Origin of the sequence: Streptomyces sp. 3N207, from assembly GCF_052246355.1 — a bacterium.
GTDB lineage: Bacteria > Actinomycetota > Actinomycetes > Streptomycetales > Streptomycetaceae > Streptomyces.
In genome coordinates this window covers 1-57319 of record NZ_JBQQBV010000023.1, presented here as the reverse complement: position 1 = coordinate 57319, position 57319 = coordinate 1, and the positions used below count along the sequence as shown (strand labels likewise).

At 69.2% G+C, this 57319-nt stretch carries 47 protein-coding genes, 3 tRNA genes and 2 pseudogenes; 30 read left to right on the top strand and 22 right to left on the bottom strand.

Annotated features, from left to right (window positions below; all coding sequences use genetic code 11):
* The first annotated feature begins 252 nt into the window (after window positions 1-252).
* The 3 genes from ACTWP9_RS28885 to ACTWP9_RS28875 all read left to right on the top strand — a co-directional run bounded on the left by ACTWP9_RS28885 (window position 253) and on the right by ACTWP9_RS28875 (window position 3250).
* Window positions 253-1860 carry a M28 family metallopeptidase gene (locus tag ACTWP9_RS28885; protein ID WP_443249282.1) on the top strand — a complete coding sequence of 536 codons (1608 nt, stop codon included), beginning with the start codon at window positions 253-255 and terminating at the stop codon, window positions 1858-1860.
* Window positions 1861-2088: 228 nt separating this feature from the next.
* Complete coding sequence (locus tag ACTWP9_RS28880) at window positions 2089-2385, top strand: type II toxin-antitoxin system VapB family antitoxin (protein WP_003999914.1); 297 nt, start codon at window positions 2089-2091, stop codon at window positions 2383-2385.
* A 139-nt stretch (window positions 2386-2524) separates the two neighbouring features.
* Window positions 2525-3250, top strand: a complete 726-nt coding sequence (locus ACTWP9_RS28875) for a LytR C-terminal domain-containing protein (protein WP_443249238.1) — start codon at window positions 2525-2527, stop codon at window positions 3248-3250.
* A gap of 71 nt (window positions 3251-3321) precedes the next feature.
* On the opposite strand, the gene upp is transcribed toward ACTWP9_RS28875, so the two are convergent.
* Window positions 3322-3957 (bottom strand): uracil phosphoribosyltransferase, encoded by a 636-nt coding sequence (gene upp / locus ACTWP9_RS28870; RefSeq protein ID WP_443249237.1) that lies wholly within the window; start codon window positions 3955-3957, stop codon window positions 3322-3324.
* A 229-nt stretch (window positions 3958-4186) separates the two neighbouring features.
* Here upp and ACTWP9_RS28865 point away from each other — a divergent pair, with 229 nt between their 5' ends.
* The 5 genes from ACTWP9_RS28865 (at window position 4187) to ACTWP9_RS28845 (ending at window position 9128) form a co-directional block, all read left to right on the top strand.
* Window positions 4187-4426, top strand: a complete 240-nt coding sequence (locus ACTWP9_RS28865; RefSeq protein ID WP_443249281.1) for a hypothetical protein — start codon at window positions 4187-4189, stop codon at window positions 4424-4426.
* Window positions 4427-4720: 294 nt separating this feature from the next.
* Window positions 4721-5272, top strand: coding sequence for a tRNA adenosine deaminase-associated protein (locus ACTWP9_RS28860; RefSeq protein WP_443249236.1), 552 nt, complete (start codon window positions 4721-4723; stop codon window positions 5270-5272).
* A 31-nt stretch (window positions 5273-5303) separates the two neighbouring features.
* On the top strand, window positions 5304-5912 hold the full coding sequence (gene tadA, locus ACTWP9_RS28855; protein ID WP_443249235.1) for a tRNA adenosine(34) deaminase TadA: 609 nt from the start codon (window positions 5304-5306) through the stop codon (window positions 5910-5912).
* 10 nt (window positions 5913-5922) lie between these two features.
* Window positions 5923-6009 (top strand) — tRNA-Ser (locus ACTWP9_RS28850).
* A gap of 620 nt (window positions 6010-6629) precedes the next feature.
* Window positions 6630-9128 carry an NACHT domain-containing protein gene (locus tag ACTWP9_RS28845; RefSeq protein WP_443249234.1) on the top strand — a complete coding sequence of 833 codons (2499 nt, stop codon included), beginning with the start codon at window positions 6630-6632 and terminating at the stop codon, window positions 9126-9128.
* A gap of 869 nt (window positions 9129-9997) precedes the next feature.
* On the opposite strand, the gene ACTWP9_RS28840 is transcribed toward ACTWP9_RS28845, so the two are convergent.
* Window positions 9998-10144, bottom strand: a complete 147-nt coding sequence (locus tag ACTWP9_RS28840; RefSeq protein WP_443249233.1) for a hypothetical protein — start codon at window positions 10142-10144, stop codon at window positions 9998-10000.
* Between the two features lie 800 nt (window positions 10145-10944).
* Here ACTWP9_RS28840 and ACTWP9_RS28835 point away from each other — a divergent pair.
* Complete coding sequence (locus ACTWP9_RS28835; protein ID WP_443249232.1) at window positions 10945-11832, top strand: HNH endonuclease; 888 nt, start codon at window positions 10945-10947, stop codon at window positions 11830-11832.
* 19 nt (window positions 11833-11851) lie between these two features.
* Here the strand turns inward: ACTWP9_RS28835 and ACTWP9_RS28830 are convergent, their stop codons facing one another.
* On the bottom strand, window positions 11852-12613 hold the full coding sequence (locus tag ACTWP9_RS28830) for a GntR family transcriptional regulator (RefSeq protein WP_443249231.1): 762 nt from the start codon (window positions 12611-12613) through the stop codon (window positions 11852-11854).
* A 775-nt stretch (window positions 12614-13388) separates the two neighbouring features.
* Between ACTWP9_RS28830 and ACTWP9_RS28825 the strand changes: the two genes are divergently transcribed.
* The 7 genes from ACTWP9_RS28825 (at window position 13389) to ACTWP9_RS28795 (ending at window position 19779) form a co-directional block, all read left to right on the top strand.
* Entirely contained in the window at window positions 13389-13598 is a 210-nt protein-coding gene (locus ACTWP9_RS28825; protein ID WP_443249230.1) for a hypothetical protein, read from the top strand.
* Between the two features lie 11 nt (window positions 13599-13609).
* The gene (locus ACTWP9_RS28820) at window positions 13610-14002 is read left to right on the top strand and encodes a hypothetical protein (RefSeq protein WP_443249229.1); all 393 of its coding nucleotides are present in this window, start codon (window positions 13610-13612) and stop codon (window positions 14000-14002) included.
* 1150 nt (window positions 14003-15152) lie between these two features.
* Window positions 15153-16100, top strand: coding sequence for an NADP-dependent oxidoreductase (locus ACTWP9_RS28815; protein ID WP_443249228.1), 948 nt, complete (start codon window positions 15153-15155; stop codon window positions 16098-16100).
* Between the two features lie 256 nt (window positions 16101-16356).
* On the top strand, window positions 16357-16521 hold the full coding sequence (locus ACTWP9_RS28810) for a hypothetical protein (protein ID WP_209267574.1): 165 nt from the start codon (window positions 16357-16359) through the stop codon (window positions 16519-16521).
* Window positions 16522-16808: 287 nt separating this feature from the next.
* Window positions 16809-17654 carry an RNA polymerase sigma factor SigF gene (locus ACTWP9_RS28805; RefSeq protein ID WP_443249227.1) on the top strand — a complete coding sequence of 282 codons (846 nt, stop codon included), beginning with the start codon at window positions 16809-16811 and terminating at the stop codon, window positions 17652-17654.
* Between the two features lie 199 nt (window positions 17655-17853).
* The gene (locus ACTWP9_RS28800; RefSeq protein WP_443249226.1) at window positions 17854-18831 is read left to right on the top strand and encodes an RNA polymerase sigma factor SigF; all 978 of its coding nucleotides are present in this window, start codon (window positions 17854-17856) and stop codon (window positions 18829-18831) included.
* A 99-nt stretch (window positions 18832-18930) separates the two neighbouring features.
* On the top strand, window positions 18931-19779 hold the full coding sequence (locus ACTWP9_RS28795) for a hypothetical protein (RefSeq protein ID WP_443249225.1): 849 nt from the start codon (window positions 18931-18933) through the stop codon (window positions 19777-19779).
* A 71-nt stretch (window positions 19780-19850) separates the two neighbouring features.
* On the opposite strand, the gene ACTWP9_RS28790 is transcribed toward ACTWP9_RS28795, so the two are convergent.
* Window positions 19851-20075, bottom strand: coding sequence for a hypothetical protein (locus tag ACTWP9_RS28790; RefSeq protein WP_443249224.1), 225 nt, complete (start codon window positions 20073-20075; stop codon window positions 19851-19853).
* A 216-nt stretch (window positions 20076-20291) separates the two neighbouring features.
* On the opposite strand from ACTWP9_RS28790, the gene ACTWP9_RS28785 reads away from it, so the two are divergent.
* The 3 genes from ACTWP9_RS28785 to ACTWP9_RS28775 all read left to right on the top strand — a co-directional run bounded on the left by ACTWP9_RS28785 (window position 20292) and on the right by ACTWP9_RS28775 (window position 24417).
* The gene (locus ACTWP9_RS28785) at window positions 20292-20765 is read left to right on the top strand and encodes a MarR family winged helix-turn-helix transcriptional regulator (protein WP_443249223.1); all 474 of its coding nucleotides are present in this window, start codon (window positions 20292-20294) and stop codon (window positions 20763-20765) included.
* An 11-nt stretch (window positions 20766-20776) separates the two neighbouring features.
* Window positions 20777-23371 carry an MFS transporter gene (locus tag ACTWP9_RS28780; RefSeq protein WP_443249222.1) on the top strand — a complete coding sequence of 865 codons (2595 nt, stop codon included), beginning with the start codon at window positions 20777-20779 and terminating at the stop codon, window positions 23369-23371.
* A gap of 185 nt (window positions 23372-23556) precedes the next feature.
* Window positions 23557-24417, top strand: a complete 861-nt coding sequence (locus tag ACTWP9_RS28775; protein WP_443249221.1) for a YceI family protein — start codon at window positions 23557-23559, stop codon at window positions 24415-24417.
* 31 nt (window positions 24418-24448) lie between these two features.
* Here the strand turns inward: ACTWP9_RS28775 and ACTWP9_RS28770 are convergent, their stop codons facing one another.
* Window positions 24449-25270, bottom strand: a complete 822-nt coding sequence (locus ACTWP9_RS28770) for a TetR/AcrR family transcriptional regulator (protein ID WP_443249220.1) — start codon at window positions 25268-25270, stop codon at window positions 24449-24451.
* 203 nt (window positions 25271-25473) lie between these two features.
* Window positions 25474-25779: pseudogene (locus tag ACTWP9_RS28765) on the bottom strand (winged helix-turn-helix domain-containing protein); the annotation flags it as partial.
* 188 nt (window positions 25780-25967) lie between these two features.
* Here ACTWP9_RS28765 and ACTWP9_RS28760 point away from each other — a divergent pair.
* On the top strand, window positions 25968-26483 hold the full coding sequence (locus ACTWP9_RS28760) for a hypothetical protein (protein WP_443249219.1): 516 nt from the start codon (window positions 25968-25970) through the stop codon (window positions 26481-26483).
* A 43-nt stretch (window positions 26484-26526) separates the two neighbouring features.
* Here ACTWP9_RS28760 and ACTWP9_RS28755 read toward each other — a convergent pair whose 3' ends face one another.
* Entirely contained in the window at window positions 26527-26997 is a 471-nt protein-coding gene (locus tag ACTWP9_RS28755) for an NUDIX domain-containing protein (protein WP_443249218.1), read from the bottom strand.
* A gap of 204 nt (window positions 26998-27201) precedes the next feature.
* Between ACTWP9_RS28755 and ACTWP9_RS28750 the strand changes: the two genes are divergently transcribed.
* Window positions 27202-27705: a hypothetical protein gene (locus tag ACTWP9_RS28750; RefSeq protein ID WP_443249217.1), complete on the top strand. Its 504-nt coding sequence runs from the start codon at window positions 27202-27204 to the stop codon at window positions 27703-27705.
* Between the two features lie 218 nt (window positions 27706-27923).
* Here the strand turns inward: ACTWP9_RS28750 and ACTWP9_RS28745 are convergent, their stop codons facing one another.
* The 3 genes from ACTWP9_RS28745 to ACTWP9_RS28735 form a co-directional block, all read right to left on the bottom strand.
* A complete protein-coding gene (locus ACTWP9_RS28745; protein WP_443249216.1) occupies window positions 27924-28289 on the bottom strand; it encodes a hypothetical protein in 366 nt (121 codons plus the stop codon).
* Between the two features lie 556 nt (window positions 28290-28845).
* A tRNA-Arg gene (locus ACTWP9_RS28740) sits at window positions 28846-28918 on the bottom strand.
* Window positions 28919-29124: 206 nt separating this feature from the next.
* A tRNA-Ser gene (locus ACTWP9_RS28735) sits at window positions 29125-29215 on the bottom strand.
* 337 nt (window positions 29216-29552) lie between these two features.
* Between ACTWP9_RS28735 and ACTWP9_RS28730 the strand changes: the two genes are divergently transcribed.
* Both ACTWP9_RS28730 and ACTWP9_RS28725 read left to right on the top strand, forming a co-directional pair.
* Window positions 29553-30044: an SSI family serine proteinase inhibitor gene (locus tag ACTWP9_RS28730; RefSeq protein WP_443249215.1), complete on the top strand. Its 492-nt coding sequence runs from the start codon at window positions 29553-29555 to the stop codon at window positions 30042-30044.
* Window positions 30045-30386: 342 nt separating this feature from the next.
* Window positions 30387-35390, top strand: a complete 5004-nt coding sequence (locus ACTWP9_RS28725; protein ID WP_443249214.1) for a PAS domain-containing protein — start codon at window positions 30387-30389, stop codon at window positions 35388-35390.
* Window positions 35391-35436: 46 nt separating this feature from the next.
* Here ACTWP9_RS28725 and ACTWP9_RS28720 read toward each other — a convergent pair whose 3' ends face one another.
* From ACTWP9_RS28720 to ACTWP9_RS28670, 11 genes are all read right to left on the bottom strand, one after another.
* Window positions 35437-37095: a long-chain fatty acid--CoA ligase gene (locus ACTWP9_RS28720; RefSeq protein ID WP_443249213.1), complete on the bottom strand. Its 1659-nt coding sequence runs from the start codon at window positions 37093-37095 to the stop codon at window positions 35437-35439.
* 277 nt (window positions 37096-37372) lie between these two features.
* Window positions 37373-38011 carry a SigE family RNA polymerase sigma factor gene (locus tag ACTWP9_RS28715; protein ID WP_443249212.1) on the bottom strand — a complete coding sequence of 213 codons (639 nt, stop codon included), beginning with the start codon at window positions 38009-38011 and terminating at the stop codon, window positions 37373-37375.
* 147 nt (window positions 38012-38158) lie between these two features.
* Entirely contained in the window at window positions 38159-39295 is a 1137-nt protein-coding gene (locus ACTWP9_RS28710; protein ID WP_443249211.1) for a glycoside hydrolase domain-containing protein, read from the bottom strand.
* An 81-nt stretch (window positions 39296-39376) separates the two neighbouring features.
* Window positions 39377-40537, bottom strand: coding sequence for a lipid-transfer protein (locus ACTWP9_RS28705; protein WP_443249210.1), 1161 nt, complete (start codon window positions 40535-40537; stop codon window positions 39377-39379).
* The gene (locus ACTWP9_RS28700) at window positions 40534-41007 is read right to left on the bottom strand and encodes a MaoC family dehydratase (RefSeq protein ID WP_443249209.1); all 474 of its coding nucleotides are present in this window, start codon (window positions 41005-41007) and stop codon (window positions 40534-40536) included. The genes ACTWP9_RS28705 and ACTWP9_RS28700 overlap by 4 nt, the downstream gene beginning before the upstream one ends.
* Entirely contained in the window at window positions 40989-42119 is a 1131-nt protein-coding gene (locus ACTWP9_RS28695; RefSeq protein ID WP_443249208.1) for an acyl-CoA dehydrogenase family protein, read from the bottom strand. Before ACTWP9_RS28695 ends, ACTWP9_RS28700 begins: the two co-directional genes overlap by 19 nt.
* Complete coding sequence (locus ACTWP9_RS28690; RefSeq protein ID WP_443249207.1) at window positions 42119-43063, bottom strand: Zn-ribbon domain-containing OB-fold protein; 945 nt, start codon at window positions 43061-43063, stop codon at window positions 42119-42121. Before ACTWP9_RS28690 ends, ACTWP9_RS28695 begins: the two co-directional genes overlap by 1 nt.
* Entirely contained in the window at window positions 43060-44190 is a 1131-nt protein-coding gene (locus ACTWP9_RS28685; protein ID WP_443249206.1) for an acyl-CoA dehydrogenase family protein, read from the bottom strand. Before ACTWP9_RS28685 ends, ACTWP9_RS28690 begins: the two co-directional genes overlap by 4 nt.
* Before the next feature lie 167 nt (window positions 44191-44357).
* Entirely contained in the window at window positions 44358-44639 is a 282-nt protein-coding gene (locus ACTWP9_RS28680) for a hypothetical protein (protein WP_443249205.1), read from the bottom strand.
* A gap of 417 nt (window positions 44640-45056) precedes the next feature.
* The gene (locus ACTWP9_RS28675; RefSeq protein ID WP_443249204.1) at window positions 45057-45731 is read right to left on the bottom strand and encodes a TIGR03086 family metal-binding protein; all 675 of its coding nucleotides are present in this window, start codon (window positions 45729-45731) and stop codon (window positions 45057-45059) included.
* Window positions 45732-45869: 138 nt separating this feature from the next.
* A complete protein-coding gene (locus ACTWP9_RS28670) occupies window positions 45870-48224 on the bottom strand; it encodes an ATP-binding cassette domain-containing protein (RefSeq protein WP_443249203.1) in 2355 nt (784 codons plus the stop codon).
* A gap of 501 nt (window positions 48225-48725) precedes the next feature.
* On the opposite strand from ACTWP9_RS28670, the gene ACTWP9_RS28665 reads away from it, so the two are divergent.
* From ACTWP9_RS28665 to ACTWP9_RS28635, 7 genes and pseudogenes are all read left to right on the top strand, one after another.
* Entirely contained in the window at window positions 48726-49955 is a 1230-nt protein-coding gene (locus ACTWP9_RS28665; protein ID WP_443249202.1) for a helix-turn-helix domain-containing protein, read from the top strand.
* Between the two features lie 55 nt (window positions 49956-50010).
* The gene (locus ACTWP9_RS28660) at window positions 50011-50451 is read left to right on the top strand and encodes a hypothetical protein (protein WP_443249201.1); all 441 of its coding nucleotides are present in this window, start codon (window positions 50011-50013) and stop codon (window positions 50449-50451) included.
* Entirely contained in the window at window positions 50448-50969 is a 522-nt protein-coding gene (locus tag ACTWP9_RS28655) for a hypothetical protein (RefSeq protein ID WP_443249200.1), read from the top strand. Before ACTWP9_RS28660 ends, ACTWP9_RS28655 begins: the two co-directional genes overlap by 4 nt.
* 91 nt (window positions 50970-51060) lie before the next feature.
* The gene (locus tag ACTWP9_RS28650) at window positions 51061-52182 is read left to right on the top strand and encodes an adenosylhomocysteinase (protein WP_443249199.1); all 1122 of its coding nucleotides are present in this window, start codon (window positions 51061-51063) and stop codon (window positions 52180-52182) included.
* A gap of 13 nt (window positions 52183-52195) precedes the next feature.
* Window positions 52196-52744, top strand: a complete 549-nt coding sequence (locus ACTWP9_RS28645) for an NUDIX hydrolase (protein WP_443249198.1) — start codon at window positions 52196-52198, stop codon at window positions 52742-52744.
* Between the two features lie 932 nt (window positions 52745-53676).
* On the top strand, window positions 53677-55014 hold the full coding sequence (locus ACTWP9_RS28640) for a tyrosine-type recombinase/integrase (protein WP_443249197.1): 1338 nt from the start codon (window positions 53677-53679) through the stop codon (window positions 55012-55014).
* A gap of 10 nt (window positions 55015-55024) precedes the next feature.
* A pseudogene (locus ACTWP9_RS28635) lies at window positions 55025-56335 on the top strand (ice-binding family protein); the annotation flags it as partial.
* A 387-nt stretch (window positions 56336-56722) separates the two neighbouring features.
* Here the strand turns inward: ACTWP9_RS28635 and ACTWP9_RS28630 are convergent.
* Window positions 56723-57319: hypothetical protein (locus ACTWP9_RS28630; protein WP_443249289.1), on the bottom strand; the 597-nt coding region annotated here is incomplete at its 5' end.

The window sequence follows — 57319 nt, the reverse complement described above, 5'->3', positions numbered from 1 at the left end:
ACAGACCCGCAGTACCGGCCGCGCAAGTGCCGACAGCGCACGCACAGACGTTCCCTCCGGGCCCGCCGCCCGCTAGCTTCCCTCTGACCGAGTCGGCGCGTCCGTATGCCGGACGCCGCCGGGCTCGAAGCACCAGAGAGCACAAGAGCGCACCAGAGCACCACACGTCGAACGGCCGTTCCCGAAAGGACCACGACTGTGTCCGTACCGCTCCGCTCCGCCCGCTCCCTGCACGCACTGCGCAGGAGATCCATGGCGGCTCTGGCCGCCACCACCCTGGCCGCCCCGCTGCTCCTCGCCTCCACCACAGCAGCAGGCGCCGCCACCGCCGACGCCGACGCACACCCCGCCGCGCATTCCGCGAAAGAAGCCGACAAGCTCGCCAAGAAGCTGGTCCGGCGCACCAGTGGACACGGCGCCATGAAGCATCTGAAGGCCCTCAGCTCCATCGCCGAGTACAGCGACGGCAACCGGGGCGCGGGCTCCGAGGGCCACGACCGCTCCGCGCGCTACGCGGGCACCCTCCTCAAGGCGGCCGGCTACAAGGTCACCTACCAGAAGTTCGAGTTCACCTTCCGCGAGACCCTCGCGGAGAAGCTCTCCGTCGTGAGCCCGGACCAGCGTGACGTCCCGATCACGCTGATGACGTACACGAAGAGCACCCCGGAGGGCGGCATCAAGGCGCCCGTCACGGCCGTACCGGTCGACGCCGACGGCACCAACGGCTGCGAGGCGGGCGACTACGCCCAGGGCACGTACGACGGCAGGATCGCGCTGATCAAGCGCGGCGGCTGTTCGTTCGCGCAGAAGCAGGCGAGCGCCGCCGACGCGGGCGCGGTCGGCGCGGTGATCTACAACAACGAGGACGGCGCGCTCAACGGCACCCTCGGCAGCCCCGACGCCGCCCGCATCCCCACCGGCGGCATCACCAAGGCCGACGGCGAGGCGCTCGCCGAGCAGGCCACCAAGGGCGAGGTCACGCTCAACCTGGAGGTACGGGAGCACCAGGAGCAGCGCACCACCGACAACGTCATCGCCGAGACCCGCGGCGGTGACCCGGACAACACGGTGATGCTCGGCGCCCACCTCGACTCCGTCCCCGAGGGCCCCGGCATCAACGACAACGCCTCCGGCTCGGCGGGCATCCTGGAGACCGCCCTCCAGCTGGCCAAGGCCGACCCCAAGGGCAAGCACACCAACAAGGTCCGCTTCGCCCTGTGGAGCGCCGAGGAACTGGGCCTGCTCGGCGCCGAGCACTACGTACAGCAGCTGCCGACCGCCGAGCGCGCGAAGATCGCGCTATACCTCAACTTCGACATGATCGCGAGCCCCAACTACGGAATGTTCGCCTACGACGGTGACGACTCCGACGGCACGGGCGCGGGCCCCGGCCCGGAGGGTTCGGCGACGCTGGAGAAGGACCTGGTGGACTTCCTCGACTCGCGCGGTACGCCGACCCGCGGCACCGACTTCACCGGCCGCTCCGACTACGGCCCCTTCATCGAGGCCGGCATCCCCGCGGGTGGCACGTTCACCGGAGCCGAGGGGATCAAGACCGCCGAGGAGCAGAAGCTGTGGGGCGGCACGGCGGGAGCGGCGTACGACGGCTGCTACCACCAGTCCTGCGACACGCTGAAGAACATCGACGCCCGCGCCTTCGACCTCAACGTCAAGGCCGTCGCCAACGCGGTCGGCCACTACGCCTGGGACACCAGCAGGCTGCCCCGCGGCACCGACCGACCGGCCGGTATCCGCCAGACCACGGCCGATACAACCGGGGAATCGGCCGGAAAGACCACCGGGGAGACGGCCTCAGCGCCGGTCACAGGTCCGTACAAGGGCGCGCGTCTCATCCGCTGACCCCTGCCCCGTGCAACCACACGCCCCGTTGTCCACAGCCTGTGGACAACGGGGCGTCGGCCAGCTCCCACACGACTTGCACACCGCCTACACCCAAGCGGCGGCCACCTTCCGCACGCCTTCCACCCACGGTCTGCCCACTTTCCTCATGCTTCACCGGCGAATCACCCGGATTGCACCAGCGGCACAGGGCTGCGCCCGGTACCGGTAGCCCGGTAGGCTTTCCGTGTGATCTTCAAGCGAATCGGAAACGGGCGGCCGTACCCCGACCATGGCCGGGAGAGCACCCGTCAGTGGGCGGATGTGGCCCCGCGCCCGGTGCGCCTTGACCAGCTCGTCACCACCAAAGGCCAGCTCGACCTGGAGACCCTGCTCGCGGAGGATTCGACGTTCTACGGCGACCTGTTCGCCCACGTCGTGAAGTGGCAGGGCGACCTGTACCTGGAGGACGGGCTGCACCGGGCAGTGCGCGCGGCACTCCAGCAGCGCCAAGTGCTGCACGCCCGCGTCCTCGAACTCGACTGACCCCGCCGCGGACCCGAGTGAGGAGTTCGCGGGCGCAGGAGCACACACATTCCCCCGTTCGGGTACGTGTTTGTGGGCGTATCGAGAAGCCGCTGATCATCTAGTAGGCAGTACTGTCTGCCGCCACTACTCTGCGCACATGAGCATGTTCACTCCCCCGGACATGGGTGGGCAGTACCGCATCACGGGAGACCGTTATCCGCGGATGCGCAGGCCACGCCGGCGGGGGCGGATCATCGCCGCCTCGCTCGCCTCGGCGCTGGCCGTCTCGGTACTGGGGTGGGGCACGCTCCAACTCGTCGGCATCTTCTCCGGCGGCGGCCCCGCCGAAGCCTCCGGCCGCCCGGCCGAGCACACGAAGTGTGCCTCGCCCACCGGCGCCGAGAAGGCCACCGCGGGCGGCAGGAATGCCGCCATCGGCAGCAAGCACGCTGCCGCCGGCGGCAGCGAGAAGGCCGCGGCCGGCAGCGAACTCCCGAAGCCCGGCGACATCACCGTCAACGTCCTCAACGCCACCTCGCGCAGCGGCCTGGCCAAGGACACCGCCGATGAGCTGAAGAAGCGCGGCTTCAAGGTCGGCAAGATCGGCAACGCGCCCGCGGAGTTCGACGAGAAGGTCAAGAAGGCGGGCATCCTCGTCGGCGCCCCCGGCTCCACGACCTCCGACCGCCTGCAAGTCCTGGGCACCCAGCTCGAGAACACCGAGACCCGGTACGACGAGCGGGACGGCAAGGACGTGGATCTCGTCCTCGGCAAGGGATTCGAGCATCTGACGAAGAAGAAGACGGCCACCGCCGCCCTGGCCGAGCTGGCCGGCTCACCTCGTCCGGGCAAGTCGGCACCGGCCTCCCCCGCCACCTGCTGAACTGGCCCGCGTACTCGCCAAGGCACCACCGCACGCAGGCCCTTCGCGCGCAGGCCCTTCGCGCGCAGGCCCTACCCGGCGGTCCCGTACATCCGGTCCCCGGCGTCGCCCAGGCCCGGCACGATGAAACCCTGCTCGTTGAGGCGCTCGTCAACCGAGGCCGTCACCACGGTCACCGGCGTACCGGCCAGGTCCCGCTCCATGACGGCGACACCCTCGGGCGCCGCGAGCAGGCAGAGCGCGGTCACGTCGTCGGCGCCGCGCCCGATCAGCTCGTTGATCGCGGCGACCAGCGTGCCGCCGGTGGCCAGCATCGGGTCGAGGACGTAGACCTGACGCCCGGACAGGTCGTCAGGCATGCGGTTCGCGTACGTCGAAGCCTGCAAGGTCTGCTCGTCGCGGATCATCCCGAGGAAGCCGACCTCGGCCGTCGGCAGCAGCCGGACCATACCCTCCAGCATGCCGAGCCCGGCCCGGATGATCGGCACCACCAGCGGGCGGGGCCGGGAGAGCTGCACACCGGTGGTCCCGGTCACCGGCGTGGTGACCCCGACCTCCTCGACCCGCACGTCGCGGGTGGCCTCGTACGCCAGCAGCGTCACCAGCTCGTCCGCGAGACGGCGGAAGGTCGGTGAGTCGGTGCGCTCGTCGCGCAGGGTGGTGAGTTTGTGCGCGACCAAGGGGTGGTCGACGACGTGGATCCGCATGCTTCGACAGTATCCGAGGCCGCGCACGGCGGATCCCGCCGGTACCCGACCGGTATGCGCCCGTACGCACCAGGGGGCATGCACCGAGCTTGCGGACGGAGCACTCGGATGCGCCGGGGCGCTCTGGCGTACGCCGGGCGGACCAGGGAAAGTGGGCAAGTACACCGGAGGTGTGCATATGTCAGAGCCACGTGAGCCCGGGCAGCAGCCGCGCCGGCAGCCGGGACAGATTTTTCGGCCCCGCAAGGAATCGGACTTCCGTCCGGAAAGCGACCTTCGCACGGAGCGGCGCACGGACCGCTCCCCGGAGGCCGACCTCAGTACGGACGCCGAGCGGCTGCGCCGCCGTGCCCGCTTCCTCCGCGAGCTGAACGAGGCGAAGGAGCTGCGCGAGCGCGTCCATCCACGCCGCTCACGCGCGGTCCGCAGGCGCCGGCAGGCCCTGCGGATGCGTACGTTCCGCTGGTGAGGCCGACACCCGGGGCCACGCCCCGGGGCAACACTCCCCGGAACAAGGGGTCCCCGACCACCGTTGCCCCTTCGGGCAGCACCCCCTGAGGACAGCTCTGAGTCGCGAGTTGTCACAGTGAGTCGTCGCAGGCGAGCGCACGGGTAAACGTTCGGGCAACAGTCGGGCAAACAGCGCGACGACGCACTGTCGAAGACCCTTCGCACGGCGCGGGTTTCTGCCACGATTCCGATGGGGCGGGGGCACGGTCCTCGTCAGCACTCGGGCACATCTTGAATCAGTGGGAGAGTCACGGTGTATTTCGCCGCGCTGCTCGCGCGCACCGAAGACGGGTGGGAAGCGAGCGACACAGAGCTGGACGATGTGGAGACCCTGGCCGACCTGGCCGACCTGGCCCGTGAGGCCACGACAGACGACGAGACGGTGCTGGTCTGCATCGAGCAGGACGGTGAGTGGTTCGGTGTCGTCCGTGTGGACGGCGAGGACGACCCGCGGGTGTTCGTCTCGGACGCCGCGGCGGCGATGCGCAGCTCGTACGGCGAGATACTGCTCTCGGACGAGCTGCTCGGCCGCCAGCCGGAAGACCCGTCGGCCCTCGACCAACTCGTGGACCTGGACGGCACGGAGGAAGGGGAGCCGGAGGGCAGCGAGGACGACGACGGGGCGGCGGAACGCGCCGCGGTGGCGGAGGCGGAGTCAGCACCCGCGGGTCCGCTGGGCGACGCGGAACTCCTCTCCGACCTCGGGATGGAGGAGAAGGTACTGCTCTCCCTCTCTCCCGAGGACGCGCTGAGCGAGGTCGCCGACGCGCTGGGCTGCACGGACGTACTGGAGGCGGTCCGCTGAGCCGCCGGACGACAGGCGCGACACTGTCCCCATGACCCCCGCAGCCGACGATCGACCGACCGCCGCGTCCCCCACTCCCGACCCGGGCAACACCCCGGGCCCGGGGGCCCCGGAAGGCGACCCCGTACGCGATCCCTGGCGCGAGCCCATGCGGCTGGCGCTCGCGGAAGCCGTACAGGCGCCCGGAACGGGGGACGTGCCGGTCGGCGCCGTCGTCCTGGGCCCGGACGGCGCGGTGCTCGGCCGGGGGCACAACGCCCGTGAGGCGTACGGCGATCCGACGGCGCACGCCGAGATTCTCGCCCTGCGCGTCGCCGCCCACACCCTGGGCGGCGACGACTGGCGACTGACCGGCTGCACCCTGGTCGTCACCCTGGAGCCGTGCACGATGTGCGCGGGTGCTGCGGTGCTCGCCCGCGTCGACCGTGTGGTCTACGGCGCCCTCGACACGAAGGCCGGCGCCGCCGGCTCCCTCTGGGACGCCCTCCGCGACCGCCGCCTCAACCATCGGCCCGAGGTCATCAACGGGGTACTGGCACACGAGTGCGCCACCCTCCTCACCGACTTCTTCCGCACCACCGACCCCCCACCCCCCACCCCCCCGGATACCGATTTCGATCCCGGGCCCTCATTGGGCTAGAGTTCCTCTCGGTAGCGTGTCCGAGCGGCCGAAGGAGCTCGCCTCGAAAGCGAGTGAGGGGGCAACTCCTCCGTGGGTTCAAATCCCACCGCTACCGCTCTGAGCAGGATGTATGGAGGGCCGGACCCCGTGCGGGTCCGGCCCTTCGTCGTGGTCCGTCTCAGTTGGATGCCACGACGCGGCGGGTGGAACGCCGCCAACCTTGATTGCGAGCTACACAAGGCCCGCAACGTGTCGACCGGTGCTTCGGCCGACTCAAGCAATTCCATGATCGCCACCCGCTCCGCGACGCACGCGGCTGGATCCTGGTCTACGCACAATCACTCAAATGGGCCCGAGGCTCGGGGCACCCGACCGCTCTGTTGCAGCCGCACAGCTTGCAGAGCAAGCGTTATGTCGGCCTCACCCTGCGTTGCGCCGAGTTCGCGTGGCATCTTGCGGCTACGCCCCGCCTCACCGCGTGGAGCCGGCCTTTCGTAGTGCCGTCCTGGTGCTCTCTCCCCTGCTGATCGTCGCCCCGATTCTGTACCGAGGCTGACCGCCGGAGCCTAGGTTTTGGGTATGACCACTCTTGGCCCGTTGGCGCAGGACCGTCCCTTCGAGCAGCGCTATGCGCAGTACGTGAACGACCGGCACAGCAACCTCACCATCTACGGCGTCGACCTGGGCATCTCCAGGGAGTGGCCGCTGCGGGACGCCTACCTCTCCTTGGAGGCCATGCCGACCGAGGAGCTCACGCCGACTGGGCCACCCGGCGCCTGGACGCCCACCCCGGCTCGGCGCGTGGACGCCTTATTGACTGCGGACCGCCGGGTGCTGTTGCGCGGCGCCGCTGGCTCCGGCAAGACGACGCTCGCGCAGTGGCTGGCCGTCTCCGCCGCACAGCAGGGACAGCCCAAGGGAGCCCTGAAGGAACTGTCCGGCCTGGTGCCGTTCGTCCTCCCGCTGCGAAGTCTGACCCGTGCCGCCACTCCGCTGCCCCTCCCGCACGACTTTCTGCCGTCGGTTGGCTGCCCGCTGGCCTCGGCCCAATCGGCTGGCTGGGCGGACCGGGTTCTCGCCGCCGGCCGCGGACTGCTCCTCGTGGACGGCGTCGACGAGGTGCCCGAGCCCGAGCGCGAACGTACTCGGCAGTGGCTACGGGGCTTGGTCACCGCCTACCCGGACAACCGGTTCGTGGTGACTGCACGCCCCTCCGCTGTACGCGACGGCTGGCTGCACGCTGAGGATTTCACCGAGCTGTCCCTCGCGCCGATGGCACCCCGGGATGTGGCACGCTTCATCGCGCGCTGGCACGCGGCGGCACAGGCCGAGCCTGGGCTGGGGGAGGCGCTGCTGGACGCTGTACGGACGAATCAAGACTTGGCCCGGCTGGCTACCAACCCCCTGATGAGCGGGCTCATCTGCGCCCTGCACCGGGAACGCAGGGGTCATCTGCCGCGAGGCCGCAAAGCCCTTTATGACGCAGCACTCAGCATGCTGCTTGAGCGGCGGGACCGAGAACGGGATGTGACCGCGCGCGGCGGCATCGACCTGGACGAAGAGTCCATGCGTGAACTGTTGCAGAAGCTCGCCTACTGGCTCATTCGCAATGGACACGCGGAGATGGAACACGCCGACGCCCACGACATTCTGCGACGGGCATTGACACTGATGCCGCGAGTGGACGAGCAAGCGTCCGCAGGGAGCCTGCTGCGCTTCCTGTTGGAGCGCTCCGGCCTCCTGCGGGAGCCGACCCCGGGAACGGTCGACTTCATGCACCGTACGTTCCAGGATTACCTGGGGGCAGCCGAGGCGGTCGAGGAACGCGACATCGACCTGCTGGTCAGCCATGCACATATGGACCAGTGGGAGGACGTGCTACGCATGGCCGTCGCCCACGCCCGAGCCGACGAACGTGCGACGCTGCTGCGCGGTCTCGTGGCGCGTGGCGACGCCGAACCCGCCCACCGCGCCCGCCTCCACCTACTGGCCACAGCATGCCTGGAGCATGCCACCCAATTGGACCCGGAGGTGCGCAATGAGGTCGAGCAGCGTGCGACTGCCCTGATCCCGCCCCGCTCCTTCATGGAGGCCGAACTACTCGTGGAGGTCGGGCCAGTGGTGCTGCCCCTGCTCCCCGGCCCGGAGGGGCTCGCGGAGGAGGAAGGGCTCGCGGACGAGGAGGCGCACGCGGTGGCGCTGACAGCGACACGAATCGGCGGGGACGCGGCGCTGCCCCTGCTGACCCGGTACTGCGAGAACCTCCGGCCGCGCGTGGCGGGTGCTATGGCGAGCAGTTGGCACCGTTTCGACACAGCCGAGTACGGGGAACGGATCATCCGTCCCGTGATCGAGAGCGGCGCTGACGTCCCCATCATCGTGAGGACGCAAGAACAGCTGGACTTCGTCCGGAAGGCTGGGGGTTACCACTTGCTGACGTTGGACGGGGATTTCACAGAGCAGGAGCTGCTCGCGGCTCTGCCGCGCGACGAGCTGAAGCATCTGTCACTTTGGAACAACACCCGGATCGACGACCTGAGCTTCGTCAGCCGCTTCGGACGGCTGGAACAGCTGTACCTAGCGAATTGCCCCAGCGTTCGGGACGTTTCGCAGCTCGCGGAGACGTCGGTGACGCAGCTGACGGTGCCCTCGTCGAGTAAGCCGGATGAGGTACTCGGGCTGAGCACGCTGACCAATTTGCGAAGGCTCAACTTTCTTGGTGAGGGGGGCAGCTGCGACGTGTCCACGTTGCCTCGCGGGCTAACCCACCTAGGCATGCCGGGCGCCGCGCGTCGGATGGAGGATCTCGGCCGTTTCATCGAACTGAAGGACCTGCTCCTGCACTTCTTGGTTGAACCACTGACGCCCACCCAGTGGCAGTCGATCTCCAGCCTCGAAAGGCTCAACTATCTGTGCATCAACCACACTCAGTTGCAGTCGCTGAGTGCTACCGGCCTTGTGCTTCCGCAGGTGAAATCACTCCAGGTCTTCCCCGTCGGTATCGGCTCGTACGGTGACGGGTTGCCGAGCGCGGAGGTGGCTGGGGCCTTTCCTAACCTCGATCGTCTCACGGCATCCCGCCCGGGCCCCGGTACCGACCTCACACCGCTGGCTGGGCTCCATGCCTTGCGTACGGTATTCCTGTACCAACCATCGCAGTCCGCCCGGTCCATGGGTGCCGAGGCGTTGGGGCCACACGTCGACGTTCAGATCACGCCGCGGCCCCGCACATGAGACAGCGCCCCGCTTCCTCAACCCGGCGAACTACCCGTGGGCCACCACTCGGCGCATGACGCTCGCCGAGGTTCGGCAGATTGGCGACGTTGTGTTCATGCGCTACTTGCCAAAGCAAGAGTGGTGAGCGCTTAGCCATCAGCCGATGAGGTGTTGGATGCGGTGGCCGTTGAACTGTCTCACCAATATCAGTTGAGCCAGACTACGCTCCAAGTTTGCGATCAGGTCTTTCCGTAAAGGAGTGATCGGAAATTGGAGCATCAGATGCAGTCGGTCTCCCTGTCGCAGCACTTCTTGATCCCTCCAATTAGAGAAGCCGATCCCCCCTTCTTTTCACCGAGCTGATACGGAGGACAGATAAGCATGGAGCAGGGAGATGACTCGCCAATCCGCCACATTCGCATCCATGCCTCGACTCCAGATAACCCAGCACAAACAGAAACATTAAAAGGGAAGGTTGCCAATCTAGGGTGGCATGTTAACAACTCATACGCCAACGATGGGCGCATACATCACGAGATCACGGCAGTTCTGCGCGGAGCAGAGTTCCTCGCCCGTCGAGCAGCAGTACGGGAGATCCGAAAGCTTACACAGCAAGGTATACGTGACTTAGAGTTTCACGAAGCCACACTGATACACCCACCAAAGCTCCCAATCACTTATCGCGTATACCGGGAGCCACGTGATCGGAACCTCTTCACGGGACTACTCGTGTGGTTCGGTTGGTACGACGAGGCTTCAGTCTCGCTGGGCGACGGACAAACTCCGGAGACCTACGAAAGACAGTTGGAGCAGGAAAATCCTGGCAGCCGTTACAGGCTCCGCCCGCACTCTCTCTGGAAGAATGATCCAGGACAGACGGATGATCTTCACAGCAGGCGCTTGGCGAAGGCTGGCACCATCGGAATATTCAGCTGCTTCACTGGAATCACGACTTTGATTTCGTTGGCGCCTTCCAGCCACAGCAACCCGCTGAAGGCGGCTCTTTGCTGGGCGCTTGCCATCACGCTCTCCACTCTGTTGTGGCTATCGATGAGCACGCATCCCGTCAGAAGAGGTCCCCGATTTTTGCTTTTCTCGTGCCTCCTTGCGATCGCTCTCGGGTTCGCAACTTTTTCCCGACTTATGTCACAAGAGTGGCTGGCACCTCAATTCACAATTCTGTTTGTGGCATTTTGGGGAATTCAGCTATTGCTGACTGGTGCCTCTGCTAAGACTACTGCTTCATGGGCAATTCCGGTGATTGCCACCTTGCTGATCTCCGGCCTCCCTGGCCTCACAGGCGCTCATCAAGATGCTTATCTTCGTAAGTTTGACATAGAAGGCGGAATCAAGATCGTTCCGGTCTCTGATCTATGGAAGACCTGGCCAACAGTCTTCTCAGTTGCCAAGGCTTGGATCCTAGTAGCGGTCATAATTTCACCACTGGGATTCATGCGCCACTTTCATCTTCCAAAATATGCGGTTCGACTCACGGGTGTCTGTCTTCTACCGATCGCGCTCTCATCTGGCGCGTGGATTGTGCTGAGCGATCTATCTGACGCCGCAGAACGAGGGCGACAGGATCGCCACAGGCTCGCCAGTGGCCAGGCACCTGGTCCATACCTTGGCCTGCATCCGCGCCTCGTTGAAGTCAAGCGAGTCGAAGGGAAAGCATCTCAAGAATGCGAGCCATCCGAGAACCGGAGACTACTATTCTTTGGCACAATCAGCGATCGAGCTTCATTTTGGGATTCTAGAGATCGAAAGACCTGCAAGGTGAAGCTAGACGATTTCCAGATAAAGCGCATAGGGCACAAATCACCCGGAGGTTGAAGTGAGCGTCTGCGAGGAAACAAAATGGATCGAACACAAGTATCTTTTTACGTATCGCATTGCAAGTAAGGTACAGGCAGTTGCGGATAACCCTCTATCCCACATTCGCGACCTTGAAGCCCTGACCCTCGACTTTGGCATAGTGGGATTTATCCCCCACTGGCAAAAGGACTCAGCGCTTCATAAATTTATCAGGTACGTGGCCGACGATATCATGGAAAGGGATAACATCGGCGACTGGAAGATATCCTTTGGTGCGGATCCGATTCACCCCAAGTGGACTATACCCGTTGAAGCAGCACTCACGATATACGGGCTCCAAAAAGAAGTATCCTTTGAGATCCCGCGCATTCCGCAAGTACATGAGAAGCGAGGAAACATCACTCATGTGACGGACGCACCGGGTGTAGCCGACGCCTGTTACGACCACTTTCAAGGGTTACGGTGGTCCCAACTATACGAGGATCTATTGCATAGAATCGCAGATGAAGTTTTCTTCGTGATGTTCACAAATCGAGTAACACTCCAAAACCTACACGAATTCTTGGCGCGCTACACTTTTGAATTCGCGGAATATGCCGACTCGACACATGAACACTCGGACATGGGTAAATTCTTTACCAAGTCCGGAAGGATACGTCGTACCTCGATACCCAAGTGGGCACGTCGTGCAATATTTTTCCGCGACCGGGGTCTATGCACCAAGTGCAACAAGAACGTCTCCGGGCTAATCGATCCACTGTCCGTCGAAAATTACGATCATATCGTCCCGTTGGCCGCAGGCGGACTGAACGATGTAAGTAACCTTCAACTCCTGTGTGAGAGCTGCAATAAGGGTAAATCTGATCGCTACGAACCAGTAAGCAATAGGTACCGGCGTTGGTACTAGTCATGAGAGGGTGAAAGAATCACTCTCCATTATTAATTTCCACTTCGTAGACTACTTCTACATGAGCCGCCGGGGTGACGATGTCCGCTGTTTCCACGGGCCGACCGTCGCCTCCGTAGTATGTGCGCTGAATACGCAGGACAAGGGCTCCCCGCTGAACGCCGAGCAGCTCAGCTTCTTCTGCCGTGGCATGATCCGGCTCAGGCTGCTCCACTGCATGGCTCACCTGGATACCGATCACTGCCATGCGCTCAACGACTCCACGCCCTGCATGTGGCCCGCCCTCCGGCAGAACCACAATCATGCCGCCCGTCAGCGTGTAAGGCTCCCAACTGGTCGACAGCTGAACCGGCTTGCTGTCCGACATGAACTCGTACCGCGTGCGAACGCACAAGTCTCCCTCGGCGATGCCGAGTCGGGCTGCGATGTCCGGAGGCGCCGGCACCTTCGCATCTGTCTGGTGCTCCCACGTTCCGTTCCGTCCAAGAGCCGCCATATCCGCGCGGAACGGTGAGCCACCCCGCCGCTCGCGGCTGAGCGAGCGGACCATGCGCATGCGGCGGCGAGGCTCCGCGACGTACGTGCCGGAGCCAGCGCGGCCCTCCAGCAGGCCCTGGGAGATCAGCAGTTCCTGAGCTCTGCGGATGACGTTGTCGCCGACGCCGTATTCGGCGCCCAGGGCGGAGCGGGAGGGGAGCCGGTCGCCGGGTGTCCAGTCGCCGTCAGCGATGCGCTGCCGGAACAGGTCGGCGATGCGGAGGTAGGGCGGCTGCTCAGGCATGTGGAAAATCTAGTCCACTAGCTCTAACCTAGTTAACTAGCTCTACTCCACGTGACCAGTTCGTGGCGGAGGATCGCCATGCCTCAATCCATCGTTCGAGCGCGTTCGATCGCAGCGCGACTCTCCGCCCTCGGCCTAGAACCACACCTCAAGCGAGATCGCGAGTGGGTCCGAGTGGAGGTGACGCCTCCCAGCTCGCCGACGCCGACGACCTGGCTGGCCCTACTGGCTGCACTGGAGCAAGGCGACCAGTTCGGGCTCCACACCGACGGTCAATCCACCGTCGCGTGGGCCCTCGTCTTCAACGAGAGTCCCCCTGCGCCGCCTGCGCAGCGAGGGGACCCGCAGCCATAGGGAGCTGCCAACCATGCGCTACTACCTTCGCGAAGCGTTCGCCCGGTTCTTCCGATGGCTCCTCAGTCCAGAGGAACGCCCCGGTCCAAGCGACAGTGTTGGAGCGTTCTCTACGCCACCGCCCTGCTAGCCCCAGCTATCCCGCTGGCAGCCACCAGCCGTCCCCGTCCTAAACGACAGCACGCTCGTCCGCCCGTACTTCCTGGCGTAAGAAGCCCGCATGTAGGGGGCAGCCAGCCGCGCGCTCGGCGGTGAGCGCTCATGAGCTACCGCTCCCCCGCGTGCGGGCTCGGCCGGCGCCTCGAATGCCGCCACGGGAACCCCACGCAGCCGTCACCAAGTGGGGGTGTGTTTTTCGAGCCCTGCGACTGCCCATGCCACGGGCCGCAGCCCAGTTCCCCGCCGAAGGAGAGGACGGGCAATGGGGCGCAGTGAGCGACAGGTCGCCATCGAGGTCGATGGCGGGTCACTGCGCCGAGGGGACGTCATCCAGGTGGGTGGTCAGTCGATGGCCGTGGTCGATATCCGCCATCTCACCGGCGGAGCGAAGCTCATCGCGTTCAGGACTGGCGACATCCTGACCATCACGCCCAGGACGACGCTGGTCGTCCTGCGCACCGTAGCGGGCTGAGAGGGCCCAGTATGTTGATCTACGACCGAGCCAAGACGCCCATGCCCTCACCTGAACTCCGGCTCCTGCCCTGGACCACGGACACCGGGAAGCCTTGCTACCTCATCGGCAACGCGGACTCCACGACGGCCGCGTACGCCGATGAGGTTGAAGAGGTCCAGTTGGAGGACGGCGACGAGGCCCTCAAGCGGGTCGTGCAGGTTCTCGAAAAGGCAGAGGCCGAGGACGACGACAAGACGAAAGCCCTCAAGGCGGCGGCTGCTGCGCTGAGCAACTGCCTGCGAGTCGCCGACAGCCGGGGTGTACGCCTTCCGGGCTACGAGAGCGCCGAGATCACATGCGACCCACGAGGGCGCGACGATGACGACGGGCCCCCTCGACTGCCAGCGGAAGCCTTCGGCTGAGGACCCGTCAGGAGATCGCGCCGAGGGTCTCACTTTGGGTCTCATTCACGGCCGTCCAACGCCGTTCGCCGAGGTTCACCCGGAGCGCTCGGCTCAAGCGCTGAACAGCCATGAACAACCCCGTACAACCCCCCTCACCATCCCGAACAGACCTCGAAAGCGAGCGAGGGGGCAACTCCTCCGTGGGTTCAAATCCCACCGCTACCGCTGTGAGCAAGGCAGATGAAGGGCCGGACCCGGCGAAGGGTCCGGCCCTTCGTCGTGGGCGGGGGCGCGCCGGTGGCGGGTGGGCGGCTCGGTGGGGCGGTCGTCGTGAGGCCGTGGCGGGCGGAGGGTGGGCGCCGTCAGGCAGCCGTGGCGGAACCTGTGGCGGACCCGTCGCGGGCAATTCAGGGGATTCCTATTCGGAAATTCTGCATCGGTCCTGGAGCCCTGCCAGGCCTTGCGGTTCGGCCGTCCGGCCGAAGGGAAAAATGTGGCGAAGTTCGCCGGAACAATAATGGCGTTTTTCGCCGGGAAATGCTTGAACGCTGCGGTATCGTCATCTCAACCTCCCGACTGAGAGGGGGTGAGGAGTAATGGCCGGTGCGGGCTGGAAGTCTGAACCGGCGAGGACGACGCTTCAGCGATTCGCTGATCTCGCGCGGGCAATCGCCGGCTTCTTCCAGGCGGTGTACTACGCCGTCCGGACGGAGCAACTGTGGTAGCCCCCGTACGAGCTGATGGGCCCACCCCCGGCCCGGGATGAGCCCATCGCAGGTCCTCGTCCGCGGCCCCGCTCTTCGTCGGACCAGAGGTGCGGGGTCCGCGCCGTGCGGACCGGCAGCAATTGTGCTGTTGGTCGCAGACTAGCATTGATTGTTAAGTTTTCGCGTTGCCCGACGAGGCCATGCATATGCGTTGCGATGCCGCTGATTGATCATCCGGCGGCGTCACGGTAGGGGTTTGTTTTTCTCCGGGGGATTGGTGGCATCGGCGAGGTCGCCCCGGATTTCCCCTTTCCCGGCGTGCGATGCGTTGCGCCCGCGGTGATTTTCCGTACGCGGTATTCGGCGGCGGGACGGGGAGCGGACGATCTGCGGGGGACCGCGGGCTGTCGTACGTTGAGAGCGTCCGCTGGTCCCAGGGGGGAGCAGGGAGGCGCGGGTGAATGCGTGCTGTCGGTGTGCGGGAGAGGAACGGGCGGCCCGAGGTTCTGCAGGCGCGGCGGCCCGAGCCGGGCGAGGGCGAGGTGCTGGTGCGGGTCGTGGCCGCGGGCCTGAACCCGCTGGACTGGAAAATCGCCGAGGGCATGCTGGAGGACCTGGTTCCGTATGACTTCCCGCTGGTCATGGGGGTGGACTTCGCGGGCGTCGTGGAGGCCGGCGGTCCGGAGACCTACCGATTCGCCCTGGGCGAGCAGGTGTTCGGGCACGTGGTGAGCGAGCCGGTGGGTGGCGGAACGTACGCGGAGTATGTGGTGGTGAACGAGGCGGGCAGCATCGCCCACGCGCCGACGAGCATTCCGCTGACCGCCGCCGCGGGCGCTCCTACGGCGGGAATGACGGCGCTGGGAATCATGGGCTCTGCCGCACTGCGCTCGTACGAGAGCCTGCTGGTCATCGGAGCCGCGGGCGGCGTCGGTACGTTCCTCACCCAGCTCGCCGCCGCCCGCGGGCTGCGCGTTGTGGCCGCCACCCACGGGCACGACCAGGCCCGGATGGGGGCCTTCGGCGCGGCGCTCACCATCGACACCCGCGAGCGGGAGCTGGCGGACGCGGTGCGGGAGGAGTACCCGCGCGGCGTGGACGCGCTGGTGGACCTGGGATCGGCCGAGCCGGAGGAGTTCGCCCGGCACGCCGCGCTGGTACGGGACGGCGGCGTGGCGGTCTCCACACTGGACGCGGCATCGGTGGACGCGCTGTACGGGCGCGGCATCGAGGGCATCAACTACCACATCGCGGCCTCCGCTGAGCTGCTGGAGCGGCTCTGCGAGGAGATCGACAGCGGGCCGTTGACCGTGCCCATCGAGGCCGAGGTTCCGCTGGACCAGGCGCCCGGCGCCGTGGCCCGCAACCGGGCGGGCGGCGCCCGAGGCAAGACCGTCCTCCTCCCGTGAGCACCCGTGAGCGCTCGGGGCACCCGTGAGCACTCGGGCCCCGTGAGCCCTCGTGGGCCACCCGTGAGTCATCCGTGCCCAGCTCGTGAGCCGCTCGTGAGGGCTTCCGAGCCCCGCTGTCCTTCTCCTGCGGCTCGCTGCTCCCGTCTGCTGGCGGCCCACCGTTCCCGCTACACTCACACAGCCGCACAGGTGTACAGAGTGTCGATGATCGAACGCGCCCGGGGGGCCGAACGCCCGGGGGAGGGGCAGCGCGATGGCGCAGACGAAGAAGATCGCGGGCTATGTGCTTGTCGTCTTCGTGCTGTACACGATCATCACGTCCCCCGAACGCGCGGCCGATCTGGTCCAGATAGGTTTCGAAGGCATCTCCAGCGCCGCGCAGGGCGTCGGCCGGTTCATGACCTCGCTCGTCAACTGAGACCCCTGCTCCGCCCCACTGAGACACCTGTTCCGTCCCTTACGCGCGGGCTCCCCTCGCCTCTTCGACCAGGTGCTTCCGGCTGCAACTGGCAAGCAACACGGAGTTATACGGTGCTTGCACACGGTGCACATGTCTTGTGATGCTATGACCGCTTTTTGGCTGACGAATCCTGCCTGCACGCTCAACGCGGGGCAAGCAAGCGAAACACCCGAAGCATCTGAAGCACCCGAAGCGATCGAAGCGATCGATCAGGACAGATCTGCACCGTAAGGGGTGGTGGCTGAGTGGACGGGACCCCTACCCCCACCCAGACTCCCTCCGGCGACGCCGAAACACCCTCCTCACCCGCCGAGGCGCAGCGGGAACGAGCCGCGCGGACCCGGGCGCTGACGCAGTCCCTCTTCCAGCAGCTCGCCCGGCACGAGCCCGGCTCCGCGGAGCACGAACGCATCCGGGCAGCGCTCATCGAGGCCAATCTGCCGCTCGTACGGTATGTCGCAGCGCGCTTCCGCAGCCGGAACGAGCCGATGGAGGACGTGGTCCAGGTCGGCACCATCGGGCTGATCAACGCCATCGACCGCTTCGACGCCGAGCGCGGGGTGCAGTTCCCCACCTTCGCGATGCCGACCATCGTCGGCGAGATCCGCCGCTACTTCCGCGACAACGTCCGTACGGTGCACGTTCCGCGCCGGCTGCACGAGATGTGGGTGCAGGTGAGCGGCGCCACCGAGGATCTGACGACGCTGCACGGGCGGTCCCCGACCACCGCCGAGATCGCCGAGCGGCTGAAGATCTCCGAGGAGGAGGTGCTGGCCTGCATCGAGGCCGGACGGGCCTACCGGGCCACCTCGTTGGAGGCCGCACAGGAGCGCGAGGACGGAATGCCGGGGCTGCTGGACCGGCTCGGCTACGAGGACCCCGAGCTGGACGGGGTCGAACATCGCGACCTCGTGCGCCATCTGCTCGTACAGCTGCCCGAGCGCGAGCAGCGGATCCTGCTGCTCCGGTACTACCGGAATCTGACGCAGTCCCAGATCAGCGCCGAGCTGGGGGTCTCGCAGATGCATGTGTCACGGCTGCTCTCGCGCAGCTTCGCGCGGCTGCGGGCCGCAAATCGAATCGACGCGTAACCGGTTCGAGCTACCTCAACTTCCGTCGCATCGCTCTCAACTGTGCAGTTTTATCGACATGAGGCTACGTCGCGTTGCCTACTTGTGACATTCTGCAAGAGCTGCGTTTGCCGCAGTGGCGTGCCCGGTATGGAGGGGGAGGTGCTTCCCTCAGAGCCGAGGGCGCCGCAGCGACCGTCCGCGACCTCAAGGGGGTGGCATGTCCGTAGAACTGGGCAGCTCCAAGGTGCTCGCCGAGAACACGTCCCCGGCCCCGGGGGCACCTCCCGGGCCCGCTGAGCCGGGCAGTGTGTCACCGGTGCTCGACGAGGTGACGCCGGACGGCCTCGCGGGCGCGGAGCCGGCCGAGCTCGCCGGGGCCGTCGCCACGGTGCCCGACAGCGACACGATCGACACCCGCACGCTCTCCCGCTCACTCTTCCTGCGGCTCGCCGCACTCGACAAAGCGGCGGCCGAGTCCCCGGAAACGGCCAACACCGCGGAACGGATGTACGTACGGGACACGCTCATCGAGCTGAATCTCCCGCTCGTCCGCTACGCCGCGGCCCGCTTCCGCAGCCGGAACGAGCCGATGGAGGACATCGTCCAGGTCGGCACCATCGGGCTGATCAAGGCGATCGACCGCTTCGACTGCGAACGTGGCGTCGAATTCCCGACGTTCGCGATGCCGACCGTGGTCGGGGAGATCAAGCGCTTCTTCCGCGACACCTCGTGGTCGGTGCGGGTGCCGCGCCGCCTCCAGGAGCTGCGGCTGGCGCTGACGAAGGCGAGCGACGAACTGTCGCAGACCCTGGACCGCTCCCCGACCGTCACCGAACTCGCGGGCTGCCTCGGCGTGTCCGAGGAGGACGTGGTCGACGGGCTGGCCGTCGGCAACGCCTACACCGCCTCCTCGCTGGACTCCCCGGCGCTGGAGGAGGACGGCGGCGAGGGCTCGCTCGCCGACCGGCTCGGTTACGAGGACAGCGCGCTGGAGGGCGTCGAGTACCGCGAGTCCCTCAAGCCACTGCTGGCCAAGCTGCCGCCGCGGGAGCGCCAGATCATCATGCTGCGCTTCTTCGCGAACATGACGCAGTCGCAGATCGGCGAGGAGGTCGGCATCTCCCAGATGCACGTCTCCCGGCTGCTGACCCGCACGCTCGCACAGTTGCGCGAGGGGCTGATCGCAGAAGACTGACATACCGGGGGGCGGAGTGCGGCGGGGGACACCGAATGGGACATCTGGGTTCGCGGAAGGAGGGTTCACTTCTGACGAGGCGTCAGTGACACTGTCGCCATGCGAAGCCAGGGGAGCAACACGCGAAGCCGTCGGGGCGGCCGGATAGCCGCCTCGGCGGCTCTCGTATGTCTCGGGGCACCGCTGGCCGCGGGGTGCGGCGGAGGCGGGGACGACGGCTATGTGGCGGTCGGCGCCGCGGAACCGTCGGGACGCACCGGCGACGGCAACGGTCCTGTACGGCCGGACGACAAGGTGCGGATGGTGCCGCTGCCCGGCGAGGGCGACGGCGCCGAGAAGGGCAACGGGAACGGGACAGGCGACGGGAGAGACGGCGCCGGTGACCCGAAGGGGGCGCGCGGGAGCGAGGGCGCGGACGAGGGGCGTACCGAAGCCGGGGAGGGCGCGCACAACGGCGCCGGGGGGACGGCGGACGGGGGGACGGGCACCGGACCGTCCAACTCCGCAGCACCGGGCCCGGGCAGCGCGTCGCCGGGTTCCGGCACGGACGGCGGCGGTCAGCAGTCCGGAGGCGGCTCCTCCGGGTCAGACTCCCCGGAGTCGCCGGACTCCCCGGGTTCCCCGAGCTCGCCGAGCGGCCCGGCCGTACTGACAGCCGGTGAGCCGGAACGGGCGAAGGCGGACGACCGGTGGTGCGAGAAGGTGACCGTCCGCTTCACCAACTCCGGCGGCCGTGCGGTCACCGGCGGCAAGGTCACCTTCGGTACGCACATCATCGGGGCGCTCGGCGTCGACTGGGCCACCCGTGAGAGCACCCGTGCGCTGCCCGTACCGATCAAGGCCGGGGAGAAGAAGGAGAAGACCTGGACGGTGTGCGTGGACCCGTGGCGGGTGCCGCTGGGCATGCACATCGAGACCCGCGAGGTGCGGCTCTCCGGCTGGAAGTAGCCGGCTGAAGCAGCCATGGCCGCTCACCCCGGGCCGTGCCGCGGACCGCCCGGGGCCACCGCCGGACGCCGTCAGGAGAAGGCGAGCCAGGCGACGCCCGCCAGTACGGCGAGCACGACGACGACGCCGACGATCACGCCGACGCGGGGCCCGGCCGAGGCCGGCGCTGCCGCCTGCCCGCTGCCGGGCCGGGAGGCGCCCTCGTCGACGAAGGCGCGGAACATCTGGGTGTTGCCTGCCGGGTCGGGGTGTCCCTGTCCGTCCGGACCCTGCGGCACCTGCGGGTTGTGAGCCATGTCCCAGGACCCTAGCGAACCGTCCCCCGGATGGCACAGCCGCGCCCGGTCAGCCGCTGTGCGGTCGCTCACATGCCCTCGGCGTGCGCTTGCTCGTGCTTCTGGGCCCACGCGGACTCTTTGCGAAGCGTTTGCCTCGGTTGCCCGAAATCAATTTGCCTACAGCAACCAACCATCCGTATGGTTGCCCCAAGCAACAAGTTTCATGGGGTGCAGATGGCCGAACGCAGTCAGTACGAGGAGCTGGCCCGGCAGATCAGCGCCATCGGCGCCGTCAAACGAGAGATGGCGCGTGGTCTCCCCCCGGAGTGTCCGCCCGCCTCGGCAGTCGTACTGACGCTCCTGGAGAAGCACGGGGAGATGCGCACCAGCCGGCTGGCCGAGCTGATGGCGATCGACATGTCGGTCACCAGCAGGCACGTCACCCACGTCGCCGACCGCGGCTGGATCGAGCGCCACCCTGACCCGCAGGACGGCCGGTCCCGGCTGCTGCGGATCAGCGAGAGCGGTGAGCGGCTCCTGGCGGACCTCTCGGCACACACCGCCGAGGTGCTCGCCGCCCACCTGCACGACTGGAGCGACGAGGACGTCGCCCGGCTCAACACGCTGCTCAGCCGGCTCCGTATGAGCTTCGGGGACTGCCGTGCCCGCGGGCTGCCCCACGAGAAAACGACCGCACCACTGAGTTAGAAGGACGCCGAATGGCAACAACCCGATCCCAGACGCCGGTTGGGGGGTCCCGCAACACTGTGCAGGAGACCGGCGGCGGGGCCCGGCACGTGGCGCACGCCGCGTCGTCAGGCCACTCCACCGCCGCCCAGGCCCAGGCTGCCCAGGGCACAGGCACCGCCGCAGCGACGGCATCCGGGAGCGCGGCGCCGATGACGCACCGGCAGATCATGGAGGCGCTGTCCGGGCTGCTGCTCGGCATGTTCGTCGCCATTCTGTCGTCGACGATCGTCTCCACGGCGCTCCCCGAGATCATCTCCGATCTCAACGGCAGCCAGAGCTCCTACACCTGGGTGGTGACGGCCTCGCTGCTGGCGATGACCGCGTCCACCCCGCTGTGGGGCAAGTTGGCGGACCTGACCAGCAAGAAGCTGCTGGTGCAGATATCCCTGATCGTCTTCGTACTGGCCTCGGCCGGTGCCGGTCTCTCGCAGAACCCGGGGATGCTGATCTCCTTCCGGGCCGCCCAGGGCATCGGCATGGGCGGGCTCTCGGCGCTCGCCCAGATCATCATGGCCGCGATGATCTCCCCCCGGGAGCGCGGCCGGTACAGCGGCTACCTCGGTGCCACCTTCGCCATCGCCACCGTCGGCGGGCCGCTGCTCGGCGGCGTGATCACCGATACCAGCTGGCTCGGCTGGCGCTGGTGCTTCTACGTCGGCGTCCCATTCGCCGTCATCGCGCTGATCGTCCTGCAGAAGACGCTGCACCTGCCCGTCGTCAAGCGGCCGGGCGTCAAGGTGGACTGGGCCGGCGCGTTCTTCATCGCCGCCGCGGCCTGCACCCTGCTGCTGTGGGTCACCTTCGCGGGGGACAAGTACGACTGGCTGTCCTGGCAGACCTACGCGATGGTCGGTGGGGCCGTCGTACTGGCGCTGATCTTCGTACTCGTCGAGTCGAAGGCCAAGGAGCCGATCATCCCGCTGCGGCTGTTCCGCAACGGCACCATCACGCTGGCGTCGGTCGCCTCGTTGTTCGTCGGTATCGCGATGTTCGGTGCGACCGTCTTCCTCAGCCAGTACTTCCAGCTGGCGCGCGGCAAGTCGCCGACGATGGCCGGTGTGATGACGATCCCGATGATCGCCGGGCTCTTCGTCTCCACCACCGTCTCCGGCCAGATCATCACCCGTACGGGCAAGTGGAAGAAGTTCCTGATCGCGGGCGGTGTGCTGATGGCGGCGGGCATGGGCCTGCTGGGCACGCTGCGGTACGACACCGAGTACTGGCACATGTCGATCTTCATGGCGCTGCTCGGCCTCGGCGTCGGCATGATGATGCAGAACCTGGTGCTCGCCACCCAGAACCAGGTGGCGGCGAACGACCTCGGGTCCGCCAGCTCCACGGTGAACTTCTTCCGTTCGCTGGGTGGTGCGGTCGGTGTCTCGGCGCTCGGTGCCGTGCTCTCCAACCGGATCACCCACTACATGGAGGACGGCTTCGCCAAGCTCGGCATCAAGCCCGGCGGCGGCGCCACGGGCGGTGGCGGCAGCGCCCTGCCCGACCTGGACAAGCTGCCCGCGCCGGTCCGTACCGTCGTGGAGAGCGCATACGGGCACGGCATCGGCGACATCTACCTGTACGCCGCACCGGTCGCGCTGCTGGCGCTGGTGTGCGTGCTGTTCATCCGGGAGGTCCCGCTGCGGACCACTGCCGTGAACGAGGCGAACGAGGCGGCCTCCGCGGCCGAGAACCACACGCCGCAGGCCGCCGCGGTGGCCGCGCCCGCGGGGGGCGACACCCAGCAGCTCAGGGAGTACGCAGCCATGGCCACAGCCCAGTCCCCGGCCCCCATACCGACCAGCCAGTACGCCGTACACGGCACCGTCCGCAACGCCGACGGCATCGGCGTCGCCCGCGCGGCAGTCACGCTGATCTCGCTCAGCGGACGCCAGCTCGGCCGCTCCGTCACCCACGCGGACGGCTCCTACGGGCTGGACGCGCCCGGGCCCGGCTCCTACGTCCTGATCGCGGCGGCCGACGGTCACCAGCCGCAGGCGTCCACGATCGTGGTCGGCGAGGAACCCCTCAGCCACGACCTGCTGCTCTCCGGCACCAGCGGCCTGGCGGGCCAGGTGCGCGGGCTGGCCGACGGCGCCCCGGTGAGCGGCGCGATGGTCGTCGTCACCGACGTACGGGGCGAGGTGCTGGCCACCGGCGTCACCGGCGAGACGGGCGACTACCGGTTCGACGAGCTGGTCACCGGCAGCTTCACACTCGCCGTGAACGCCACCGGCTACCGGCCCACCGCCGTCCCGGTCGAGGTGCAGGGCCAGGGCACCACCCGGCTCGACGTCGACCTGGCGGCGGGCGCCCGGGTGACCGGCACCGTTCGGGCCGGCGCACGGCGCAGCCCGCTGCCGGACGCCCGCGTCACGCTCGTGGACGCGGCCGGCAACGTCATCGCCACGTCCACCACCGGTGAGGACGGCGCGTACGCCTTCACCGACCTGGACGCGGGCAACTACTCGGTCATAGCCGGCGGCTACCCACCTCAGGCGAACGCCCTGCGTGTGACCGGACCCGGAGTGGACGCGTACGACATCGAGTTGCACCACCCGGACGAGTGACCCCCGGTCCCGGCGGCGCGTGAATCGAGCGGAGCGCGCGCCGTCGGGTCCGGATCGGGGAAGGGCCCCGGCGGCCCGGAGAAACGCACTGAGCGAGCGCGGGCAAGGGACGGCCCGCCACCGAGGCGCCGGGGCCCGTCGGATGCGAGGCCGGGGCCGTCGTAGGTGAGAAGGAGCTGGAAGAGATGACAGGCGGGGCAAGCGGAGCAGACCCGGCCGGCGGCGCCGGAGGCGGCGTACGGGCGCGGGTGCGTACCCGGGACGGCTGGGCGGTGCAGCACGCCGTGCTGACGGTCACCGATATGACGGGCACCCAGGTGCTGCGCGCGGAGGCCGACGACGAGGGCGTCGTGCGCGGCGGGGAGCCGCTGGCCCCGGGCGCGTACACCGTCATCGCCACGGCCATCGGCTATGCGCCGGCCGCCTCCACAGCGATGGTCACCGCCGCCGGTCGCGCGGAGCTGGGCACGCTGGTGCTGGCCCGGCAGGGCGGCGTCGAACTGCCGCCGCCGGGCCCGTGGACCATCGACCCGATGCACTCCACGGTCGCCGCGACCGCGCAGCACCTGGGGATGACCAGCGTGCACGGCCGGTTCACCGAGTTCGGCGGCCGGATCGAGATCGCGCAGGACCCGGAGAAGTCGTCCGTCGAGGCCGTGATCAAGGCGGAGTCCGTCAACACCGGCAATGACATGCGCGATCAGCATCTGCGCTCCGGTGACTTCCTCAACGTCGAGACCTACCCGGACATCACCTACCGGAGCACCGGCATCGACATGGCGGGATCCGACCGGTGGACGGTGCGCGGCCACCTCGGGATGCACGGCGTCGTCCGCGACGTCGATCTGGACCTCACCTATCTGGGCAGCGGTCCCGACCCCTGGGGCGGACTGCGTGCGTCCTTCCACGCCACGGCCGAACTGCGGCGCTCGGACTTCGCGATGAACTACAACCAGGTCGTCGCGGCCGGGATCGCGGCGGTCGGTACGACGCTGCGGGTGGACCTGGACATCCAGGCGGTGCAAGGGGAGTCACTGCCGTTCTGACGCCGGGCCCCGCGCGACGGGACCCAGGCGCTCAGCGGTCCTCGGGAGCCGGAGGCTGCGGCGGAATCACCAGCGCGGCGCGGTCCTGCGGGCCCGCGCCGCGACCGTACCGGGCCATGGCCTCGATGCCCGCGACGACGCAGTCCAGTGCGACGCCGAAGTCCCGCTGCTCGACGGAGCGTACGGCTTCTCCGCGTACGCCCTCCCCGCACTCCGCGTACTCGGGACGTGCCCCCACCGTCGTACGCAGCGCATCGACACAGTCCTGCGAGCTGACGCCCGCCTCACTGCACCGGCGCTGCCAGCTGGCTTCGACGGCGGCGTGCCCGTAGACGAACGAGAACAGCGCGGCCAGCGCCCCGTCCGCCTGCTGCTCGGGGAGCCCGGAGCGCAGCAGTACGCGGCGAACGCCCAGCTGGAACGACATCGCGCTCGGCCCGACGTTCAAGAAGCTGCCCAGCGTGCCGGACGCCCACGGGTGACGGCGCAGCAGCCCGCGCAGCGCGTACGCCGCCTGCCGCAACTGCTCACGCCAGTCGATGTCTTCGGCGTCCGCGTCGGGCACCTCCAGTTCGCCCTCGATGGCGTCCAGAGCGAGTTCGAGCAGGTCGTCCTTGCGGTCCACGTACCAGTACACCGACATGGCCGTCACCCCCAGATGGGCGGCCAGCCGACGCATGGAGAACTTCGCCAGCCCTTCGGTGTCCAGCAGCCGTACGGCAGCTGCCGTGATCTTCTCCCGGTCCAGCCCCTCGGTCTGTCCGCTCCCGGCCGCTCTGCGGCGGGTCTCCGTCCGCTCCTCCAGCCATACGCTGGTCCTGCGCATCCGGCTCGTGCGGCTGCCGTCGCTCATGGCACGCGCTCCTTCGGGGGCCGGCTCCGAAGGCCGGTCGGAGAGACGGAACGGGGCGGCAACGGCCGAGGTGACTTACGGACCGTTACCCCTCGATGCTAATCCGTATCCGACCCTTCATCCGCCTTCGGCGACCCGAACGCCGGTATGACGGACTCGCCGGACGGGCCCGGACGACGGGGACGAACGGCGCCCCCGGCGCCCTCCCCGGGCTTGAAGACATAGCCTGCCCCGCGCCGCGTGTGGATCATCCGCTCCCGGCCCACATCGATCTTCCGCCGCAGATACGAGATGTAGAGCTCCACCAGGTTGGCGTGCCGGCCCACGTCGTAGTTCCACACCCGGTCGAGGATCTGCGCCTTGCTGAGCACCCTGCGCGGATTGCGCATCAGAAAGCGCAGCAGCTCGAACTCGGTTGCGGTCAGCCGTATCCGGTCCCCGCCGCGCCACGCCTCGCGGGTCTCCTCGTCCAGTACCAGGTCCCCGACGACGAGCAGCCGTTCGGGCCGGTGCGTGCGCTCCCGCGGGGTGCGCTCGCGCGGGGTTCGCTCGCGCGGGGTGAATTCGCGCCGGGCGCACTCGCGCGGGGTGCTCGTCCCACTCCTGCTCCCACTCATGGACCCACCCTCGAACGGCCGGGTGAGAGAAGGCTTTCCCGCATCTGTGAATCGCCTGAGAAAGCCCTAAGGTCGGGCGGGTGAGCGCAGTCATAACAGCGATGATCACAGCCGTCGTCGGCGTCCTGGGCACCTTGTTCGCCCCCGTACTCACCCAACGGGTTGCCGCACGGCAGCGGGAGGAAGAACGCGCGGAGGCCGACCGACTCCGCCGCCTCGAAGAGCGCCGCGCCGCATACACCGCGATGAACCGCGCCTCCCGGCAGTTCAGCACCCTCCTCAAGGACGCCCTGCACCGGCTGCGCGACGAGGTCTACACCGACCAGGAGCGCACCGCCCTGGAAGAGGCCCGCCTCGACTACCGCGACCGCTACGCGGAGGCCCAGATGATCGTCCCCGTGCACATCATGGAAGCCTCCCGCGCCGTCAACCGCGTCCTCGCCGGTGTCGACGCCGCCGTCAAACGACTCGACCGCGGCCGCGCCCACCCCACCGAGACCCCCGACTCCGTCCGCCACACCCTCACCACCGAAGGCGACCCCCAACTCGCCACCATGCGCCAACTGATGCGCGAAGACCTCGGCGTCCGGGACTGATTGGCCTTCAACGCGAGCGCCGATGTGCGTACGACGTAAGGGATCAGCCCAGGTGGGGCCGCTCGCGGTGCTCCAGGAAGTGGCGGAGCCTCAGCCGCTGCGTGTGGTGCATGGCCAGTTCGCCGATCTCCCCCGGCGGGACAAAGCGCAGTTCCGTCGACTCCTCCGAGACCGCGAGTCGGCCGCCGACAATCCGGGCGGTGAAGCAGACGTTGAACTGTCGGCGCACCTCGCCGTCCGAGTAGGCGATGACGTGGCGAGGGTCGGTGTACGTGCCCACGAGGCCGGTGATCTCCACGTCCAGGCCCGTCTCCTCCTTCACCTCCCGGACGGCCGCCCCTGGCAGTGACTCGGTCATCTCCATCCCGCCCCCGGGCAGCGCCCACAGCTCGTTGTCCCGTCGACGCTGGAGGAGAATGCGCCCTTCGTCGTCCGTGACCACGGCAGACGCGGCAACCACCAAGCTGTTCGGCTCAGGTGCCGCCGGATCGTCGTAATACTCGGTCCGTGCCATGGTCACCCTTCTCGCACCGGCGTCGCGCACTCCCCCATCTCGTCGAAGATGCCACACAGGAGGGAAGTGCCTGACCCCCGGCGGCAGCCCGAGCTCCGACCGAGAAATGGTCACAGAATGGCCACCTCTCCCCTATACCCCTCACACTTCGCTCTGCCGAGCACTACGGTCACTCCACCCGAAACGCCCTGGGGGGGGGACGAGATGACCAACCCGTACACCACGCCCATACCGCCGCCACCGCGCCCACCCGACACCCGCCCGCTCCGCAAGCGTGTACTCGTGTGGGTCGCAGGCTCGGTTCTGTTCTTCGCGGGCGTGATCATCGGCGCCACCGACGACGGGCAACAGCCCGTCGACAACAAGGCCAGGCCCGCGACGACCATCACCGCGACCACCACCGCCACCGCCACGCCCAAGCCGAGCCCGGCCGTCACCGAGACCGTCAAAGCCAAGACGAAGCCCGACCCCACGGTCACCGTCACCAAGACCGCCACCGCCACCGCCAAGGCTGCCGACAGCGACAGCGACAGCAGCAGCGACCAGGACAGCACCGGCACGTGCACGATCGTCTCGAACTCGGGGAACTGCTACTCGGCGGGACAGTTCTGCCGGAACAGCGATCACGGGGCCACCACCTCCACCGCCGGCGGCAGGAAGATCAAGTGCGCGCGCAGCTCGAACACATGGCGCTGGACCTACATCTGACGGGCCCCGGCCGACGGGGCGACCGGTCAGGAGGTGTGCTGGCGCGGCCCTTCTGGGCGTGGTCGAGACCCACGCGGAGCTCTACGGCAAGTAAGACGGCTCGCCTGATCCGGTGTCCGCGCCGAAAAGGGTGACGGACTTCGAGCGTGTGCCGTCTCTTCGGGGAGGCATGCGCAGGGCGGGCCCCAGTTGGAGGCCCGCCCCTTGAACGGGCGTTGTCAGGCCGGGATCACGCACATGTTGGGCACGTAGCCCTTGGTGCCGCGGTACGAGATGTAGCCCCAGCCGTCCCAGTTGTCGGGTGCGCCGCACTTGGTGGTCTTGCCGCCGGAGACACCCTTGATCCAGCAGCCCTTGGTGTTCTTGTACATGAGGCGCAGCGATGTGGAGTTGTGGCTCGGCTTCTTGTGGATCTTGACGTTGTTGGGAGCCTTGACGGGCTCCTTGCACGCCTTCGCCTCGGTGCTGGTGGCGGCGGTCGTCTTCGCGCTCCCCGCGGCGGCGGTACTCGCCGTTGCCGCCGGGGCTATCCCCATCAGTGCGAGGGCGGTGAGGGCCGCGGGGACGATCAAGCGCTTCTTCATCCAGGTGCTCCGTACTTTGTGCATCGAGCGTTGTGCATCGAGCGGAGCTCGTATCTTTACCTAGATCGCATGCCCGCTCAACTGGCCGGTCCCAGACCGGCCTTGGGGTTCCCCCGGCGGCCCGGGCCCTCAGCCGCACGTACGTCGACGGCAGAACTTGCGCCGACGCACACGAGAAGTGGATGAAGCTCCGCGCCGACGCCAAGAAGGGCCCGATGCCCACTCGGCACCGCCCCGTGGGCGGCCCTCCTCGACTACTGGCTCGAGTCGATCGTGAAGCCGGACCTCGCACCCCTGCGGCACGTCTGGCCGAGGGCCGGCATGGACATGGACCCTTAGTCCGGTGACGGCGGCGATGCGGAGGCAGCCGACGGGCTCCTGGGTCTGCGGGCATCTGTGCGGCGCTGGCGCTCGCGTCGACCATGCCCGAGCCGACCAGTTCCCCGTACGGTGGGCGGCGCCGAGACCGGAGGGCTGACGCCGTTGCCGTACTTCGCCGCTGTACGCCCTCAACGCAAGAGGCCCCCGGATTATCCCGGGGGCCTCTGAGCTGCTGCGCGCTCGGCAGGATTCGAACCTGCAACCTTCTGATCCGTAGTCAGATGCTCTATCCGTTAAGCTACGAGCGCTTGCTGTCCGGCTGGTTTTTCGGCCGGGCGGCGTTGCGGGAACAACATTACATGACCTGCGGGCGTAGGTGAAATCCTTCACGGTCACCCCCGCTGACCTGCGAAAATGTTGCTTTGGCGGGTGGGGCGGAAATGGGAGAAGCCCCGGACCGGCCGGGGCTTCGGTGATCTTGAATCCTTGGAATACGGGATCCGGAGATCATGAGCGGAGGCTGAGGGATTTGAACCCTCGATGGGGTGATAGCCCCAAACCGCATTAGCAGTGCGGCGCCATAGACCAGACTAGGCGAAGCCTCCAGACACACTCGGGACGCCCTAGGGGCGGACAAAGTGTGTGCCGATGATGGCACAGCCCGGGGGGCTGTCTCCAATCGGCCCCTACCGTACTCGGTCGGCGGACCCCTGGGCAAAGCCTTAAAGCGGTGGTCCGGCAGGTGGGACCCTCCCGGATCGGCACCGTTGCGTCCGGACGGGGGGCGCGCTGCGTCCGGACGGGTCCGCCCGCGCAACGGCGCGGGCTCAGGGACGTTAGACAAAAGGGGCGTACTCGCGGCGCCCCCACCTCCCTCCCACCGGGAAGGGCAGGCCCCCGTCCAGCCAGGCGGGAGCCGCTCTCGAATCTCTGGAGCCCGCCATGCCGCGTCGTACCGTCCCCGTATCCTTCCGCGTCCGCCCTCTCCTCACCCTCACCGCGGTCAGTACCGCGGCGGCCGGCCTGCTCTCTCTCGTCGGGACGCCCGAGGCGACGGCCGTCAGCCGGGCGGCTGCCGGCGGCGGATCCACGGCCATGGTGCCGTCCGCCGACGGGCTCAGGTTCAACGTCGCCCATACCGGGCGCGCAGCGGGCGACGGGTCGTACACCCTCCGCTGTCACCCTCCGGGCGGCAGACACTTCGCGCCGAGCCGGGCCTGTGCGGCGCTCGATCGGGCGACTTCGGACGGCCGGGATCCCTTCGAGCCGGTACCGGCGGATGCGACGTGCACGATGATCTACGGCGGTCCCGCGACGGCACATGTGACGGGTACCTGGCGCGGCCGGAAGATCGATGCCTGGTTCAAGCGGACCAACGGGTGCGAGGTCGCACGGTGGAACAGGCTCGTTCCGGCACTGCCCCGGACGTCCTGATCGCGGTCTCCGCCTGGTCGACCTGCTGTCCGTCCCCTGGCCGCCCGCTGTCCGTCTCCTGCCTGCCCCGCTGTCCGTCTCCTATTCGCCGTTGTGCACCGTGCGTTGGCCCGCGGCGGCGCCAGGGGCGGCCTTCCGTGCGGCGACGCGGCGGTGGCCTCCCCCGGATCCGCCGCCGCGCGCAGGAGTGTGGCCCGTAGACTCCCCCCTAGTGACACGCCCGGGGTGAACGGCAGACTGGCAGCCGTGGCCCGCCCGGACCAACACCACCAACACGACCAACAGGGAAGAAACGGGCGGAAGGTCACGAGCACCTGAGGTCAGCAGGAGGGAATTGTCGCCGTGAGCAGCAGGCCATCCCGAGGCGCTGCTCGCCTCGCCGCCATACTCGACGCACTGCCCGACGCACTCCTCCTGGTGAACTGCAACGGCACGGTGGTGAACGCCAACGCCATCGCGTTGGAGACCTTCGAGACGCCCGGCACCGCACTCGTGGGGCGCGGACTGCTCGACCTGCTGCCCGAGTTCGACTCGAAGCGCATCCCGGGCTCGATGCAGCGTCCGGACGAGGCCGCACAGGCCCAGGGCCGCCAGAAGCCGACCCGCATGGTGGCACGGCGTACGGACGGCAGCGAGTTCCCGGTCGAGGTGACCAGCGCGAACCTGGAGGACGGGCGGACGCCCTACGCGTCCGCGTTCGAAGCCGCCTTCGCCGACCACCCGGGCGGCGGCGGGTACACGGGCGACGAACTGCTGATGCTCGTCGTACGCGACCTCACCGGCACCCTTGACACCGAGGCCGAACTGGCGCGCCAGCAGCGGCAGACGGAGATGATCCTGCGGGCCGCGTCCGAGGGTGTCGTGGGGGTGGACTCCGAGGGCCGGGTGGTGCTCGTCAATCCGGCGGCGGCCCAGATCCTCGGCTACCGCGCCAGCGACCTGGGCGGCCGGGAACTGCACCCTCTTGTGCACCACTCGCGCCCCGACGGCTCCGCCCTCCCGTTCGAGGAGACCCCGCTGGCGGACACCCTGCGCTCGGGCCGCAAGCACCGGGTACGGGCCGGGCAGGTGCTGTGGGCGAAGGACGGGCGCGCGGTGCCGGTCGACATGACGACGGCGCCGGTACGGGACGGCGAGCAGCTGGTCGGCGCTGTACTGACGTTCGCCGACCGCCGCCCCTACGACGCCGTCGCGGCGCGCCAGACGCAGTTGCGGGCCGTGCTGGAGGAGTCGCTGCGCGGACCGCTGGAGCAGCTGCGCCAGGAGCTGTCGGGGCTGACCTCCGATCCGGCGGCGCAGCTGTGGCCGGAGGCGAACCAGATCCTTCACCACCTGTCCGCGGGCTACGCCCGGATGACGACGCTGGTCGACAACGTCCTCGGCTACCAGCGGCTGGACGCGGGCCAGGAGCGGCTGCGGACCGAACCGGTGCCGATGGACGCGGTGGTCTCCGCGGGGGTCGAGGGTGCCACCGAGCTGATCGGTCCGGGGCGCGCCCAGTTCGCCGTGCACGCGCCGCCGATCGAGGCCGAGGTGGACCCGGAACGGCTCGCCGTGGCACTCGCGCATCTCATCGCGGACGTGGCGGGCGTGGACGCGACGGGCCGCGCACTCTCCACGCCGCCGCCCGGTGTCGACCCGACGATCGTGGTCGCTGCGGCACAGCGCGGCGAGGTCGTACGCGTCGAGGTACGCGGCCCGCACAGCGGCGGCAGCCCGGTGCACGAGCCACTGGTGCGCGGCATCGTCAACCAGCACGGCGGTGTGCTCCAGACCCATGAGGTGCCGGGTTCGGCGGGCGGCAGCGCGTATGTGCTGGAGGTCCCGGTCAAGGCGGTCGGCAACACGACCCGCCAGTCCGGCAGCCGGGCACGCAAGGCAGGGCCCGACGATACGAGCGGTACGGGCAGTACGGGCGGCGGCCGGAGCATCGGCGGTACGGGGTACGACGGGGACGGTTCGACCGGTGCGGGCCGCTCCACGGGTGGCGGCGGATCGACCGGCGGCGGGCGCAGCCGAAGTCACGCCCGGGGCGGCAGCCATGCCCGCGGGGGCCCCTCGCAGGGCGGCGCGGGCGGTGCCTTCGGGGTACCGGGCGTCGTTCCTGGCACGGAGCGCGGCGAGACGACGGTGATGCCCGTACCGTCCGCTCCGGGGCGGGGGACAGGGACCGCCGGGCACCCGCAGGAGGACAGCGGCCAGGGCCTGGCCCTGGAACCGGCCGGGCGCTCCGGCGGTACGGAGCCCGGGCAGGGCCAGGCGGCCGACAGCGCGTCGGCGGCTGCGCTGGAGCCGGTGGCGGATCCACGGCAGTCGGCGGGCGCGCTCGCCCCGGTGCCCGACCCGCGGCAGAGCCTCGAGTTGGGGCCGGGCCCGTCCGCGGGTGGCGGTGGCGGTGGCCAGGGGCAGCCCGAGTTGGGGCCGGCGCGGCCTTCCGCCGGGAGCGAGCAGCCGGGCGCGGGGGCGGCCCCGGCGCCGACGCCCGTCGAGGCCCCGTCCCCGTACCAGGAGGGTCAGCCCCAGGAGGGCCCGTACGCGGATGCTGCGGCCATGCCCCGGCCCACCGGGCGGCGGCGTGGGCGGCCGAGTCCGGCCGAGGAGCAGCACGAACAGGCGTCGCTCGGCGGCGGGGCCGGTGCCCGTAGCGCGTCCGGGGCTCTTGAGCTCCCCTCAGGTGAACTCCCCTCGGGAAGCTCAGGTGAACTTCCCTCGGGGAGCTCGGGCGAAGGTCAGGTCGAGAGCGGGGGCGCGAACATGCCTGTGCCCGCGCAGGGTTCGGGTCGGCGTGCGCGGCGTGCACTGGGCGAGCGCGTGGAGAGCGCACCCGCCCCGCAAGGCGCGGAGTCAGGCCAGGACGGCGTAGCAGCGCCGGGGCCGGTCCCGCAGGACATGGGCGCCGCCGAGGGCGCGGAGGCCGGCGGCGGTCTGGAGCTCCCGCCGGCCGGCGGAGGGCGCCGGGAACGGCGTATCGCGGCGGCCCGTGCGCGGGCGCAGGCGGAGGCCGAGGCGCAGCAGGGGCCGCACCATGCGCCGTTCGCCCTCCCGCCCGCCCCTGCGGAGGACGCTTCGGCACCTTCGCCCTCCGGCGCCCCCGCAGCCGCTGCTGGGGCCGGGGCCGGGGCCACCGACTTCCCGACCCTCTCGCCCGCGGCCCCCGGTCCGGACGCCGGTCCCGGCAACCCGGGGCCCGCCGACCCCGCGTACGACACGAGCGGAGGCGCGGGAGGGGCCGCGGGCACGGACGCGGGCACGCCGGAAACGCAGCAGGAGAGCGGCGCCCATCCCCAGCGGAACGAGCACTCGGTCGTCGCCGCCAGCCCGATCCTGGGCGGCGGAGCGTTCCAGCAGACACAACAGGCGCAGCAGGACCAGCAGTCACCACAACCGCAGCAGGCCCAAGCGCACCAGGCCCAAGCGCACCAGCAGCCCGGTCCGTCCAGGCAGGAGCAGGAGCAGGAGCAGGAGCAGGAGCAGCCGGGCGGTGCGTCCGGTGCGTACGGCACCGACCACGGTCCCCGCGTACGAACGCTGGGGCAGGGGCTGCCGTTCGCCGAGCGGATGGCTGAGCAGAACGCCGCGCAGCAGTGGCCCCCGGCGCAGTCCTCGACGCCGTCGGCGGCCTCCGCCATACCGTCCACCCCTTCCACCCCAGGTCTGCCCCCCGGCTCCGGCCGCCGCCGGAAGCTGGCCACCCCGGAGGAGCGGGCGCAGGGCAGCGCGCCTTCCGGATCACCCCAGGACGGCACCGCCCAGCCGGGAGAGCCCCCGCACGCCGAACCGCAACACGGACAGCCCGGACCTCCCGCCCAGCACGGACAGCCCGCCCAGCAGGGACAGCACGGGACGGGCGGCGGCGAGCAGGCCGAGCACGGCGCGAATCACAGCGCGAATCACAGCTCGATCCCGGCGGACCAGCCCGCACAGCCGGGGCCGGGTACGGCACCCGGCGTCCGGCCCCAACCGGGCTCGCCCCAGCCTTGGGGAGCCCCGGACAACGGGCAGCCGCAGCCTGGGCAGCCGCAGCTCGAACAGCCGCAGCCCGGCGGACCCGATCACGGGCAGGCCCCGCCCGGAGCTCTCCCCGCGGTGCCGTCCCGGCCCGGCACTGGCGCGCCCGGTCAGGCACAGCCCTGGGCAGGCGTACCCGGCCAACCGGAGACGGGTACGGGGGCGGGGGCGGGGGCCCAGCCGGGCATCCCCGGGAACCCCTCCGGGCAGGTCCCCGCACTGGGCCCGGCGCAGGGCCCGGCGCACGGCCCGGCGCAAGGCGCAGCACAAGGCGCAGTTCCCGGCCCGAGGGCGCAGCCGCCCGCGCTGCGCCAGCCGCAGGGACAGGGGCAAGGCCAAGGGCAGCCCGGGATGATGCCGGGCCCGATGCCCATGCCACAGCCCGAAGCGGGGCCCGCGGGGGCCGCTGATCCTCGGCACGGTCGCGGTCAGAGCCAGGCCCACGGCCACGGCCGGAACGGCGGCCCGCAACAGTTCGCCGTCGGCGCCTCCGGCGGAGCCCCGGACGCGGAGGTGACGGAGGGGCCGGAGCCGCTGGACGGGCCGGACAGCCCGGTCGAGATGACGGACGGACGGGGCTTCGGCGTACCGCCGCACGTCAGGGACGACGAACTGCCGCCCGAACCGCTCGACAACCCGCGTCGGCTGCTGGTGTGGCCGGAGCCGGACGTCTCCACCCAGCAGGCGCTCTCCGACCGTGGTTACCGTCCCGTCCTGGTGCACTCGCGTGAGGAGGTGGACGCGCAGATCGCGGCCTACCCCGCCGCGCTGTTCGTCGACCCGCTGACGGGGCCGATCACCAGGACGGCGCTCCAGTCGCTGCGGACGGCGGCCGTTGCGGCGGAGGTTCCCGTACTGGTGACGGCAGGGCTGGGGCAGGCCACCAGGGAGGCTGCCTACGGCGCGGATCCGGCGGTGCTGCTGAAGGCGCTGGCGCCGCGCGACAGCGAGCAGCATCCGCCCCGGGTGCTGCTGGTCGAGGAACAGCAGGCGATCGCGGCGGCGTTGGCGGCGACGCTGGAGCGGCGCGGTATGCAGGTCGCGCACGCGCCGACGGACTCCGACGCGGTGCAGGTGGCCGCGCAGATCCGGCCGAACCTCGTCGTGATGGACCTGATGCAGGTGCGGCGGCGGCGCGCGGGCATCATCGACTGGCTGCGGGTGAACGGGATGCTCAACCGCACCCCGTTCGTCGTCTACACCTCGGCGGACCTGGACCCCGGTGAGCTGCCCCGGTTGGCCTCCGGCGAGACGGTGCTGTTCCTGGCGGAGCGTTCCACCAGCGCGGAGGTGCAGTCCCGGATCGTCGACCTGCTGACGAAGATCGGCGCCCACTGACCGAGCCGGGGGCTGCTGTCCGTACAGCCCCCGGCACAGGGCCGGTTCAGCCCAGCTCGGTCACATCCAGCTCGCCCGCGGCGTACTGCCGGCGCAGCACCTTCTTGTCGAACTTCCCCACGCTCGTCTTCGGTACGGCGTCGACGGTGGCCCAGCGCTCAGGGAGCTGCCAGCGGGCGATGGTCTTGCCGAGGAAGGTACACAGCTCCTCGTAGGAGACCGGCTCGCGGTCCTCCTTGAGGACGACGCAGGCGAGCGGGCGCTCGCCCCACTTCTCGTCGGTGACGGCGACGACGGCAGCCTCGGCAATCGCCTCGTGCGCCATCAGCGCGTTCTCCAGCTCCACCGAGGAGATCCACTCACCGCCGGACTTGATGACGTCCTTGGCACGGTCGGTGAGCGTCAGATAGCCGTCCGGACTGATGACGCCGACGTCCCCGGTGCGCAGCCAGCCGTCCGGGCTGAACTTCTCCTCGGGGCGCAGCGGCGGCTCGCCCTCGCCGCCGAAGTACGCCGCGGCGATCCACGGGCCGCGCACCTCCAGCTCGCCGGGCGATGTGCCGTCCCAGGGCGCGAAACTGCCGTCGGGCGCCGCCAGCCGGGCCTCCACACCTGCGGGGAAGCGGCCCTGTGTGACCCGGTACGGCCACTCTTCCTCGGGGCTGAGCCCGCCCGGCGGGTGCGCGAGACTGCCGAGCGGGGAGGTCTCGGTCATCCCCCAGGCGTGGCAGACCCGTACCCCGTGCAGGTCCTCGAAGGCCCGCATCATGCTCGGCGGGCAGGCGGAGCCGCCGATGGTGACGGTCTTGAGGCTGGAGATGTCCCGCGGGGTGGCAGCGAGCTCGTCCAGCAGGCCCAGCCAGATCACGGGGACGGCGGCAGCGTGGGTGGGCCGCTCGGCCTCGATCATCTCGGCGAGCGGCGCGGGCTGGAGGAAGCGGTCGGGCATCAGCATGCTGACGCCGGTCATGAACACGGCGTGCGGCAGCCCCCAGGCGTTGACGTGGAACATCGGCACCACGGGGAGGGTGAGGTCGGCCGTGGTGAGACCCATCGACTCGGCCATGTTGACCTGCATGGAGTGCAGATAGACCGAGCGGTGCGAGTAGACGACGCCCTTGGGGTCCCCGGTGGTGCCGGAGGTGTAGCACATGGCTGCGGCGCTGCGCTCGTCCAGCTCGGGCCAGTCGTAGGAGGTGGGGCGCCCGGCCAGCAGCTGCTCGTAGTCGTGCACCTGTGGGGCGCAGCCCGCCAGCAGTGACGTGTCGCCCGGGCCGACGACGACCAGGTGCTCGACCGTCTCCAGGCGGGGCAGCAGCGGCGCCAGCAGGGGGAGCAGGGTGCCGTTGACGAGGATGACGCGGTCCGCCGCGTGGTTGACGATGAAGACCAGCTGCTCGGCGGGCAGCCGCAGGTTGAGGGTGTGGAGCACGGCGCCCATGGAGGGGATCGCGAAGTACGCCTCGACGTGGTGGCTGTTGTTCCACATGAGGGTTGCCACCCGGTCCTCGGGGCGTACTCCCAGTTCGTCCCGCAGGGCGTGGGCGAGCTGTGCGGCACGTTCGCCGGTCGCCCGGAACGTCGTGCGGTGCGGCTCCGCCTCGCCGGTCCACGTGGTGATCCGCGCGTCCCCGTGGACGGTCATTCCGTGGCGCAGGATGCGCGAGATGGTCAGCGGTACGTCGTCCTGCATCGTGCTCAGCACCGGGGCCTCCCCTTGAGCGGTGGTTACGCGGAGCAGGCGCATATCGCGCACGTTCCCGTCCCGGAGCGTTCACGCCCAGGAATGGCTACGCACGGGTGCGTCTCACCGCACGGGTGCGTTAACGCACGAGTAATGCGCCGGTTTCGCGGAAGCCTGCCACCGACCGCTCGGTATGTCACGGGTACCTGCCCGGATCCGCTGCCCGGACCGGCCCGCGGCCCGGTGCCGTGGGGAGTCGTACGCCGGTGGTGCGCTCAGGCGTACACCGACGACGTGCTCAGGCCGCGACCGGCTCCTGGTCGGCTGTGCCGTGCCCCTCGGCCTGGGAGTCCGCACGGACGTCCGCCGCCAGCTGCGGGTCTTCGCGCAGCTTGGCCAGGGCGCGCGAGACGGCGCTCTTGACCGTGCCGACGGAGACGCCGAGCACCTCGGCCGTCTGTATCTCGCTCAGGTCCTCGTAGTAGCGCAGCACCACCATGGCGCGCTGCCGGGCGGGCAGCTTGAGCACGGCGCGCCACATGGCGTCCCGTACGGCCTGCTGCTCGGCGGGGTCGGGCGCGGGCAGCGGGTCGGGCTCCGGCAGTTCGTCGCAGGAGAACTCGTCCACCTTGCGCCGGCGCCACTGCGAGGTGCGGGTGTTGACCAGCGCCCGGCGGACATAGCCGTCCAGGGCGCGATGGTCCTCTATCCGCTCCCAGGCCAGATAGGTCTTGGTCAGCGCCGTCTGGAGCAGGTCCTCGGCGTCGCTGGGGTTGGCGGTCAGGGAGCGGGCGGTGCGCAGCAGCACCGGGCCCCGTGCTTGGACGTAGGAGGTGAACGTCAGTGGCTGTCCCCCGGAGCCTGGCTGCATCGCAAGGGACCGCGCGCGCTTCGCATTGGTGGTCCGGGGAGTCCGAACTGTCCCAGGCGTGGTCATGGCACCCACGCTATGAGCCGCCCGGCTTCCCCGGATCGCCCCAAGGTCCCGATGCCGCGTCCGCCTCAGGGTGTAGGGGTGGTGTTTCCTACACCTCCTGAAGGTGGAGAGCATCCACCACGCGGATCAGGGCTGCCCCTGGGGATCTCATCCGAGGACCGCCACCGGAGCGTCCACCAGGTTCTGGTCGATGTGCACCGTGCGACCGCCGTAGGTCCGCTTCACGTTGCCCGTGTGCTGGTGGATGCGGCGGTGCGGCTGCCACGCCCGGGGGTGCAGATTCCGTTCGCCGTTCACCGACGGACGCGTGTGCCAGCGGGCGAACCATACGGCGGTGGGCAGCCCCCGCGCCCCCGCCGCACGGGCCCTCTCCAGGTGCGCGATGCCGTAGTTCGCGCTGCTGTAGTAGCCGGCGACGTACCCCTGGGCGCGCACCGCGTGGTTCCAGCCCTGGATGAAGCGCAGCGTGGTGTCGGCACAGCCCTTCCGCTTGTACCGGTACGCCTCCATGTCGAGGTAGAGGGCGCTGCGCTGTGCCATGCCCAGCTGCTTCGCCCGGCGCACGGCGTCCAGTCCCTCGCGCTTGCCCTGCCCGTAGGGGTGCTTGCCGGACATCCGGAACTTGCGCTTGTTCTTGGCGATGACGCAGGGCGACTGGGAGCCGACGTAGACCGGCAGCAGCTTCCAGCCCTGCCAGGCGACGCTGCGCACCCAGCTGGGGCTCAGGTGCTTCTGCTTCGGACACGCCCTGGCGCGTCCGCCGATGTAGACCCCGGCGGCGCCGAACGGCGAAGCGCTGTTCCACGCCCGCATGGTGGCCGCGGAGGGGGCCTGGCAGGTATCGAAGGCTTTGCCCTTGAAGATCTGCGCCCCGAACTTACGGGGGTCGCCCCGCACGAGCGACGGCTGGCCGGCCGGCACCCCCGCGGCGCCGGGCGCACCCGGGTCGGCGGGCGCGTCGGGAGCCGCCGGGTCGATCATTCCCCGCGGATCGGTGGGCCCGCCGGGGGCGCCGTGCCCGGCGGTTGGGCCCGGCTCGGCGGTTGCTCCCGGCTCGGCGGTTGCGCCCGGCTCAGCGGGGGAGAGGACCGTGGTGCCGGGCAACGGAGAGGGATCAGGCGCCGGAGCGGTGCCTGCCGGGGGCGAGGTGGCGGGGCGGCTGGTGGCTGGCGCCGGTGGGTCGGGTTCCGCACCGGAGGCGGGGACAGCGCCTCCGGTGAGCACGGTGGCGAGTGCGGCCGACAGCAGGGCCGTCCGTCTCATCATCTGATTTTTGGTCGCCATGGGCCGAGTGAACGAGCCGCCACCCGCTGTGCCGGTCCGCCACGCCCATCGCGCTTCGGGATTCAGCCATCTGCTCGACGGTCACCGGGTGAGCACCAGCCCGGACGTCGGAACGCCGGTGCCTGCCGTGACGAGCACTCGCGCACAGTCGTCAACCTGGTTGACGGCAGTACCGCGGAGCTGGCGTACCGCCTCCGCGATGCCGTTCATACCGTGCAGATACGCCTCTCCCAGCTGCCCTCCGTGTGTGTTGAGCGGCAGCGTCTCCGCGGCGACGAAATCCGCGCCCCCACCGCGCGCACAGAAGCCGAACTCCTCCAGCTGCATCAGCACGAAGGGGGTGAAGTGGTCGTACAGCACGGCCACGTCGATGTCCTCCGGTCGCAGCCCACTGGTGCGCCACAGCTGCTGCGCCACGACACCCGTCTCCGGCAGTCCGGTCAGGTCGTCGCGGTAGAAGCTCGTCATCTGTTCCTGTGCGCGTCCGGCGCCCTGGGCCGCCGCCGTGATCAGTGCAGGCCGGTGCGGCAGGTCGCGGGCGCGCTCGGCCGAGGTGACGACCAGCGCCTGGCCGCCGTCCGTCTCCTGGCAGCAGTCCAGCAGCCGCAGCGGCTCCACGATCCAGCGCGAGGCGGCGTGCTCGGCCAGGGTGAGGGGTCTGCCGTAGAAGTAGGCGGCCGGGTTGGTCGCCGCGTACTTCCTGTCCACCACCGCGACCTGTCCGAAGACCTCCGGACGCAGCCCATAGGTGTGCAGATAGCGCTGCGCCGCCATGGCGACCCAGGAGGCGGGGGTCAGCAGTCCGAAGGGCAGCGACCAGCCGAGCGCCGCCCCTTCGGCCGAGGGCTCGCGCTGTTGCACACCCGAACCGAAGCGCCGTCCGGAGCGCTCGTTGAACGCCCGGTAGCACACGACCGTCTCCGCGAGGCCGCAGGCGACAGCCAGTGCAGCCTGCTGCACGGTGGCACAGGCCGCACCGCCGCCGTAGTGCACCCGCGAGAAGAACGACAGTTCCCCGATCCCGGCCGCCTGCGCGACGGTGATCTCGGGGCTGGTGTCCATGGTGAAGGTGACCATGCCGTCCACGTCGTCCGGCGAGAGCCCCGCATCGTCCAGGGCCGCCCGTACGGCCTCGACGGCCAGCTTCAGTTCACTGCGACCGGAGTTCTTGGAGAACTCCGTCGCACCGATGCCGACGACGGCAGCCCGGCCACCGAGGGAGTCCGCCTTCCGCAGGCTCATGCCGGAGCCCCTTCCGGCCCGGCGGACGACTCCCGGAGGGTGACGGTGACCGTGCCGGTGACGTGGCTGCCGAGCCGGTTGGTGCCCCGTACGGCGATCTCGACAGTGGCGCCCTCGCCCTCGGGCGCATCGGCGGCGGGCGGCGTGACCGCGGTGACGTGTCCGGACAGTGCCATGCTGTCGCCCGGATGGTTGGGCGCTCCCAGCCGGATGGCGACCTTGCGCAACACGGCATGCGGGCCCGCCCACCGGACGACGTAACGGCCCACCAGGCCGTTGGTCGTCAGGATGTTCATGAAGATGTCGGGGGAGCCCTTTTCGCGTGCTGCCTCGGCGTCGTGGTGGACGTCCTGAAAGTCCCGCGAGGCCAGGGCGCCGGAGACGATGAGGGTGCGGGTCACCGGAACGTCCAGCGGCGGCAGTTCGTCGCCCGCACGGGGCCAGGGCGTCGTCACAGCTCCTGCCTCCATTCGGTGTCGTGTTCCGGGTCGGACAGCGCCTCGCCCAGTTCGGCCAGCAGTGCGCCGGGGGAGCCGAGGCAGGCGTCGAGCTGCCGCCCCCACAGGAAGTGCCGGTGCACCGGATGGTGGAGATCGGCTCCGATGCCGCCGTGCAGATACTGTCCCGCGTGTACGACTCTGCGGCCCGCCTCGGCGGCCCACCAGGCGGCGGTCAGTGCGTGCGTGTGTGCGGGCAGCCCTTGGTCGAGCCGCCATGCCGCCTCGTAACAGGTGACGCGGATGGCCTCGGTGTCCATATAGGCGTCGGCGGCGCGCAGTTGCACCGCCTGGTTGGCCGCCAGGGGGCGGCCGAACTGTTCGCGCTGCGAGGTGTGTTCCACCGCACGGGCCAGCGACCCCGCGCATACGCCCGCCTGGAGCGCGGCGAAGGCCGTACGGACGCGGGCGAGCGTCACCCCGTACGCCGCCGTCCCGTGCGCCAGCGGTTCGCCGCATACATCCGCCAGTTCCAGCCGTCCGGCGCCCCAGGGAGCGGTCGTCTCCACCGGTGTGACGGTGACGCCCTGTTGCGCCCTCCCCTCCGGCCTCCGTGCCGCCTCCGCGAGCTCCACGAGGTACAGCTCGACGGTGCCGTCTTCCGTCGGTACGGCCGAACGCCGGGCGGGCACCAGCACATACGTCGCCTCCCGCAGCCATGGCACCATCGGCACCGTCCCCCACAGCCGCCCGTCGTCCCGTACGGCCACTCCCGCGCCGGTTCCCGCAGGCGGCAGCGGGAAGGCTCCGGTCGCCACCGCCGTGCCGTCCCGCAGCCCGGGCAGCAGCCGTGCGCGCTGCGCCTCCGTGCCGTGGGAGGCGACCGGCAGCAGCCCGTACACACAGGTCGCCGCCAGCGGCACCTGTGCCGTCCGGCGGCCCTGCTCCTCCAGGAGGAGTGCCAGCCCGAGCAGTCCGGTCTCCTCAACGGCCGCGACGAGGCCCGCGCCGGACAGCGCCTTCCACAGCTCCGCGTCGGTTCCCGTGCCGAGTGCGGAGAGCCGTTCATGGGTGGCGAGATCGGCGAAGATCTCGGCCGCAAGACCGCGGGCCGCACGTTGTTCCTCGGTAGGGGTGAAGTCCATCAGACCCCTCCCCGGAAGACGGGCAGTTCCAGATCGTCGTCCACCCGCAGGAACTCCAGCTCGACCGGCATCCCGATCCGCACCTCGTCGTGGCGGACACCGATGACGTTGCTGACGACCCGTACTCCCTCCGCCAGCTCGACCAGCGCCACCGCGTACGGCGGATCGAAGGCCGGAAAGGGGGGATGGTGCATGACGACGTACGAGTAGACGGTGCCGCTTCCGCACGCCGCGACGGCCCGCCACCCGGCACAGCCGCAGGCGTTGCAGCCGGGCAGCCACGGGAACCGCGGGGTGGCGCACTCCGTACAGCGCTGGAAGAGCAGCTGGTGCCGGGCGACGCCCTCCCAGAAGCCCGCGTTGTCCCGGTTGACGACGGGGCGGGGCCGCCGCGGCTTGTCGGCAGCGGGACCCGGCACGGCGGAAGTGAGTTTCTCCGGGCGGTACTTGAGGATCCGGAAGCGGTGCGTTCCGGCGAGCTCGGTACCGACCCGCACATCCATCCTGGTCGTCACGAAGTACCCGGTGCCCAGCTTGGTCGTTTTGCGGGGGGAGACCGACTCGATCACCGCATCGAAGGTGATCTCGTCCCCGGGGTGCAGCGACCGCACGTACTCCTGCTCGCAGTCGGTCGCGACGACCGAGGTGTAGCCCGCACCGTCCAGCGCCCCCAGCAGCTCGCCGTACGGCCCCGAACGTCCGCCCCCAGGGCCCCCAGGGCCCGCGAGCCCGGCCATCGTCCAGACCTGGAGCATCGTCGCGGGCGCCGAGCCGTCGGGCGGTACGGGGTGGCCCAGCGCCTCGCACCAGTGCCGGATCATCGGCTCGTTGACGGGGTCCCGGCCGCGCGCCGAGTGCGCCGCCGGACGGCCCGCGTACGCGCGCAGCCGCTCGTACAGCGCGTCGCCCTCACCCGCCCCGAGCGTCTCCCCCGCACCGCTCACCGCCGCCCCCTCCGCATTCCGAGCCGCATCGTCGCGACGATCTCCCGTTGGATCTCGCTCACTCCGCCCCCGAAAGTGTTGATCTGGGCGGCCCTGTTCATCCGCTCGACCTCGCCGCCCGCGAAAGCGCCCGGCGATCCGGCCCGTACCGTCCCGGTATCCCCCAGCACCTCCTGGCACAGCGCGTAGACCGCAACGGTGCTCTCCGTGCTCGCGAACTTGACGCCGCTCGCGTCGCCCGGCGCGAGCGTGCCCGCGCCGACGTCCCCGACCAGCCGCCAGCTGAGCAGCCGGGTGGCGGCCAGTCGGGCGTGCGCCTCGGCGAGCCGTGCCCGCACCCAGGGTTCGCGTACGAGACCGGTCTCGCGGGCGTGTGTCAGCACCGCGTGGTAGTGGTCCTCGGCCTGCATCCCGAGCGCCGCCAGGGCGACCCGTTCGTGGTTGAGCTGGTTGGTGATCAGCTGCCAGCCGGCGTGCTCCTCCCCCACCAGGTTCCCGGCCGGGACGCGGACGCCGTCGTAGTACGTCGCGGTGGTGGTCAGCCCGCCGACGGTCTCGATCGGCGTCCAGGAGAAGCCGGGCGCATCGGTGGGCACCAGGAGGATCGAGATGCCCCGGTGCTTGGGTGCTTCGGGGTCGGTGCGGCAGGCGAGCCAGATCCAGTCGGCCTGCTGCGCGTTGCTGGTGAAGCTCTTCGCGCCGTCGATCCGCCAGTCGCCGTCCGGCTCGCGTACCGCGCGGGTGCGCAGCGCGGCGAGGTCCGTACCGGCCTCGGGTTCGGTGTAGCCGATGGCGAAGACGAGTTCCCCGCGCAAGATGCGGGGCAGGAAGTACGCCTTCTGCGCGTCCGTCCCGGATCTCATCAGGGTCGGCCCGACGGTGTTGAGCGTGACCATCGAGACGGGGGCGCCCGCGCGGTACGCCTCGTCGAAGAAGACGAACTGCTCGTCCGGGCCGCGCCCTTGGCCGCCGTACTCGACCGGCCAGCCGAGCCCCAGCAGTCCCTCGGCCCCGATACGGCGCAGCAGCGCGCCGGGCTCGGCGTCGGGCTGGGACATCAACTCGCGGAAGTACGCACGCAGGTCGGCCCGGAGGCGGCGCTGCCGCTCGGTGGGTGCGAAACGCATTACCTGACTGTCCGTCAGCTATGGAGCGGGTGTCAACAGCACGGTGTCAACAGCGCCGAGACGCCTGAAGACGACCTCCCGCCGGTGGTACGGACCCGCGGGCCCGCGGCCTCAGCCCCATCCCCATGAGCGCCCGGCGTCCCAGGACCGGGCGGCCCGTCAGCCGGTCACCACAGGTTGCCGAAGGCGACGGTGCCGGTCTCGTTGTGCGTCTCGTTCTCCTGGTTCACGACAGCACCGTTGCCGTTGACGGTGGCGTTGTTGGCGTTGTTGGTGTTGTTCCCGTCGCCTACGGCGCCCTGCACCTGCGAGTTGGCGCTCGCGTTGGAGTTGGATCCGTCGTCCGCGAGGGAGCCGTTGTCCGCCTGGGCCACGCCGGACATGACGGCGAGGGCGAACGGTAGGGCGGCGGCGCCCGCGATGACGCGGGCGGAACGGATGCGTGCCATGTTCATTCCTCCAGGAACGGTTGAGTGCGCCCCAAGGGACGCTGCACCGGAATTGCGCTCTTGCCGAGGACAGTTGGCCCGCTGTCTTCGGCCTCGCTTGCGACGTCGCGGGTCCAGAGTTGCCCACGGTGCCAGGGACGGATTCGCCCGGACAGTCTCTTTCCCCCGCACGAATGACGACGTGTCGATAAACGCCCCGTACACCCCAACACCGCTCTTTCCCCCCACTGTGCTCCGCTTCCGACTGCGGAGGCGGCACGCCCCCACCCGTGGGACGAGGGCGGCCGGGTGCGACAGCCTGGCGGAGCCACTGGTCCGGGCAGCGCTCGCGCTCGGCCTGCCGGAACGCGAGGCCCGCTCGACCGTCGCCTCCGCGGCCCGACGCGCGGGCCGGCACGCGGCGGGATGAGGGGGCCGTCAGCTGCCGGGGGCGTGCCACGCCGGGTCACGGCCGGCGAGGCCCACGACCTTGTCGAGCAGCGGAGCGTCCTCGGCGACGTGCACGACCGGACCGAAGATCCCCGTTTCCCCGTCCTCGCTCACGGCACCCGCCAGGAAACCGTGGACGGCACGCAGGCCCGGCTCGTCCACCTGGTACTCCTGACGGGTGGCGCGGGCCAGGTCCCAGCCGTGTACGACGAGCTCGTCCAGCGTGACCAGGCCCCCTTCCGTGCCCGTCAGCATGAACCCGCCCGCCTGGGTGCTGCCCGTCCAGGCGTCCGGCGCCGACCAGGCGACCGCCAGATCCGCCAGATCGTGCGGCAGCCGCTCGCGCCAGTCGTCCGGCAGGGGCTGTTCCCCCGCATGCTCGCCCGGGCCTGCTGCCGTGACCCCGCCCAGCTCCTTGCGCGCGGTGTACTGGAGGCCCACGGCGAGCTGGCCGATGTGCCGCAACAAGTCGCGCACGGCGAACTCCGTGCAGGGCGTGGGGTCGTCGAGCTGCGCGTCGTCCACATGGGTCACGAGCGCCGCCGTACGGCGTGCCGCGGGGCGCAGATCGACGGGTGCTCCGCCGCCTCCGCCCGGCCCGAGCCCCGGCTCCGGCACCGCTCCCGGCCCTGGTCCCGCAGCACCGTTCGCACCGTCCGCCATGTCGCTCGCCTCCCGTTCCGCAGACACTTCGCCGCCGCACGTACGAGCAGCCTGTAAGGGCCCGTGCACAACAGCCTCCGTGGATACGGACCGTCCGGCACGGCGAAACTCGCCGCCCTGCGGCCCGGTGCCCGGCCGTCACCCGGGAAGGGCTCGCCGCAGGTACTCCGCCGTATGGGTGGCGGCGGAGTACGCCAGCTCTTCGGGCGTCCCGGCGAAGAGGACCCGCCCGCCGTTCGCGCCCGCTTCCGGACCGATGTCGATCACATGGTCGGCGTGCTTGACCACGTCCAGATCGTGTTCGACCACGACCACCGTGTTGCCCGCGTCCACCAGCCGGTCGAGCAGCGCCAGCAGCGCCGCCACATCGGCCATGTGCAGCCCGGTGGTGGGCTCGTCGAAGACATAGATGCTGCCGGTCTCGTGCAGCCGGTGGGCAAGCTTGATCCGCTGGCGTTCACCACCGGACAGATGGGAAAGCGGCCGTCCGAGCGTCAGATAGCCCAGCCCGACCTCGTGCAGCGGGCCCAGCCTGCGCCGAACCGTACCGTCCGCCTGGTCGCCCTGCGCCCCGAAGTGCTGCAGCGCCTCGTCGACGGTCATCGCCAGCAGGTCGGCGACGTTTTTGCCCGCCATACGGTACGAGAGAACGTCCTCCCGGAACCGCCGCCCCTCGCACACCTCGCACACGGTGGTCACCGGATCCATGAACGCCATATCCATGGTGACCGTGCCGCGCCCCTGACAGCCGGGGCAGGCGCCGGTGGAGTTGAAGCTGAACAGCCCCGGCTCGACACCGTGCTCCCGCGCGAACATCCGGCGGATCGGGTCCCAGATGTCGGTGTAGGTCGCGGGGGTCGAGCGCGGAGAGATGCCGACCGCGGACTGATCGAGAACGATCGCTTCGGGATAGGTGCTGGCGAAAACTCCCACCAGGGTGCTCTTGCCGGACCCGGCGACCCCCGTCACCGCGGTCAGCACCCCGGTCGGAAAGTCCACGCTCACCTCGTGCAGGTTGTGCACAGAGGCGTTCCGTACGGGCAGCGTCCCCGTGGCCGTCCTCCGCTGCGCCGACGGCTTGAGGCCCCGCTGCTTCCGGAAGTGCTCGCCCGTGACCGTTCCGCTCCGTTGCAGCTGAGCCACGCTGCCCTCGAACACGATCGTTCCGCCCTGTGTGCCTGCGCCCGGCCCCATGTCGACCACATGGTCGGCCAGCGCGATCACATCCCGGTCGTGCTCGACGATCACCACGGTGTTCCCTTTGTCGCGCAGCGCCCGCAGCAGCCCACCGAGCCGGTCCACATCACGGGCGTGCAGTCCCACACTGGGCTCGTCGAAGAGGTACGTCATACCGGTCAGGCTGCTGCCCAGGTGCCGCACCGTCTTCAGCCGCTGGCCCTCGCCGCCCGACAGCGTTTTCGTAGGTCTGTCCAGCGTCAGATAGCCCAGCCCCACCGCGTCGATCCGGCCCAGCGAGGCCAGCGCCGCCGACACTGCGGGCCCGCCCACGGGATCGCGCGCCACCTGCGCGTCCGCCAGCCACTCCACCAGCTCGCGGACCTCCATCGCACACAGGTCCGCCAGCGACCGCCCCTCGATACACGAGGCCAGGGCACGCGCATTCAGTCGCGCGCCCTGGCAGTCCGGGCAGACGCCCTCGCTGACCACCCGCTCGGCGTGCTTGCGCTCCCGCTCGCTCAGCGATTCGAGCCCCGGTTCGATGAAGCGCCGGGTGAAGCGCGGCACCAGTCCCTCGTAGTCGTTCACCGCGATGGACGGAGGACCCTGGTCACCCTGCGGCCGGTGCGGCCGCTGAGTCCGGAACCCGGCGCCGTGCAGCAGCAGTTCGCGCTCCGCCGGCGAGTAGTCGCGCAGCGGCTTGTCCGGGTCGAACAGCAGCTCGGAGTCCTCCCACGCGGGGGAGGACGCGCCGTCGTACCTCGTGACCTCCGCATAGCGCTTCCAGTAGTTCGTCCCCACCGCGAAGGCCGGGTGCCGGATCGCACCCTCGTTCAGCGACTTCGACTGATCCAGCAGCTTGTCCGGGTCGAGCCGCACTCTCCGCCCGAGTCCCTGGCACCCCGGGCACATGCCCTGCGGATCGTTGAACGAGTACAGATGCGAGAGTCCCGCGCTGGGCTCGCCGCAGCGCGAGAAAAGCACCCGCAGCACCGGGTTGACCTCGGTCATCGTCCCCACGGTCGACCGGGCCCCGCCGCCGACCGGCTTCTGGTCCACGATGATCGCGGGCGTCAGGTTCTCCACGAACTCGAACCTCGGTCGCTCATGGCGCGGCAGCCGGTTGCGGATGAACGAGGGGAAGACCTCGTTCAGCTGCCGCTGCGACTCCACCGCCAGGGTGTCGAACACCAGCGACGACTTCCCCGACCCGGACACCCCCGTCACCACGGTCATCCGCCCCAACGGCACCCGCAGTGTCACCCCCCGCAAATTGTTCTCGCGCCCCCCACGCACCACGAGCTCCCCACGCAACCCGATCTCCCTCCGCTCCGCACCTCACCTCATGCCGAGCCCCCACCCTCACCCCGAAACCAGACACCCTCTGTCCCCTTTTCCAACACCCAGCCACCGCCCCCGACACAACGAAAGGGCACCACCCACAGGTGGTGCCCCTTCACGTCTTCGACTCTGCAGCGGTGCTACCGCCGATGCGGAGGCGGTGGGATTTGAACCCACGGAGGTGTTGCCACCTCTACGGTTTTCAAGAGGGCTCCCTTCAGCCGCTCGGGCAACCCACCTCGGCCCCGTCCCACCTGGAGCGGAGCCGCCACCGCCTACCAGCCTCACGCCTCGCGCGGGGTCCGTGGTCCACACGGGGTCCACTGGCTCCATTGCCAGGCACTCCCTGACCTGTAGCACTCCACACGTTGGCCGCGGCCTGGGTACCGTCAAGGGTAGAAGCCCCGACGGATGGAGCACGATGCCTCGCCGCCCGCTTGACCGCTGGCGCCTCGCCCATGGAGGTGCGCGCTGATGCTGGAAGAAGCCGAAGAGATCGGTCGTCGCGCACGCCGCGCGCGGCTCCGCCTCGGCATGACGCAAGTCGACCTCGCCTCCGCCCTGGGCAAGACGCAGGGGTGGGTCTCCAAGATGGAACGCGGACACATCGAGCTCGATCGCGTGGGTCTGGTCAACTTGCTTGCCTCAGAGCTGCACGTACACCCCAATGATCTGATCGGTCGTCCGTACAACAGCTCACCGGCCGAGAACCAATGGCAGGTGGCCGCCGCAGCAACCCTGCGCGAGCTGCGGCGCTATGACCTCGCCCCCGTTTTCGAGGGCACCCCGCGCCCCGCCCGCCAGCTCTGGCAGGAAGCGACCCGACTGCACCGCTTGCGTGACGCCGCCGCCAACGTGGCGATCATGGAAGTTCTCCCCGACCTGTTCCGCGAGGCGCGCGCCCTCGCCGAAGTCGCGACGGGGCACGAGCGGGAAGAGGCGTTCGCCATCTACGCCGTGTGCTGCAAGTTCGCCCACACCGCCGCGCACGCCCTCGGGCACCCTGAGCTGATCGCCATGGCGTGTGAGCGGGCCGCTTGGTCTGCCCGGCAGTCCGCCGACCCTGTCATGCCTGCCGTCGCCGACTGGATGCGGGTGTGGGACATGTGGGCGACGGCGGACTGGGAGGACGCCATCGCTCTGTCGGACAAGGCGATTCACTCCGTACAACGGGCGTATGACCAGGGCGAGCCGCTTGCCGTCCGCGCGTGGGGGTCCCTCCAACTTCGTGCGGCCGTCTCTGCCGCCCGAGCGGGCCGCCGCGCGGAAGCCGAAGACCGCATCGACCACGCGCGGACTGCGGCTGACCGGATGGCGGAGCACTGCGGCCTTCCGGTGTACGACCGCCACAGTCTGACGTTCTCGGCCGGCAACGTGCAGATTCACGCGATCAGTGTCGCGCTGGAGATGCACGAGCAGCGCAAGGCTCTGTCAATACACCGCCGCACGAGCCCGGCTCTGGTCGACTCGCTTCCCAACTCCCGCCGCGGGCACCATCACATGGACGTGGCACGCGCCTGGCTGTGGGACGGAAACCGCGACAAGGCACTGAAGGAACTGGAAAAGGCCGAGCGCATCGCTCCCCAGCTCATCCGCAACCACCCCATCGCCCGGTCAACCCTTCGGAGCATCGTGTACGCCGAGCGAGCAGGCACCCGCGAGAAGCTGCGCCGCATGTCAGACCGCTTCCACCTTGATGGATGAGGGTCGTATTCCTGCGGTTCATGTTGGGCCCTGAAGAGCTTCATAGCTTCGGGGTATGGCCGAACAGACCTCGAAGCAACTCCCCGCGCGGGGTGCCGAGTTAACTGCTGGCGCCCCGTTTCACCCCCGCCTCGGCGACCTTGCCCTCGACCTCGCGAAGGCGTGCCGGATCGGCGTGGTCGTCGCCCTGCCGAGCGACACCTCGGCGTCGTACCAACTGCGCCCGCCCGGCGGTGGCGAGGATTGGCGGGCCAGGTCCGACGGAAGCACTCTGCGCCCCGTGCCCGTTCCGGTCACGCATGTCACGCCCATGAGGCGTGACGCCATCTACGACCACCGCGCACAGCAGGCCGCAGTGCCGGTCACCGTGCACTACGAGGACGGCGGCGCCTGCGAGACGATGCTCGTGCTCACCCCTGCGCAAGTCGAGCTGTACTACATTCAGCTCGGCCAGCTCATCGAGGCGAGGGAATCGGCTCGGGAGCGTGAGCAGTGACCCCGTCAGTGCTGACGTTCGCTCCGCCGATCTCTGTGCGCACGCCGATGCGGTCGCCCATCGCCTTCCGCTGTGAGGCGACCGCTCACGACCTCAGCGGCACCCGCGAGGTTCAGCTCGCCACCTACCGCGGCCGGTCCCCGCGTCTCGCCGCCCGTTGGCTGCGCGCGGAGGCATCCCACCTCGCCCGGCTGCTGTCCCCGGACCCGGAGGCCATCTCCCTCCGAGATGCGCCGCTCACCACTCCAGGGTCGGACGTGCCTCGTCCTGACGCCGATCTGCGCGCGTGGGCCAACAGTGACCAGGCATACGAGCACGCGCTACGCGTCCTCGCCGCAGACCGCGCGTTCGTGTTTGCCGTGACGGACTATGACGCCTGGTACTCCCTTCGGGTGGATCCGCTGCCCACGCTCCGCCCGGCACCCCCGCAGGCCCTCGTCTCCGCCCGGTGCCCATCCCACTCCCCGGCGGTGACGGGCCGCCACCGGAGACCCCGAGGACGGCGCACTACCCGATGACTCCCCGTCCCGGCGTCTCCCCAACTCCTCGGCGCGGGGCGGGTTCACAGCCTGTTCGGAGCCTTACCACCCAGCCAAGGGAAGTGAGCCAATGGAACAGTTCGAGCGTGCACGTCTCGATTCGTACTTCATGCGTATCGCTGACGCGTTTCCCCCGGCGGAGAAGCCGTCGGCCTTCCTGATCACACACCTCCTGCCCGAACGTCCCTCGTTCGTCCGGGCTGTGGGCATCAGCACCAACCTGCGGGCAGTTCTGCCCAAGCCCAAGTCCATCGACCTCACTGCCCGCCGCGAGATCGAGAAGACGACGCAGTGTGATCCCTTGTCGCGTGAGCTGTTCGAGGACCCCGATACCGCAGTCGACTATGTCGAGTCGCGGACTGGCGGCGAAGCTGTGGTGCTCCTCGACGTGGGCGGCTACTTCGCGCCGACGCTCGACGCCCTGTGCGAGCGGTTCTCAGGGCGTGTCCTGGGCGTGGTCGAGGACACGGAGAACGGGCACAAGCGGTACGCCAGCGCCGAGAAGCTGCCCTGTCCGGTGGTCTCTGTCGCCCGCTCCCCGTTGAAGGATCCTGAGGATTTCCTTGTGGGTCAGTCGGTCGTGTTCTCGGCCGAGGCGCTGATGCGGAGTCGGGGGGACATCCTGCACGGTCGCCCGGCCCTCGTGATTGGGTTCGGCAAGCTCGGATCGAGCATCGCCCGCCTACTGCATGCCAAGGGCGTGCAGGTCACCGTGCACGACGTCGACCCTGTCCGCCGCACGCAGGCGCTCTCGCAGGGCTTCGCAGTCGCCAGGGACCGCGACACGGCCCTGCACGGGGCGGGCCTGATCCTCTGCGCGACAGGCGCCGTGTCCTTACGGGGCGAAGATTTCTCGGCCCTGCGGAACGGCGCCTACGTCGCCACGGTCACCAGCAGCGAGGACGAACTCGACCTCGCTGGCCTCCCCGACGTGTACCAGCGGACGCCCAACGGGGAACACATCACCCGCTATCAGACGACGGGCCACTACTTCTACCTGCTCAACCGGGGCAACGCCGTCAACTTCCTGCACGGTGCCAGCGTGGGCCCGTTCATCTACCTCGTGCAGGCCGAGATACTCGCGGGCGTCCGAAACCTCGCCCGCGGGGACCTCGAACCCGGTATGCACGAGGTCGACGCTGCGGACCGCGCGGCCATCGCCGGAACGTGGCTGAACTACTTCAACCGCTAGGAGACCCAGCCTCATGCCAATCACCGCGCAGCACGTGCGCGACACCGTCAACGCCTACCTCGCCAACCATCCGGACGAGAAGGACGCTCTCTCACCGCTGTGTGAGGTCGTCGAGCAAGCTGGCGACTCGGTCGCCTCACGCAAGGAATTCCGCGGACACGCCACCGCCGGTGCCGCCCTGATCCGCCCCGACGGCCGTGTCCTCACCATCGAACACCGAGCCCTGCGCAAGTGGCTGCTGCCCGGCGGGCACGTCGAGGACAGCGACACGAGTCTGCGTGATGCGGCCATGCGCGAGTTGTTCGAGGAGACGGCCATCAGCCGCGATCAGGTCGAGCCAGACCGAGAGTCCCCTCTGCACATCGACGTGCACACCATCCCGGCGAACGACGCGAAGTGCGAACCGGAACACCTGCACTTTGACTTCCGGTTCCTGTTCCGCACCACCGCCGACGCCGTCGAACTGCAAGAGGAAGAGGTCACGAACTACTCGTGGCAGTTCGCCGACATGCTGACGGTCGAGCCTCTGCGCTCCCGAGTGATGGCCGCCGCAGGCTTCTAAGGCCAACAGCAAAAGACCGGGCCACCCCTCGCCCGGACAGCATTTGGGTGGTCCGGCCGCGGAATCCCTGACCAGAGCCCCGGTGCCGAAGATCGGCGCCGGGGCGTTGGCGTGCTCGGATGCGGGTGCTGCTGCAATCCCGGCCTCTCGTTGTCGAGTTGGAAACTGGAAAAGAGCGCTGACCTGAGCCACCGAAAGTCAGCCGCGACGGCGGGAGAGACGCCCGAGCACCTGCACGTGTGCCCCCGCAACCACCCAGCTTCATCAGCCACGCTTCGATGTTTTGATCTTTGACCCGCAGACGCCTCCGCTTTGCCCCAGCCGCCCACTTGCCGATGGCGCGACCGGCCCGCAGACCGCAACGAGATCTGTGCGCCGCGCCACGGGCCTTGTCGGTAGGCGGTACTAGTCCTCCAGGGCTGTGGTGTCGCGGGAGACGCGAGGCCGGACTGTGCTCTGGCGGCTCCTGGCCCTCGGGCGGCTACTCGTCGGCGGGGCACAGGGGGCTGTATCAGAGTTGCCGCTGAGACAGGTGTTGTCGCTGTCGTCCTCTTGCGGCGCGAGCGGCGGGGCTGCCGCGAAGTGGGGCGGCAGACAGGAACGAAGCGGCGGCACGGCCGCCGCGCCGCGCGGGCCGCGTCAGCGGCCCGCCTTGAATCAGTAGGGAAACTTTGAACAGCCCCGGTGTGCCTTCGGGCTGCCGGGGCTGCGCGCGTTGCCAGCAAGCAGTCCATGCGTGTGGGCGGGCCCTGCGTCCTCCGATCGCGTGATCACGTGCCCAGCTGGTGGCAATGTCCGGCACCGAGAGCTCTATAGACGGGTGATGAGGCCGGTTCAAAGTTCCGTTGTCCGCTTGGCGTGCTGGGCTGCGATCGAAGAGACCGAGAAAATCTCGGCCGCGCTGTCACAAATCGCGCTTTCAAGCCCCGTTCTTGGGTCGCCGCTGGCGAGTAGGGGCACAACCGCACTCCAAGAGCTACACCCTCAAGGCGCAAGCGGACGGGCGGCGGGCGGAACTACTCACGGCCCTCCGGAACCGCGAGCAGTTCGACACCGTGACAGGGCTGCCCAGCTCGGAGCTGCATGAACAGCAGTCCCCAACCTGGTACGCGCACGCATGCGCCTATGCGCTCATGAAATGGCCCGACGCGTCAGCCAAGCACCGCGCGAGCATCGCGGACGCCCTTGCCACGGTCACCCCCGCGCTGGTGTCCGACTCACGGGGCGCCCCCGCGCCCCGCGTGCTGCGACGGGCGCTGTACTCGTGGGCATTCAGCTTCCGGACCGCCAAGGATGGCTCCCTCGTGCCCCGCACGCAGCACGAAGAGCCTCCTTCGGAGATCACAGCGGCCCTCGACTGGATCGCCCGGAAGTCCACCAAAGTCAACGAGCTGGACACTCCCACAGTGCTTCGCCGCGCACTCGACGCCCTCAAGCTGAAGCTCGACGGCAAACCGGCTGCTGCGAACACGGTGCACCGCAAGTTCCCAGTCTTCACGAACTGCCTCCGGTACGCGGTGGAGCGCGAACACCTCCCAGCGCTCCCGCTCCACAAGGTGGACTGGAAGGCACCCGAGACGAACGACGAAGTGGACTTCCGTTTCGTTCCTGGCCCGGCTCTGGCTCGGAGGCTGATTGCTGCGGCCGGCGCTCTGGGAAGGCGCGGCCAGCACCTGCACGCTTTCTTCGGCTGCCTGTACTACGCGGCCATGCGACCGGCCGAGGTCACCGACCTGCGCCTGTCGAGCTGCACCCTGCCCGAGTCGGGCTGGGGCGAACTGGTGCTGTCGGGAACCTCGCCGCAGACGGGCTCAGCCTGGACAGACTCCGGCGAGTCCCACGACTCTCGCGGTCTCAAGAAGCGCGCACGCAGGGTCACCCGCTCCGTGCCGATCCCGCCCGTCCTGGTGCGCATGCTCCGCGACCACATCGCCATGTACGGCGTCGCCGAGGACGGCCGCCTCTTCCGCGCCAGTCGCGGGGGACGCGTGACGAACAAGGAGTACGGCGAACTCTGGCAGAAGGCTCGCTGTGCGGTGCTCTCCGCCTCGGAAGCGGCCTCCCCGCTCTCAGAGGTCCCCTACTCGCTCCGCCACGCGGGCGTCTCGCTCTGGCTCACCTCTGGCGTGTCTCCTACCGAAGTGGCACGCCGCGCGGGCCACAGCACCGCTGTGCTGTACCGGTTCTACGCCAAGGTCATTTACGGCAGCCAGAAACAGTCGAACGCGAAGATCGAGCGGGCACTGGAGGCTGCGGAGAAGGAGGGCTAAGGCCTGTCCGATGGGTCGTGTGACCGGGCGCCTGCGGATCGGTCGAATTGGCGTGGCTGGCCGGGCTCGCACGGTCGAATGGTGGCAGAGGCGCCGGAATCGAGCCCGGATTCGCCTGTGGCCGCACCAAATGCAATTGAAGCTCAAATTATATTACCTTCGATATCGCGCAATGGTGCCTTTCCGTCGACTATCTGCATCGGCGGCAAACTGCTCTGACCTGTCGCGCAAGGCAGCATGTGGCGGCGGCCGACGGCGGGACGCCACGCCCGGATTCATTCTCTTTGGACTGTTCGGGAAGCTCGCCTGGCGATGGAGGTCGGCACGATTAAAAGCTTCTTCATCCTGTTTGAAATGCAGTTTCTTGCTTACGGCGTCAGCTCGCCTTAGGCGAGATGGTCGTGTCGAACGGATTGCATGCGCACATACCGCGGTTCAAATGCGTATGGTGTGCCAGTGCTCCGCCCCGACGTTGCAGTCAGTTTTCAGGGGGCGCGCAACGGCGCGAGTCGCCTCGCTCAGACCTGACCCGTCAAGCGAATGCCGTTCGCTGCCCCTGGTCTCGCCCCAACCATGCCGCTGGCATGTGACGCAGCGATTCCCTGATGAAGCGCGAAGGGTCGTGAAATTGTCCGCAGAGTTTCGTACACGGGTAGGAATCTTCATGAGATCCAGCCTCAGTGGTGCGCTCAACCGACGCGCCATCCCCGCCTGGCTCGCGACGATCGCGGTGATCACCGCAATCATGGTCGCAGTAACCGCTTCGCGAGCGCAGGCCGTCGCGACAGCTGTCCCTCTCGGTACGGCACAGAGCTACGCCGTTCTCGGAGGCCAGTCCGTCACCAACACTGGGCCGACCGTGGTCAACGGCGACCTCGGGGTGCACCCCGGGACCGCTGTCAGCGGGTTCCCGCCTGGAACAGTCAACGGTGCCACTCACGTGGCAGATGCCGCAGCCCTACAGGCCCAGAGCGACCTGACCACCGCGTACAACAACGCTGCGGGTCAGGCTCAGGACGCCAGCATCTCCGGTGATCTGGGTGGACAGACCCTTCTTCCGGGGGTCTACAACGCGTCGAGTTCCATCGGTCTCACGGGCACGCTGACGCTGGACGCTCAGGGCGACCCCAACGCGGTCTTCGTCTTCCAGATCGGATCAACGCTCACGACGGCGTCTGCCAGCCGTGTGCTCCTCGTGAACGGCGCTTCGCCGTGCAACGTCTTCTGGCAGGTGGGCAGCTCCGCCACGCTCGGAACCAACTCAACCTTTGTGGGCAGCATCCTGGCCCTGACCTCGATCAGCGCGAACACCGGGGCGACCATCCAAGGCCGGGCGTTGGCGCGCAACGGGTCCGTCACGCTGGACAACAACGTGATCACCCGGCCTTCGTGCAACGGCGGCACCACGACCGGCACGACCACGGGCACCACGACCGGGACCACCACGGGCACCACGAACGGGACCACCACGGGCACCACGAACGGAGGGGCCACTACAGGCACCACGACCGGTACGACCACGGGCAACACGAACGGGGGGGCCACCACAGGCACCACGACGGGCGTTCTGGGCGGCGTTCTGGGCGGCACAGGCGTCCTCACAGGCGGCACCGGCGGCTTGGTCACGGGCGGCGGCGGATCGATCGCAGGCAACACTGTGGGTGGCGACACCCAAGGCAACGTCCAGGGGAACACTGCCGGTACCACGTCAGGAAATGACGGCAACACGGCAGGAAACGACGGCAACACCTCCGGCAATACCTCTGGGAACACCCAGGGCAACACCTCCGGAATCACCCAGGGCAGCACCGCCGGAAACACCCAGGGCAACTCCGCCGGAATCACCCAGGGCAACACCGCCGGGAACACCGCAGGTGACGGAAAGGGCCGGCACCACAAGCCGTGCAAGCACCACGGCAAGTGCGAGCACCACAAGCCGTGCAAGCACCACGGCAAGTGCGAGCACCACAAGCCGTGCAAGCACCACGGCAAGTGCGAGCACCACAAGCCGTGCAAGCACCACGGCAAGTGTGAACACCACAAGCCGTGCAAGCACCACGGCAAGTGTGAACACCACAAGCCGTGCAAGCACCACGGCAAGTGCGGACACCACAAGCCGTGCAAGCACCACGGCAAGTGCGGACACCACAAGCCGTGCAAGCACCACGGCAAGTGCGGACACCACAAGCCGTGCAAGCACCACGGCAAGTGCGGACACCACAAGCCGTGCAAGCACCACGGCAAGTGCGGACACCACAAGCCGTGCAAGCACCACGGCAAGTGCGGACACCACAAGCCGTGCAAG

Bases quoted from the DNA above. Each gene is read 5' to 3' on its own strand.
- ACTWP9_RS28885 (WP_443249282.1), top strand. From the start codon at position 253: ATGGCGGCTCTGGCCGCCACCACCCTGGCCGCCCCGCTGCTCCTCGCC.
- ACTWP9_RS28875 (WP_443249238.1), top strand. From the start codon at position 2,525: ATGAGCATGTTCACTCCCCCGGACATGGGTGGGCAGTACCGCATCACG.
- upp (WP_443249237.1), bottom strand. From the start codon at position 3,957: ATGCGGATCCACGTCGTCGACCACCCCTTGGTCGCGCACAAACTCACC.
- tadA (WP_443249235.1), top strand. From the start codon at position 5,304: ATGACCCCCGCAGCCGACGATCGACCGACCGCCGCGTCCCCCACTCCC.
- ACTWP9_RS28845 (WP_443249234.1), top strand. From the start codon at position 6,630: ATGCCGACCGAGGAGCTCACGCCGACTGGGCCACCCGGCGCCTGGACG.
- ACTWP9_RS28830 (WP_443249231.1), bottom strand. From the start codon at position 12,613: ATGCCTGAGCAGCCGCCCTACCTCCGCATCGCCGACCTGTTCCGGCAG.
- ACTWP9_RS28825 (WP_443249230.1), top strand. From the start codon at position 13,389: ATGGGGCGCAGTGAGCGACAGGTCGCCATCGAGGTCGATGGCGGGTCA.
- ACTWP9_RS28820 (WP_443249229.1), top strand. From the start codon at position 13,610: ATGTTGATCTACGACCGAGCCAAGACGCCCATGCCCTCACCTGAACTC.
- ACTWP9_RS28815 (WP_443249228.1), top strand. From the start codon at position 15,153: ATGCGTGCTGTCGGTGTGCGGGAGAGGAACGGGCGGCCCGAGGTTCTG.
- ACTWP9_RS28810 (WP_209267574.1), top strand. From the start codon at position 16,357: ATGGCGCAGACGAAGAAGATCGCGGGCTATGTGCTTGTCGTCTTCGTG.
- ACTWP9_RS28800 (WP_443249226.1), top strand. From the start codon at position 17,854: ATGTCCGTAGAACTGGGCAGCTCCAAGGTGCTCGCCGAGAACACGTCC.
- ACTWP9_RS28795 (WP_443249225.1), top strand. From the start codon at position 18,931: ATGCGAAGCCAGGGGAGCAACACGCGAAGCCGTCGGGGCGGCCGGATA.
- ACTWP9_RS28790 (WP_443249224.1), bottom strand. From the start codon at position 20,075: ATGGCTCACAACCCGCAGGTGCCGCAGGGTCCGGACGGACAGGGACAC.
- ACTWP9_RS28785 (WP_443249223.1), top strand. From the start codon at position 20,292: ATGGCCGAACGCAGTCAGTACGAGGAGCTGGCCCGGCAGATCAGCGCC.
- ACTWP9_RS28780 (WP_443249222.1), top strand. From the start codon at position 20,777: ATGGCAACAACCCGATCCCAGACGCCGGTTGGGGGGTCCCGCAACACT.
- ACTWP9_RS28775 (WP_443249221.1), top strand. From the start codon at position 23,557: ATGACAGGCGGGGCAAGCGGAGCAGACCCGGCCGGCGGCGCCGGAGGC.
- ACTWP9_RS28770 (WP_443249220.1), bottom strand. From the start codon at position 25,270: ATGAGCGACGGCAGCCGCACGAGCCGGATGCGCAGGACCAGCGTATGG.
- ACTWP9_RS28755 (WP_443249218.1), bottom strand. From the start codon at position 26,997: ATGGCACGGACCGAGTATTACGACGATCCGGCGGCACCTGAGCCGAAC.
- ACTWP9_RS28750 (WP_443249217.1), top strand. From the start codon at position 27,202: ATGACCAACCCGTACACCACGCCCATACCGCCGCCACCGCGCCCACCC.
- ACTWP9_RS28745 (WP_443249216.1), bottom strand. From the start codon at position 28,289: ATGAAGAAGCGCTTGATCGTCCCCGCGGCCCTCACCGCCCTCGCACTG.
- ACTWP9_RS28730 (WP_443249215.1), top strand. From the start codon at position 29,553: ATGCCGCGTCGTACCGTCCCCGTATCCTTCCGCGTCCGCCCTCTCCTC.
- ACTWP9_RS28715 (WP_443249212.1), bottom strand. From the start codon at position 38,011: ATGACCACGCCTGGGACAGTTCGGACTCCCCGGACCACCAATGCGAAG.
- ACTWP9_RS28710 (WP_443249211.1), bottom strand. From the start codon at position 39,295: ATGGCGACCAAAAATCAGATGATGAGACGGACGGCCCTGCTGTCGGCC.
- ACTWP9_RS28705 (WP_443249210.1), bottom strand. From the start codon at position 40,537: ATGAGCCTGCGGAAGGCGGACTCCCTCGGTGGCCGGGCTGCCGTCGTC.
- ACTWP9_RS28700 (WP_443249209.1), bottom strand. From the start codon at position 41,007: ATGGAGGCAGGAGCTGTGACGACGCCCTGGCCCCGTGCGGGCGACGAA.
- ACTWP9_RS28695 (WP_443249208.1), bottom strand. From the start codon at position 42,119: ATGGACTTCACCCCTACCGAGGAACAACGTGCGGCCCGCGGTCTTGCG.
- ACTWP9_RS28685 (WP_443249206.1), bottom strand. From the start codon at position 44,190: ATGCGTTTCGCACCCACCGAGCGGCAGCGCCGCCTCCGGGCCGACCTG.
- ACTWP9_RS28680 (WP_443249205.1), bottom strand. From the start codon at position 44,639: ATGGCACGCATCCGTTCCGCCCGCGTCATCGCGGGCGCCGCCGCCCTA.
- ACTWP9_RS28675 (WP_443249204.1), bottom strand. From the start codon at position 45,731: ATGGCGGACGGTGCGAACGGTGCTGCGGGACCAGGGCCGGGAGCGGTG.
- ACTWP9_RS28665 (WP_443249202.1), top strand. From the start codon at position 48,726: ATGCTGGAAGAAGCCGAAGAGATCGGTCGTCGCGCACGCCGCGCGCGG.
- ACTWP9_RS28660 (WP_443249201.1), top strand. From the start codon at position 50,011: ATGGCCGAACAGACCTCGAAGCAACTCCCCGCGCGGGGTGCCGAGTTA.
- ACTWP9_RS28650 (WP_443249199.1), top strand. From the start codon at position 51,061: ATGGAACAGTTCGAGCGTGCACGTCTCGATTCGTACTTCATGCGTATC.
- ACTWP9_RS28645 (WP_443249198.1), top strand. From the start codon at position 52,196: ATGCCAATCACCGCGCAGCACGTGCGCGACACCGTCAACGCCTACCTC.